Origin of the sequence: Streptococcus ovuberis, assembly GCF_012396585.1 — a bacterium.
Lineage (GTDB): Bacteria > Bacillota > Bacilli > Lactobacillales > Streptococcaceae > Streptococcus > Streptococcus ovuberis.
On the sequence record NZ_JAAXPR010000011.1, the window covers coordinates 1 to 56,933 of the forward strand.

The following is a 56,933-nucleotide window of genomic DNA, read 5'->3' on the forward strand; positions in this document are numbered from 1 at the left end:
GGTTTCGGAACTTTGAAAACTTCAAAACTCGCATTTTCATTGCGATAAACATAAAACAAGAGAAGACAAAGCTTGTCCTCTCTCGATGTTAGATTGGTCAACCCACTACAGTTGACAATGAGGCGAAAAAATCGCCTGAACACCTGTTGCAGACGATTCTAACGGATCTTTAAAGAGATTCTTAATCCGTGCGATTTTTAAGTTGGACCAGATAGGTTTCAAGCGGAACATCATAATCGGTCATGTAGCGAGCGGATTCAACACCGACATAACGGAAATGCCAGTCTTCAGCAGGAACCCCTGTTTGGGGTTGATAGCTCTGCTTGTAACGCAAGACAAAACCATAATCGGGCGCAATGGTTGCCAACTGACTTGCCACCCCAGGGTCCATGAGATTGAGATAATCTACTGTTGACAGATCAATCGCCAACCCTGTCATATGCTCGCTAGTCCCTGGCGCTTGGAAGTAGGTCTGCACAAAAGACTCTGCCGCCTCACGACCAATCTGGCGGGCCTCCATTTCTTCGGCTAGGAAAGTCTCGTAAAGCGAAGACTGTTCCTCTACACTACGGTAGCCGGTAATCAAGTGGGCATTAGGATCAATGGCTTGAGCTGCAGCTAAAAAATTAGCTGTTGCCTCTGCAATGCGACTATCCACCATAAAACCGGATACTTCTGATAGCTCTGGCGATAGTTCTTCCTTGACATTTTTAGGACCGACCAAGATCAATTCCCAAGCATCAGGGTCAACCTTAGGTAAGTCTTGACTGGAATTCAAGACCTTGAGCACCTTGGGACCAGCTGTCGCTTCCGCGATTGGTTTTTCGCCCCTAGTCTGTTTGGGATTAAACAGTTCTTGAAAGAAGATCAAGCCAACCAGCACCATTAAGGCTAGAATAAGACCCGCAAAAATCATAAAGAGACTAACAGGCTTATCATCGGTTTCCTCTTCTTGAGGAGGGATGTCCTCCCCCTCTTGGGGTTCTTTTTCTTGGTCCTCAAACTCTAGAGGTGGGAACTGGTCTAAGATTTCTTCTGATTGTTTTTCACTGCCCGCCATCTAGCACCTCTGCTCCACGAAGACGATAGGACATATCTCCTACGATCTCCACTGTAAACTGGCCGTTTTCATAACTGAGTACAGTCACACTGCCATTGTCCAAATTTTGCTTGGGAATCTCTGGCGCCAAGAGATAGACCAAAGTGCTAATTGTCATGCCATGAGAAACGACAATAGCCTTGCCGCCACCTTGGGCTTCTATTTTTTTGGCGATGTCGGTAAAGCCAGACAGGATACGCTCCTTAATAACTTCCCAAGGCTGTGCCCATCCAGCAGTATCTGCTTCGAAAATACCAGCCGCCATCTCTTCGTAAGTCAGTTTACGAAACTCAATGTCTGTTCCGTAGATACGGGGCAGCACCCCAAAAAAGAGCTCCGCATCGTAACCCCCGTCAAGGCTGCCAAAGCACCATTCTCGAATCCGCTTGTCCCGCGTGTAAGGAATATCTGTCTGCCCTAACTCATCTAGGATAATTTCCATGGTCTGCAAGGTCCTGCCCGAGTCGCTAGAAAACGCCTCCTTGAAAGTCAAGTCAAAAGACTTTAACCCAACAGCAAGTTCTTTAATACCACGTTCCCCAGCAGCGGTCAATGGCGTATCACTCCAGCCCTGAGCTCGACCAATTGTGTTAAACATGGTCTTGCCGTGGCGGGCGATATAAAGGGTTGTTTTCACCATAATCTTCTCCATTCATCACATTTCTGTTTCCTATTATACCATGAGGTGCAAGGAGGTGCAAAAAAAGGCCTGCCAAAAACAAGCCTCTTAGTAAAACGATCTCGTCTTTCTGTCGCCACAAGAAAAGACCAGGGACAAACATCCCTTTTTCTAAAGAGACATTCCTTAAGGAGCTAAAGAACTGATGGATCCGCCAAAACTGCCAATTGTCAGCTTGAGAGTGATCGGATTCACAGCAAGCATACCGATCAAATGACCAGAAATCCTAATGCTGAGTCCCCATTTTTGAGCCCTGTCAGACGACCTGACCAAGAAAACAAGTCCTTTTATTGGTAAACACTGTCTCTGTCTTTAGAATAACCTTTTTAAATGACTTTTCGAAAGAGATTACTCTCTATAATCTCTTTTTGGCTAGTCAAATGCCAAAAATGGCATTCTGGACAACGATACGCACCTTGTAACAATGATGTACCTCCTGACTTAATAGAGTTTTTATGGGTAGCTAAAAATAACTCCGCCGCTATCCTATCTTTAACGATCGCTTTTTGGCTGGAACAGTTTACACGCCTTTGTTTTCTTTATCGTTTCTTAAAAGTTGTCCGTGACACAGCTTATCCCCATCTAGAGATGCTCTCCGTTAATTCTTAAAGCTATGGATCGGTGCTGGAATTTGTCCGCCGCGGTTGATAAAATCAGCCGATGATGCGCTATTTACTCGCATCACTGGAGCAGTCCCCAAAAGACCACCAAACTCAATCCGATCCCCTTCTTGACCTTTAGGAATAATGCGAACCGCTGTCGTCTTCTGGTTGATGACTCCAATGGCCGCTTCGTCAGCAATCATGGCCGCAATGGTTTCAGAAGGCGTGTCCTCTGGAATCGCAATCATATCCAGACCTACTGAGCAAATTGCTGTCATGGCTTCTAATTTTTCCAGATTAAGGGAACCAGACTCAACCGCCGCAATCATCCCTTCATCTTCTGACACGGGAATGAAAGCACCTGATAAGCCCCCCACTTGGTTGCAAGCCATGACACCGCCTTTTTTGACCGCATCATTTAAAAGGGCTAAAGCTGCTGTTGTCCCATGTGTGCCGACCGTTTCCAATCCCATTTCTTCCAAGACACGCGCCACCGAGTCGCCAACAGCAGGTGTTGGTGCAAGAGATAAATCAACAATCCCGAATTTGACACCAAGACGCTCACTCGCCATTTGACCGACTAATTGACCAATGCGAGTAATCTTAAAGGCGGTTTTTTTAACTGTTTCAGCGACCACATCAAAACTTTCACCACGGACTTTTTCCAAAGCACGCTTGACTACGCCAGGTCCTGACACACCGACATTGATGACCACATCAGCTTCTCCAACACCATGAAAGGCACCTGCCATAAAAGGATTGTCCTCAACCGCATTGGCAAAAACAACTAACTTAGCCGCTCCCATGTCAGAAGCCTGAGCGGTTTCCTTGATGATACGTCCCATGTCACGCACCGCTGTCATATTGATGCCAGACTTGGTGGAGCCAATATTGACCGACGCACAAACCTTTTCTGTCTGGGCCAAGGCTTGGGGAATGGAATTGATGAGAATCTCATCTCCTTTTTGATAACCCTTTTGCACCAGAGCTGAAAAGCCACCGATAAAATCCACACCGATGGTCTTGGCTGCGCGATCCAAAGCGTGAGCTAACGGCAGATAGTCCGTCGCATCTGTTGCCGCCCCAATCAGGGCAATGGGAGTCACTGAGACACGTTTATTCACAATAGGAATTCCTAATTCAGCTGCAATCTCATCCCCAACAGCTACGAGATTAGCCGCCTTGGTCGTGATTTTCTGATAAATCTTATCAGCAGCCCGATCAATATCCGGATCAATACAGTCTAAAAGAGAAATTCCCATCGTAATGGTCCTGATATCAAAGTGCTGCTCTTCAATCATGGCAATGGTTTCTGTGACCTGTCTAATGTCCATCTCAGTTCTCCTTTACACGTTATGCATGGCATCAAAAATCGCCGCACTCTGGATATTGATTTTGACATTGAGCTCCTGGCCGAAGGTCTCCAAATCCTGACGAATCTTTGTAAAATCAACCGTCTCATCGCCAGAAACGACCGCCATCATTGTAAAATAGCCGTCCAAAACCGTCTGGGAAATATCATCAATGTTAAAGCCTAAGCCAGCTAACTTGGCAGCCACTCCTGCCACGATTCCTGTGTTATCCTTACCAACTACCGTTACAATTGCCTTCATGTTACACCTCATGCTTTCTATCCTGAACCCATAGGGGCAGAGTTTCTCTTATTTTAAAAGAAAACCAAGGTTTTGGCAAGCAAAACCTTGGAAATGCATATAAAATCAATCTTTTCTCACTCAGACACTGGCGAATCTTTCCTTTATCGCCTGCCATACTCACTGACATCAATGCCACGCGCCTGGGCCCAGTGCTGGTATGACCAGATCTGTCTGCTGTAGATTAACAATCGTCTTTGCTCCTGAGATGGTCATAGTGCTTTAGAAGGCGTGCTTTTACACCAATTTATCCAAGAAGCTTTCGCCAATCATGGCTGTGTCAACGCCGAAGTTTTCAGCAACTGTCGCTGAAATATCTGCAAAGTGTCCTTGTGGAATGACCCCACTCCCTTTCAAGGATTTTCCATAGATGAGCAGTGGAATATATTCGCGGGTATGATCCGTTCCAGCGTAGGTTGGGTCATTGCCGTGGTCAGCCGTAATCATGAGGAGATCATGCTCGCGCATGGCTGCTATGATGTCTGGCAATTGACTATCAAATTCATGCAGGCAATCACGATACCCATGGGCATTGCGACGGTGTCCGTAAAGGGCATCAAAGTCAACTAAGTTAGTAAAGGAGAAACCCCTCTCAAATTCAGGCAAGCCCATAGTCTTAATCAAGGTCTCAACCCCATGAGCATTGGACTTGTTGTGTCCCATGTCATGATTAACACCAGAGCCATTGAAAATATCATTGATTTTACCGACAGAGTAAACATCAATGCCGGCTTGGTCTAACTTGTTCATGACCGTGTCTTGGAAAGGCGATACGGCATAGTCATGGCGGTTAGCGGTACGGGTAAAGTTACCCGGCGTTCCCACATAAGGACGGGCAATGATACGACCGAGAAGCGCTGGACGCTCCAAGGTAATCGAACGGGCATATTCACAAATACGGTAGAGTTCCTCAAGCGGAATGACATCTTCATGCGCTGCAATTTGCAGCACTGGGTCAGCTGAGGTGTAGATAATCAGCTCACCTGTCTCCATCTGACGCGGACCAAAGTCATCGATAACTGCTGTACCTGAATAAGGCTTGTTAGCTTCACGAATAACCTTGCGACCTGAAAACTCTTCAACCTTGGTTAAGATTTCCTCAGGGAAGCCATTCCAGAAGGTATCAAACGGCTCGGTAATGTTGAGCCCCATGATTTCCCAGTGACCTGTCATGGTGTCCTTGCCGAGGGAGACTTCTTCTAACTTGGTGACATACCCTGTTGGGTGACTCTCAGCAGGCACTGTTTTAAGAGCTTGCGGACGAGGGATATTTCCCAGACCAATCTTAGCCATATTGGGCACTTCAAGCCCAACGGTCTTAGAAATGTGACCGAGGGTATCTGAAGCCCCATCTGGCACACCAGCGTTGACGAAATCGTTGGCATCTGGTGCAGCACCAATGCCTACAGAGTCTAAAACAACTAAATGAATACGATCAAATTGTGACATCGTTTCTCCTTTCACGGATGAAAAGAAGCCGAAATATGGTAGACAGCTTCTTCTCATTCTTCTATTTTTAAAAAATCAAACTTCTACCTGACCACGACTGCAGCACATCTTTCCAAAGTCTTGGTCAAAAATGAATGAAACCATCTTGGCATCACTATCCGACAATAGAGCCTTAATAAGAGCCTTCTTCCACCTTTTGATGTTTAACGATTTTTATAATACGACTGGTTCCTAAGCGTGATGCGCCTAGCGAGATGAATTTTTCGGCATCCTCTAAAGAAGAAATCCCACCAGCTGCTTTAATCTGAACATCTTTACCAACATGTTCTGCCATTAGAGCAACGTCTTCAAAGGTTGCACCAGCTGTTGAAAAACCTGTAGATGTTTTAATAAAATCTGCGCCAGAACGCGTCACCACACCACAAAGTTCAATCAATTCCTCTTTGGTTAATTGACAGGTTTCGACAATGACCTTCAAAATATGACTGCCACAGGCCGCCTTAATCTGCCGAATTTCGTCTTCAATGGCCGCATAATCTCCGTTTTTGACATCAGTCAAGTTAATAACCATGTCAATTTCATCAGCACCGTTTTTGATAGCATCTTGGCATTCAAATACCTTGGTTGCTGTCGTACTGTAACCGTTAGGAAATCCAATAACAGTGCAAATCGCTAGTTTCCCTGAAACATAGTCCGCTGCCTTCTTAACATAAGAAGCAGGAATACAAGCAGATGCCGTATGGTAAGCCATAGCATCATCCAAAATGAGCTTTATGTCTTCCCACGACGCTGTTGTCGTTAATAATGTATGGTCTACTTTACTTAATATCTCTTTAATTTCCATCATATCATCTCCTTATTTTTAACTTAAAATAGTGTCACAATGCCCACGATAAAGGCGCTCAATAAACTGACGGCAATCCCCCCAATCATCGAACGAAAGACCAATCGTGCTAAAGTGCCACGTTTTTCTGGGCAGAGCACTGCAATCCCAGAAACACAGATCCCCAAACTAGATAGGTTGGCAAAGCCACATAATGAAATCGTTGCGACTAAAGCTGTACGGTGGTCTAACGACCGAATTAGCTTTCCCAACTGTTGAAAAGATACAAATTCATTTAAAATGAGTTTGCTACCAAGCAGATTCCCTTCCAAGAGAATGTTTTGACGATCAAATCCCATCAAGAAGCCGAACGGCGCAAAAATATAGGAAAAGATTTGTTCTAAACGAATCCCAAAAGCACTTAGCAACAAATTTATGAGAGAAACCAAGCCAACAAAAGCGATTAAACTGGCTCCGATTGAAAAGGCCATTTGAGCACCTGTACTGGCTCCTTCAGCAATGGCATCGATAACATTAGCGTTATTGCCTTTATTATCCATTTTAATGTCGTCAATTTTTTGAACAGGTTCGGTTTGAGGAAGGAGAACTTTAGCGATTAATATACTGCCAATCGGTACCATCGTTGAAGCAATGAGCAGATATTCCATTGGGATGCCTAGGGCAATGTAGCCACCAAGAATAGACACAGACATACTGCCCATTCCCGATACCAGAACCACCATGACCTCACTATCAGTCATTCTTGCAAGGTATTTGCTGACCAAAATCGGGCTATCTGTTTGGCCAAGAAACATATTGGCTACCGCAACAAAGCTTTCAACCTCGGAAGATTTCATTATCTTTCCGACTCCTTTACCAATCCACTTGACGATAAAACCAAGAACACCTAGATAGTAAAGTAAGCTGACAAGGGCCGATAGGAAAACGATGTTCCCAAGAGTTTGTATCGCAAAGATAAAACCTGTTTTTGCGCCACTGTCTGCCAGCGAGCCAAACACAAAATCCAGACCTGCCTGGCCACAATTAATGACCTTGGTAACTCCTTCTGACACCAGTTTAACAAACTGTTGACCAAGTGGAATCCGGACCAAGACGATGGCAATCATGAATTGTACCAATAATGCCTTTCCAATCAAACCAAGTGAAATGTGACGTCGGTTAAAGGAAATAGCATATACGATACCTAAAACCAATAAAATACCTAGAATGCCATAAACAAATTGCATGTTCTCCTCCCTTGTCTAGTTTTATTTGCGTTTGTCTTCCTCAATGAGTATGCGAAGTGCTTCTACCGCAACTTGGATAGCAGCCTCTGTGTCATGAACCATTGGATTATCCATACCTAAAGCATTTCTTTCTTGGTTTCCGACAACAAGGAAGTCTGACCCACAGCGAACTCCCAAATGACTAGCTGCCACAAATAGGGCTGCTGATTCCATTTCTGATGCCTTTGTTCCCAGACGCTTCCAAGCTTCCCATTTATTGAGCAATTCATAACTAACGGGCATCCGTTCAGGCTCATGTTGACCGTAAAAGGCATCTTTACATTGGACAACACCAGCATGTGTTGTATAACCTAGCTTTTTAGAGGCACTGACCAAGGCATTGGTTACTTCTAAATCAGCAACAGCTGGAAATTCTATGGGCGCGTACTCTTTACTAGTTCCTTCCATCCGAATAGCACCTGTTGCAATAACAATGTCTCCGCCTTTAACGTCAAGATCAATCCCACCACAGGTTCCAACACGGATAAACGTATCTGCACCGCACAATCTTAACTCTTCCAAGGCAATAGAAGCTGAAGAGCCGCCGATACCTGTTGATGTGACGCTTACTTTTTCGCCATTTAAGGTCCCTGTATAGGTCACATACTCGCGACTATCTGCTATTAATTCAGCATTATCAAAATGCTCTGCAATCTTAGCGCAGCGCTTCGGATCTCCTGGCATGAGCACATAGCGTCCCACGTCACCAGGGCGAATCTGTAAGTGATACTGTAACCCAACTTCACCAGAATAATTTTGCATGTTTAAGACCTCCTGTTTGTCTTGTTTATTTTTGTTATACTTGTATAATAACATACAAGTTGTATTTTGTAAACGCTTTTTATATTTTTTTATTGATTTTCTGTCATTATTTCATTAAAATAACCTATAACTAGACCTTTAGGAGGCTGATATGCCTAACAATGAATTAGATAGCAAGTTAAAAAAATTAAAACATGTCCAAGTCTACAATCAGATTTTTAAACTGATTCAGGACGGTATATACACCCCCGGTATGCAGTTGCCTTCTGAACCTGAATTGGCAGAGCAGTTGAATGTCAGTCGTGCCACCCTCAGAAAGTCGCTGGCTCTCTTACAGGAAGACCATTTGGTTAAAAATGTGCGAGGCAAGGGCAATTTTATCAGAGACTTCTCAGACTCCGATAGCAAGCTGGGCTTAGAATATTTGCAACATCCTATAAAGGCTTGTATGTCTCTTGACATCCTTGAGACAGAATTAGAGTTTCGTCTGGAAGTTCCTTCTGTAGCTGTTGCCTCGTCCTTAAAACATGAGACACCCGTCGTGGTCATTGCTGATCGCTGGTACCATACAGAAAATGGACCGTCTGCTTACTCCTTGTCTTTTGTCCCTATTGAAATCATTTCTGACTTAGAGATGACCTTGCACGACACTGGCGAGTTGAAACATCTTCTTGAACACCGTCTTTATCAATCTGATATTGCTAACCATTCTCAAAATGACTTTGTTTACACACAGTCAGGAAATTTCAGTGCAACCAAGTACACCCTCTCTAACCACGATCGCTTCATTCTCATACAGGAAAATGTTTATAATAAAGAAAAATTAATTGTCTCAAGCAAGCATTATATTCCTATTGAGTACTTTGAATTCTCGATTACATCTCGACGCTCCAATCATCAGTAATACTGGACACCTGCCAAAACAACCAAAAACACCCCTCTAATATTTAGGAACACAAGTCCTAAAAACTAGAGGGGTGTTTTAAGATAAACTGTCATCGTGATAGACAAATAGGACCAATATGAGACAGGGCAAAACCCAGTTGCCTAAGAGAGGCTAAAAATCGTTAATAGCCTAGAAATTAAGCATTTAGTCTTCTAACGCTTTGGCGCTTCGTCTCGCATAGGCCGTCACATCAATTCCACGGGCTTGGGCCCAGTGCTGAGCACTGGCTGGTAAGACCAGATCTGTCTGCTGTATATCAGCAATCCTTTTGGCGCCTAAGATGGTCATGATGTCGCGGACCTGCTCTTGTATGTTTCGGACGGTCTCAATGGCGGTGTCTAGACGATCTGGCTGGCGGACCCACTGAAGGGCTTGACCCGAAAGGCCTACTAAGTCTGCCCCGAGGGCCAGACATTTAACAACGTCGAGGGCATGATGCACACCGCCAGAGGCGATAATCTGCGGACGGCTCTTCGCTGGCAGACTCATTGCTTCTAGCAGGCTCTCTACAGTTGTTAGCCCCCAATCTTCTAGAAAATCATATTTAGCTGTCGTTCTGCGGGCATTTTCGATGCGGGCAAAATTGGTACCGCCACGACCAGAAACGTCAACTGTGCGAACGCCTCGTTGGTAGAGTTCTGCAATCGTCTCTCGGCTCATGCCAAAGCCGACTTCCTTGACGACAACCGGAACCGACAAGTGAGCTGCGATAGTTTCCACATTATCCAGCCAGCCTCGAAAGGCGCGATCGCCTTCTGGCATGATGATTTCCTGAGGGACATTGACATGGATTTGCAGGGCATTGGCTTCTAGCAAATCGACGGCTCGCTTGGCGTTTTCAAGCCCATGGTGGGCACCGAGATTGGCAAAGACCAGCCCATCAGGGTTTTCCTGACGGATGACTTTAAAGGATGCTGCTGCCTCGGGGTCTTTCATGGCAATGCTGACAGAACCTGTCGCGAGAGCAAGACCTGTCTCGCGGGCAAGAATTGCCAGACGTTGATTAATCTTGATGGTTTGAAGACTGCCTCCTGTAATGGCATTGATAAAGAAAGGGGTTGAAAAATCAAGCCCTGCCACTTGGGTAGCAGCCGAAACGTCAGCCACATCTAACTCTGCAAAAGCTTGGTGGACAAAGCGAACAGCTTCGAGATCAGGTCCAGATGAGGCTTGGTATTGTTGGTTAGCAAGGCCAACATGCTGGTCCTTCCGATTGACTTGTTGGGTCATAGATTTCCTTCTCTTTCTTAGGCAAATGGTGGGGCAAACAAGAGGTCTAGGGGAAGAATTCCCGCTGCCACCCAGCTATCTTGAATCTGAGCAGCTTTAAAAGGTTCTTTCAAAAGGGCGATGCCACAGTCGCCACCCCCTGCTCCTGATGTTTTAGCAGCAGCTCCATGCTCTTCTGCTAAATCAATCAAAGTCTTTAAGGCTGGGGTTTCTAAGTGTAAGCCTACTTGTTCAGCATAACTGCGAAGCAAGAAGCGATTGTGTCGGATTTCTTGGCAAATTGCTGAAGAGTTCTGCTCCTGAAAAGCCTGCACCATACGTTCTAGGCAGGCTTGACTAGCAGTGACAAAGTCTTGACGAATTTGTTTCTTGTGAAACGTATTTCTCGCTACTTCATCTAGTAATCCCTCTGTGGAAGCAACGCTTCTGGTCCAACCGACCAAAAATTGCAGATTTTCTGGGAAGAGCAAACGCTCTATCACTAGGTTTGGCCAGTCTAGAGCAACTAAATCCGCTACTGTCTGCTCTGCTATTTTTGGCAAAAGCCAGGCTGGCAAGGGCCTCTGATAGGCGATAAGACCGCCAAAACTAGAGGCAGCCAGATCGCCAAAAGAGCCCGACAATCCTAGCTTAGTCTGAGCCAGTACTGACAGTTTATAAAGCACTAACGGTGACAAAGACTGTCCATAAAAGAGGCTAATAGCCTTGATCACAGCTACTGTGACCGCTCCGCTAGAACCTAGCCCATACTTTTGCCCGCTTCCTGAATCATCCAGCTCACTGGTGATCGCTAACCGGTAATAGGTACTAGGGAACTCCCCCAAATCCCTCAGATACTCTTCCGTGACTTGCATGGCTACCTGAACGAGACTATAGGGATGCTCTTGATCAAAGACAATGTTATGGTCCTTGCGATACCAGGATAGGTTCAAATCGGCCTGTTGATCCGAGTGAAGCTGGCCAGTCTGTGTCGCTTCAACAGTTACCTGCAAGTATTGGTTAACTGCTGCAATGATTGCCAAACCGCCATCAACCACAGCATATTCCCCTGCCAGATAGAGTTTCCCTGGAATCTTTACTTGTATCTTACTCATCTGAAGCCTCAAATACCGCAACTGTCTCCAGCCAAGCTTCCTCTGTCAAAGCATAGGCTGCTGGTCCTGGACGACTAGTGATGATCTTTTCTTTAGGAAACTGTTTTGCCAGTGCCTCAACCAAACTTGTCATATCACTAGCCCTACAAAGGACCTTGACATTCGGTCCTGCATCCATGGTCATATAAGCAGGGAGACCAAGCTCCTCACGAACATGACGAACCAAGCCTTGAACACGGATTGACTCTGGTTCAAAGTAAGTAAAAGGCGGATCAGCAGAAAGGGTCGTCGCATGCATCTTCATGCCATTATGTTCTGTAATTTGCCCTACTTTAACCAGGTCTTTATGCTTTATGGCCTCCTTAATAGCCTCTAAATCCGTCTTAGCAGACGAGATCCAAGCAGGGTAAAAAGGAGACGTCGCAACGGTATGGTCCATCCCAACACGGCTAGAAATTGACTTTCTTTCAGTATTAATGGCCAGAACAATCATACCGATATCCCAGTCTGCTGGATCAATAGGAACTGCGTAAGAATCCTTCGAACCTGTCCCCATCTGCCATTCCACAAAGCCCCCGAACAAGGAGCGGGTGCTTGACCCTGAACCTCGTCTGGCGAAGGTCGACAAGGTTTGACGGTCCCAATCCAGCGACAAAGCTTCTGATACAGCTAAAGAAAGGGCTGCAAAGGCTGACGCCGATGAGGCCAAACCTGCTGCAGTCGGGACAAAATTGTAAGAGGTGACCTTAGCATTTCTATTCTCCCCTGTCTCTTGACGAAAAAGGTCCAAAAAACGGCTGATTTTAGAGGTTTCCTCCGGTGATTGCGCCTGACCATTCAAGAAAAAGTAATCCTCCGTCAAATGGGCATCAAAGACCACTTCGGTATCCGTGTAAAAAGCATCTAAAGTAAGCGACAAGGAACTATTCATGGGCAAAAAGAGGGCCTTGTCCCTCTTTCCCCAGTATTTAATCAAAGCTATGTTAGTATGGGCACGTGCCCGGCCGACTCTTATCATTTGTCCTCTCCTTCAAGGCCTAAATACTGAATCCAGATGCCTTTGGCACCAGCTGTTTCAAGAGCTTGCATTAATTTTTCTGCTTGCTGACGATCGGCTACCAAGGCTATCATGCAGCCGCCTCGACCCCCTCCGGTCAATTTAGCACCCAAGGCACCGGCCTGTCTAGCCACAGTTATTAAGTGGTCTAACTGTGGATCAGACACCCCAAGATCTACAAGATAGGTCTGGGCTCGATTCATCAATTGTCCCAGGCTGGTCACATTCTTATCAGCTAAGGCCTGCTGGCTTTCAATGACCAGCTGACCAAGAGCTTCAATATGACCTTGGGGGCTAAAAGATAAACTGGCTGACCCTTGGTTTTCGACCTCAATCCAGTCGGCTACATGCTGGACTGCTTCAAGAGTGTGCCCAATACGCCCCGTGTCTGCGACCACCAGGTAAGCCGGAAAATCCAGAGACAAAACCTCAAAAGGCTGGTCTTTGACATAGTAAACAGGCTTTTCGCGACTAATAGTCGTCACGTCTACCCCTGAAGGATTACCATGTGCAATTCGCTCAGATGACTGAGCAATCTCCCAAAGTTCCTGATCCGTCAATTCTTTCTCGTAGAAAGCAAATAAGGCCCTCGCCACGGATACTGCGACTGCCGCACTTGACCCCATCCCCCGCTCAGCAGGAATCGTTGACGTAATTTCCACATGAATCGGAGGATTTTGTGATACCCCTAGACGGTAAAGGGAAAAACGGATGGCATGTTTGAGGCTCTCATAAACCTTGGGTATCTCGTGAACCAAGCCATCGTAGAGAGCACAGTTGACAGACAGGTCACCACACGTCTCCGTCACAGTCGTCTGGACTTCAACCCCAGCAAAAGGAAGAGCAATAGCAGGTTTTCCATAAACGACCGCATGTTCTCCCATTAAGATAATCTTACCGCTTGCACGCCCTTGTGCTGTCTTTGTCATGTCTCCTTTGTCTCCTTACTTGGAGACTCTCCTCTTTATAAAATCATCTTATTATACCACGTTTTAGCATCATCGGCTCAGTTAGGCCTCAAAGCTAAAAAACTTCAACACTTTGGCCCGATTGATAAAGGTATTAAGACTCATTGGTCTGTCTTCCTCATTAGTCATCATAGCACCCAAAAGGATTGGTGCCCCCTTCTTCTGACAAAAGAACGCTCTTGCCCCCATACAGTAACGACCAATCCTTGATGAAAAATTCCTTATTGCCTGGTAAAATTAACCGTCAGATAAAGGTTGTATAGCAGATAAGTCACCGCAAAAACTTAACAATCGTTCCAAAAATAACATTGAAAACCAAGAAAGACTGAGAAAAGTAGTAGGCCCACTAGATCAACCTCAAAAGAGCTATCAAAACAATACCCGCCCCTACGGTGAGTAAAAGGTTTCTGTAACGGAAAGCCACCCAGAGCAGCAAAACACTCACTAAGGCTTCCTGCCAGAGCAATTGTGGCAACTGCCCGCTGTCATAAGTAAATACATTTGAAAACGTTAAGGCAAAAATAATAGATAGCGGTAAATATTTTAAAAACCGTAGGACCCTATCAGATAATTTGACTTTTTTTAAGAGGGCAAACGGAAGCACTCTCGGCACAAAAGTGACCAGGGCAGAAAGCAAAATTGCCCACACAACATCACTAGTTCTCATCCAGCCATACCCCCATCACACAACCTGCCAAAGTAGCAGACAAAACAGCTACTGACTTAGGTAAAAAACAAGCCAGAACAAAGAATACTGAAGCGACGGTCAAAAGGATTCCAGCTATTTTTTTCACAGGAACGCTGAGGGCAAGTCCCCTAAATTGTGCTGCGAAAATCCCTATAAACATCGCTATAAGGGCAAAGTCTAAACCTAAGGTATAGGGGCTAGGAATTCTCTCCCCCACCAGAGCTCCCATAACTGTTGCTATTGTCCAAGACAGGTAGCTCAACACATTATTCCCCAGCATCCAATCAGCAGATACAACCTGCTGCTGGAGACCTTCTGCCAATAAAACACCGTAAGTTTCATCCGTCAAAAGACCACCAATCACCAGGCTCTGTCCAGTTGAAACATTCGGAAAAAAAGTCGCTGTATGCAAGGCCATTAAAAAATTTCGTAAATTGATCAGGAATATTGTCAGAGCAATCGAAGAGAGGGGTTCACCTGTCACCAGCAAACCGACCAAGGCAAACTGACCTGCTCCTGCATAAATGAGTAAACTCATGAGGAGTACCTGCCAAACAGTTATCCCTGCTGCTGCCGCAATCACACCAAAGGCCATTCCAACGCCTAAATAACCCAGCCCAGTGGGCAAGGCAGACTGCATTCCTCGTTTAAATTCAGACGTCATAGTCACCTTTTCATTTCAAATAGATTATATCCTTATCATAGCATAAAACCTATCTTGTCACAAGGTAAGAGCCTACATTCTCCAAGACCTTTACCCGTATTTTCAGCAACTGTCTTGAAAAAATTGGTTTCGTCAAACAGTTACTCGTCCTATTGAAATTATATTATCCACCATTTCATCTAAAAAGCGAACCTTTGATTCTTTCTGAAAGATGAATTGTCTTCATTTGTTTGGTGCTAAATGACACTCAAAAATCAGTGAGTTGCTGGTCATCAAGTAACTCGTTTTTAAGTCATACAGCAACCCAAAAATCTTTGAAGAGTCCATTGTGTTCAGATTTTGAATTTCGATACCTATACCTATGCCCTACTGTATTTTCCCATACGACTGCAAGAGTTAAAAACCTAACCCCACATGGAGCTAGGCGGTTTTACATCTTATTCAACCAAAACTATGGACCCATAATTGGCCAACATCCACTTGCTTACGGGTCTTTAACAATCAGTCAGCTCAACCGCATCCTAAATAGAGATAGCTCACTACTTCTAGCTTGTCAGCCCACCCCTCGGTAAACCTTATCTGCTCCGTGCCCATAGCTGACCGAACCGTATTGACAACGGCTCCTTGACACTTGCGAGCTAACCTCTCCGCCAACAGTTTGTCCTGAAACTGTTGAAACGCACTAAAATAAGCACTGTGACAAGTTTGGTAAATGACTCCGCCTAATTGGGCTGTTAGGGGAACTCCTCTGATCAGCATCACCAGCTGAACTATCTAGAGTAAGCTTTCTTTCAGTGACTCAATCTTGAACGTTAACCTAATACCATGCTTTCAAACACCAGGCTCGGCTTGGCATTAAGCGACAAATCAGCAAAGTTCCCTTGTTCATACTCGACATCAGCAGCTAAAGCGATCATACCGGCATTATCACCGCAGAGACGCAACGGAGGGATGACCACTTCCACATCTGTTATGTCTGTCGCTAAGCGCTCGCGCAAACCTTGGTTGGCAGCGACCCCACCTGCCACAACCAGTTGCTTAACTGGGTATTGGCTCAGAGCTCTCTTGGTCTTACTGATGAGGACATCCAAAACCGACGCCTGAAAGGAAGCGCAGAGGTCTTCTAAGGCTAGTTTTTCTCCTTTTTGTTGCGCATTGTGGTTTAGATTGATAAAAGCCGACTTAAGCCCAGAAAACGAAAAGTCCAAGTGATTTTCTTTCATCATAGCTCTTGGGAAGTTGTAAACGTCCTGACCTTTGTGAGCCAATACATCAATTTCCTTACCAGCTGGATAGGTCAAGCCCATAACCCGACCAACCTTGTCGTAAGCCTCACCTACAGCATCATCACGGGTCTCCCCAATGATCCGGTAATCTCCTGCTTTTGGGACATAGACTAGCTCGGTATGACCACCTGACACCAACAGAGCCATAAGAGGGTAGGTCAACTCAGCTGTCTGGTTAGCTGCCATAAGATGGCCGGCCATGTGGTTAACAGGAATCAGGGGTAGGCCGTTTGCCCAAGCAAAGGCCTTGGCAGCCGCCATACCAACTAGCAGGGCACCCACCAGGCCAGGGCCATAGGTCACTGCCACAGCTGATAGGTCACTAGCCACAATCCCAGCCTCCACCAGTGCATCGTTAATACAGGTCGTGATCACCTCCACATGGTGACGGCTAGCTACTTCTGGCACCACGCCCCCAAAACGCTTATGACTATCGACTTGACTAGCGATGATGTTGGTCAATAGTTCCGTCTTATTCTTCAAAACAGCCACGCTGGTCTCATCACAGGAGGACTCAATGGCTAAGATATATCTGTTTGACATGTCTTTATCTTTCTAATCATTCTTGCTAATAGGAGCTTAAGGATACGGTTGTCAACCGTCACAGTTCCCTAAATTACTGTGCAACAGTCCGTAACTTTCCTGAAAGTTACTGGTTTTCAATTGAGCTCACACCTTCAACAGTCACTCCCCTGACTGTTGCTTGCCTTCTCTTTTTTAAGCACGCACCTTCAACAGTCACTCCCCTGACTGTTGAAGCCCCAAAAGGTATGCTGGTGGAGGATGTTTTGGGCTTTTTCCAGGTCATCTGCTGTGTGTAGGAGCCAATACTCGACAAAACTAGCAAAGGCCCCCGACAGGTAGTAAATATAGCTATGGTTGACACTTTCTTGGGCAAATAGCTGAGCTGATAGTAGATTCCCATCGATAAACATTTGCCGCAACTGATAAGAAAAGGTCAAGGGTGACACCTGCAACAAACGCCTAATTAACTCCCGCTTTTGATAAACTGCCTCTAAAATTTGGTTAGTAAAAAGGCGAGATTCCGCTTCACCAATCTCCTCTAAGTGTTCAACAACTGGTTGGCAACTATCTTCAATAGCAGCAATCACTTCCCCCACAATGGCCTTATACAGGTGATCCTTACTCTCATAGTGCTGATAAAAGGCATTCCTAGAACACCTCGCCTCACGGCAGATGGTCGTCACACTCAACTTGGCATAATCTTCATTCTCTAAGAGCCCCAAAAACGCAGTCCGTATATTTTCTTCTGTTCGCTCAAAACGTAAATCTGTCGTCATTTTCCCCCTTCAAGATGACAAATTTACCAAAACTGTCACCTAACTTACACTCGTATGGAAATTGTCATTTGCCTTTTATAAATGACAAGTGTACTATAAATTATATCAGAAGAAAGAGGAGAAATCAAATGACAAATCGGATTACAGACATTTTGGGGATTGAAAAACCCATCATCCAAGGCCCTCTGGCTTGGTTGACCAACGGTCAATACGCTGGCGCTGTCAGTGCCGCAGGTGGCTTGGGAGTTCTTGGTATCAGTGCAGGTCAGACCGTTGCAGCGACGACGGTGGAGGAAACCATCGAAAATATGCGACGGGAAATCCGCATTGCCCGTGAGATAACGGATAAACCGCTAGGCATCAACGTCGCTCCTGGTCATGAGTTGACCGATATTTTCACAGGCCCTATGCTTGAGCTGATGGTGGAAGAAGGAGTGCAGGTTGCAGTCATGGTCGGTGAATTTTCCGCCTTCTGGACAGCGAAATTCAAGGAAAAAGGCATCAAAGTCGTCTTTCGTGCCGGCACACCGACCGTGGAAAACACCGAGGAAGCCATTCAAGGTGGTGCGGACATCATCGTGGCAACTGGTTTTGATGAAGGGGGGACGGTTCCTGAAAAGGTCATCGGCACTTTTTCCATCGTACCGATGATTGTCGATGCTGCAAAAGGACGTGTCCCTGTCATGGCAGCTGGTGGGATTGCGGACGCTCGGACGGCCCGGGCGGCCTTTGCCCTAGGCGCAGAAGGGCTCTATGTTGGTACAGCCTTCATGATGGCTGAAGAAGCCATTTTGGCAGATAACATCAAGGAAATGGCGCTCAAAGCGACAGCTTCTGACCTGCTGCTCTACCGCACAGTACCTGCCTACTACCGCTCTTTACCGGGCGACATTCCCAACAAACTCTTGGAAATGAGCCAGGCAGGGGCAACAGAGCAAGAGATTTTCGAGGTACAGCGTGGCTACAATGGGATGCGTGATGGCATGCTCTTTGGCGACCTCAGCAAGGGCTTTGCTTCCTTTGGCCTAGGGATTTCCCTGATTGACAAGATTGAGCCAGTGGCGGTGATTATGGACAAATTGATGAGTGGCATTGAGGATTTAGTATAAGATGGCAGATAAGAAACAAATGATGATTGGCCTCGCCATGTTTGGTGCGGCAGGTTTAAATTTTCGATCGTGGTTGGACCCAGAGGTCAAACTCTCGGAGTATCCAGATCTTTCAGTCGATATTCAAGCGGCTCAGCTGGCTGAAAAAGGCAAGTTCCAGTTCATGTTCTTTGGTGATTTTCCAGGCACTAAGGCAGCGCATAACAGCGACATGCAGACCATGGGCTTGGATCCCTTGCTGATTGCCAGTATCATAGGCAGCCAGACCTCACGTATCGGTCTGGGAATCACGCGGGCGACCTCTTGGTCCAATCCCTATGAGTTGGCTAGACAGTTCAAAACGCTTGATGCGCTGACGCACGGGCGAGTAGCTTGGAATGCGGTCACAGGGGCGAACGGTGTCAGTGCCAATGCCTACGGGGTCAATCTAGCCCCCAGCTTTGACCGCTATGGCAAGGCCTATGAATTTACAGAGGCTGTGCAACAGCTCTGGGCAACATGGGGAGAGGACGCCCTTAAACTCAACCACCAGACCAAGGAATTTGCCGACTACGACCAAGTCAAACCAGTGGTCATCAAGGGTGACTATGTGCAGACAGCAGGTACTCTGCCCATCCCACCGTCCAAGCAAGGTCAGCCAGTCATTTTCCACTCGGGTGGGTCGGAAAATAGCATTGCCTACGCTGGCAAATATGCCAATGTTTTTGTCGGTGAAGTCTGGACCATCGAGCAAGGTCAAGCCATGCGCCAGGCGCTTCGCCAAGCTGCTGTGGATAATGGGCGAAACCCTGATGACATCAAATTTATCGCAGGGCTTATGCCCCTGCTAGGAGATGACAAGAAAGCCGCGCTAGAGCGCCACGCTAGCTTTATTGATGGTGAGACCTTCTTGCAACGCATCGCCCATATCGGCTATGTGCTAGGCATCCAGTTTACGCCTGCTGATATTGAGCGCCCGATTGCGCCAGAGATCTTAGATGCGGTACAGGTTACCCCTTACAGCGACCCACGTCTGGAAAATGTCCTCAAGGTGGCGCGTGAGGGCTGGACCTTGCGGGAAATCGTCTATCATTCGGTGATTGACTACCACCCTACAGCGGTCGGGAATGCTAAGGACATTGCCGACCACATGACGGCTTGGTTTGAAGCAGGAGCAGCCGATGGGTTCTGGGTCATGCCAGATGTCTATGCCGTCGATTTGCCTCGCTTTGTCGACGAAGTCGTCCCAATTCTTCAAGAACGTGGCATTTTCCATGAAGATTATGACGGTGAAACCCTGCGGGAGCACCTCGGTGTGCCTTACCAGTATGGGGTAAGGCAGGAGGATTAATGATGACCCCTACTATCAGTATTATCGGTCAAGGAAAGATGGGAAAGGCTCTAGCCAAACGCTTTAACCAAGCTGATATTCCCCTTCAAGTCCTGGGACGAGGACAGGAAGTTGTGCAAGGAAAATTTGTCTTTTTTGCAGTGCCTTATGAAGATATGATTAGTCTCATTTTCCCTAATCAAGACCATTTTGCCAATAAAATCATCATTGATATCAGCAATCCTCTCGATTATCAGACCAAGACGTCTCCCTTACCTCCAGACCAGTCTGCCAGCCTAAAACTAGCAGAACTCTTTCCAAATTTAACTTTTATCAAGGCTTTCAATACAAATTTTTCGTCTAGTCGCGTACCTGCTGGTGAGACACCGTTGGTTCTCATGGCTGGAAATCATCCGTCCGCTAAAACCTCCTTTGCTCACCTTCTTGAACAAGCTTAGTTTAAAGCTATCGATTTAGGCAAAATAGACCGTAGCCGTGATTTAGAAGCCTTTGCCCGTGTGCAACTGGCTTTATTAGAAGCGGGACAGATTGAACCCTTGCAATATTTTGCCTTATAAACATTAACCGACAAGCCAAAAGAGGCTTGTCGGTTTTGCATCAAAAAAGCAACGATCTGTCATTTGCTGCTTTTTTTTGTAAATCCCCTTCAATAGTGCCTCGTTAGGCTCCCAAATGGTATAGGAAAACAGGCATCAGAAAAACCCTAGCCTCCCCCCAAAAAAAGGGGCACAAGAAAAACACCCCTGTTGAAAGCTGCTAGAGCAGCATCAAGGAGTGTTTCTCTATAAGTAAACAGGCCTATTCACCCAATACCAAACCTGCTGTATTGAACTACCAAAGCAATCCAATCACACAGGTTACTGCCCCTAGCAAAACCTCAGTGAAGATAGCAGCAAAACAATGAACACTACCGCTTACATTGATTTGTCAGGAGACATGTGCATAGAAAAACAGACTGATTCTACCGCTTCCTTGTCATAAGGATTGCATCTTCGGTGGGATTATGGTAATAGCCTTTACGGCTACCTGCAACGACAAAACCGTGCTTCGCATAAAGTTTTTGGGCGGCTTGATTGCTAGCTCTGACTTCTAGGAAAATAGGCCGGTCCAGGTCTTTTAAGTTGGCCATGAGCTGATCAGCCAGACCTCGGCCTTGGTAGTTGGTTTTAACAGCGATGTTAGTGATTTCCAGCTCACCGACCAAGTCTTGGGTGGTCAAAAAACCGATGATTTCATCATCTGCTGTCACGATAAAACAATCCGTGTCTGGCTTGTTCAGATCCGCTTCAATCTGGGCTAAGCTCCAAGGTGACTGACCTTGGTAAACATCGCTCAAAATAGCATAAATAGCTTGGACCTTATCCATCTCAGACCCTCTTGATGTAGCTGGAGGTGTCCCCCTCTTGATTGTCTTTGAGCCAATTTTCCTCGGCTTCGACCTTTTTTAAGTAGGTCGGAACAAAGCTGTGGACAGGAACAGGCTCAGCCGTCAGAGCAGCTACCCCAATGCGATAGGCTGATGGTAGGGTTTCAAGAATCTGAGCCTGAGGCAAGGCTATCTCAATCTGGTCACGGAAGCTAGTCACCTCACCGACAAAGGTTACTGTAGCAGAACTAGATAATGTGGATAAAACCTCATTGAAATCAGCATTAACCTCTGGCTGAACTGCTCTGCCATTATCATAAAAACCAGCATAAACCGTGTTACGACGGGCATCGATGAGAGGAACCGCTAGACCCTGGACGTCTGGACACAGGGCATAAAGACTAGAGATACCAACCAAATCAATGTTTAGCGTATAGGCTAAAGTTTTTGCCGTTGCCACTGCCACCCTTAGACCCGTATAAGAACCAGGACCTTGGGCAACAGCGATCCGTTCCAGATCAGATGGCACCCAGCCAACCTGGTCCATGAGAAAATCAATGCTGGGCATGAGGCTGATGCTGTGGTTTTTCTTGATGGTCAAGGTCAGCTCACCAAGGAGTCGATCATCCTCCAAGATAGCGATAGAGAGGACCTGGTTAGATGTGTCAAAGGCTAAAATTTTCATAAGGATTGCACTCTTTCGTTTACTTTTCTACTCTTAAAAGCTCACTCCTATTTTACTAAAAAATGTGGAAAGTTGCTAGGCGTTAAAAAGTAAAAGTCATAGCCCAATTAAAAGCAAAGGGCTATGACAATAAGCAGATCAACAGGAAAGCATCTACTAGCCAATATCTTATGTTCCAAAATATTTTGCGACCAAGTATAGATAAAAAACAACCGCAAAGATAACCTGGACAATGCTTAGGAAAAATAGGAGAATCGCCAGTTTATCTTTCTCTTTAATAGATTCATATATACTTAATAACAGAAAGATAAGGACCAAAATATAGTGAAATGAAGCGATGTAGGTTCTATGCCGATCAGCAACACCTGCATAAAGGAGGTTTATGACTAACCAAATGAAAGGAATAACTTGGGAAGAAGCAACAGAATGTTTTTTACGCATATGAAACACCTCTAGTTTAGCGTTTTAAAGAAAGCGTTTTACTTTATTTGTATTATACTCCTTCTTATCAAATTAATCAAGACACGTCCAGACGTTTCCTTGCTACTTAGAGGAAGGAAGACTTCATAAGCGAACCTTATCGGCAAAAATATAAATCGTTCTCCGTATAGACAACGTGCCATATCCGTTTCCAGATTTACTAGCGTCCTTATTGTTTGATAGAGGCAACGAGTAAACTAAGACAAGATAAACCGTTTTCCATCTCTCATCCAACTTGCTCATCGGTTTGATTTTATGATATAATAAGCTTACTATTACACTTCAGGTCAATTTATTACAACCACAACTGGATAAGCTATTGTCAATCTGGATCACTAGATTGGCTACTTTCCTACAGGCTGATTTGACCATCTTTTGAAAGGAAATTTATGATCTACAAAGTATTTTACCAAGAGGAAAAAAATAACCACCCACAACGTGAAAAGACTCAAGCCATCTATGTCCAAGTTGATGCAACTAGCGAACTCGATGGCCGCATCAAGGTCCGTGACTTAGTTGAAACGAACACCGACTACCATATCGAATTTATCGAATTGCTCTCAGACAAGCATCTAGCTTACGAAAAAGAGACCGGTGCCTTCTCATTAACGGAGTTCTAATATGTCAAATATCAATCTAAAACCGCATGAAGTGGGGGTCTTTGCCATCGGCGGTCTAGGCGAAATTGGCAAGAACACCTACGGCATCGAATACCAAAACGAAATCATTATCGTTGATGCAGGAATTAAATTCCCCGAAGACGATCTGCTCGGGATTGACTATGTTATTCCAGACTATTCCTACATCGTTGAAAACATTAAGCGTGTCAAAGCCTTAGTGATCACGCACGGCCACGAAGACCACATCGGAGGCATTCCCTTCCTGCTCAAGCAGGCCAATATCCCTATCTACGCTGGTCCGTTGGCACTAGCCTTGATTCGTGGCAAACTAGAAGAGCACGGTCTCTTGCGTAATGCTAAACTCTACGAAATTAACCACAAGACCGAATTAACTTTCAAGCACTTAAGCATCACCTTCTTCCGCACGACCCACTCGATTCCAGAGCCTTTGGGGGTCGTAATTGATACCCCTCAAGGGAAAATCGTCTGCACAGGTGACTTTAAATTTGACTTTACCCCAGTAGGAGAACCGGCTGACTTGCACCGCATGGCTGCGCTTGGTGAAGAAGGCGTCCTTTGTCTCTTGTCAGATTCAACCAATGCGGAGATCCCAACCTTTACGAACTCCGAAAAAGTGGTTGGCCAATCCATCATGAAGCTGATTGAGGGCATTAGCGGACGGATCATCTTCGCCTCCTTTGCCTCTAATATCTTCCGCCTCCAGCAAGCAGCAGATGCCGCTGTCAAGACAGGGCGCAAGATTGCTGTCTTTGGACGTTCTATGGAGAAGGCCATTTTGAATGGTGTCGAACTCGGCTACATCAAGGTCCCAGAAGGAACCTTCATTGAACCTTATGAGATTAAAGATTACCCTGCTGGAGAAGTCTTAATTCTCTGCACAGGGAGTCAAGGGGAGCCGATGGCTGCTCTGGCTCGGATTGCTAACGGAACTCACAGACAAGTAACCCTGCAACCTGGCGACACCGTTATCTTCTCCTCTAGCCCAATCCCTGGCAATACCACTAGCGTTAACAAGTTGATTAACACCATCACAGAAGCCGGAGTCAGGGTTATTCACGGTAAGATTAACAATATCCATACTTCTGGACACGGGGGCCAGCAAGAGCAAAAACTCATGCTCAGCCTCATCAAACCTAAGTACTTCATGCCTGTCCATGGTGAATACCGTATGCAGAAGATTCACGCTGGTCTGGCGGTTGACACTGGCGTTCAGAAAGAGAATATCTTTATCATGGAAAATGGAGATGTTCTAGCTCTCACCAAGAATTCCGCACGTATTTCAGGACGTTTCAACGCCCAAGATATCTATGTTGACGGAAACGGTATCGGTGACATCGGTGCAGCCGTTCTTCGCGACCGCCACGATCTTTCAGAAGATGGGGTTGTCATCGCAGTAGCTACGGTTGATTTTGACCAACAGCTCATCCTAGCTGGACCTGATATTCTCAGCCGCGGTTTTGTCTATATGCGTGAATCAGGCGAATTGATTCGAGAAAGCCAACGCCTACTCTTCAATGCCATACGCGTCGCCTTGAAAAATAAAGAAGCCAATATCCAAAGTGTGAACGGTGCTATTATTAATGCCTTGCGGCCTTTCTTATCTGAAAAAACCGAACGCGAACCGATCATTATTCCAATGATTCTGACACCTGATCATTCCTAAAAGCAACTTAATCATTCTCTTGCAAAGTGAGGAAAATTCGCCTCCAAAGAAGGTGAATCCCTATCAGGACCAGTCATTTATGGCGCCTACTATTGATAGAAATCTAATACGCTGTATCATCCTTCTGTTCTATCAACGGTAGGTGCTTTTTCTATCTCACATTGATAGAGGAATCGCCTACTTTTCTTCTGATCTGTATCTTGACCTTCCAACTTTTTAGAGTCCTACCATTTAGCACCTGTATCCCAAAACGCTTGTAAACGTCTTAATGACGGACAGTGCCATCTGAAAGGCTCTTTAATAGAAAAAACCTAATGCGTTTCTCCCAAACACATTAGGTTTTTAAACGTTTTCCCTTTAAAAAAGGACTAAAGATTATAACAAGAAGTCAGTTGACATCATAGGCCTTGTGACATCAAACTTTCTCAAAATACCATTATAGCAGTGGAATAGCTATATCCTATCTGTTCGATTCAACCGCGGATTGCCCGAACCAAAGCGCGATTTCCCTTTGAGCCGCTTCCACAGAGTCTGAACCGTGAACGACATTTTTAATATTCCCATCGATTGGCGCCATGGCAAAATCTCCACGAATGGTTCCTGGTAGAGCATCAACAGGGTTAGTTGCTCCCATCATATTACGCCAACTTTTAACCACCTTAGGTCCTGAAATTACCCCAATCAGAATGGGACCGCTCATCATATAGCCCTCAATATCTTTGAAAAATGGCTTATCTGCCAAATGGCTGTAGTGTTGCTTGAGGATTTCAGGGGTCGCACACCGTAACTCTAGACGTTCTAAAATGAACCCACGTCGCTCAATCAAATGCAAAATCTCACCAATTAATCGGCGCTCTACCCCATCTGGCTTAATCATAAAAAAGGTCTGTTCCATAGCAATCCTCCAAGAGTTGTTTATCATTCTATTGTACCATGAAAGCGATATTTTAAGTGTTAGCAACTGGCAAATAAAACCCTAAAAATTATCTGTACGCCTCTCTGACCTCCACCGTAAAATAGCCCTCATCTCGTAAATCCATAAGGAGGGTTAAGACTTCATCTAGATCACTAGAGTTGAAGACATAGTCAAATCGGCTTGTTCTAGTTCCCAATTCATGGATACGAGTCAAAGTGTGGGTAAAGTGCTGATCTATTTTATCTAAATCCATATCAACATCATAACTATATCCAGCGTGAAGAGACACTATAGGTTTGTCTTCCTGATAAGCTTGCCTATTAACAGAATTTACCAGACTGTAAAGGTCATAGACCTCAGCTAAAATCCCCTCCCGGATACTGACCACATCCTCTTCGTAACTCCCAGAGCTCGTAGTAAAAGAAAACCACAGTTGATCATCAACGTCTTCTTCCCCGTAATCAAAGAGTGGATTCTTTTTTTGCTCCTCTGATAGGGGCACACGAGCATAGGAAGTGCCCGATTCATCTGTCCAGCCAGCTTTCTCATAGGCATCTGCTAAACCTAGCTCCAAGCGCTCAAATTCCTCCCTTATCAACCCTTCAATATGTACCTTTCGACTCTGAGATACGCAGGCCGTCAAGAGACATAGACTACTTAGGCATAATAAGCAAAGTTTTTTTCATACTTCCGCTCCATTTTCTCTTGCTACTCACATTTTACCACATATCAACTTGAGCACCCGCTGATAAGCCCAAAGGCAAAAAACTTGAACCGACAATGGTCTCCTTCCTTTAAAAGGCTAATAATCTCCCAAGCGGCTTTCAGTAAATAGACAAGAAAGGGACTCTTTGGGAAGTTTTGATAGCCCTTGGCCACTAAAATCGGTTTTAACTGCGCCAAGAGTTCATCTCTTGCCTATCAAATGGTATAATAAAATCAGAAAGGAAATCCTTATGCAAACTAGTCTCGCTCTCCGTATGCGTCCCCAAACCATCGATCACGTTATCGGCCAAGACCATCTGGTTGGACCTGGTAAAATCATCCGTCGCATGGTCGAAGCTAAACGTCTGTCATCTATGATCCTATATGGACCACCTGGTATCGGTAAAACCTCAATCGCAGCCGCTATCGCGGGGACAACCAAGTATGCCTTTCGCACCTTTAACGCTACCGTTGATAGCAAAAAAGATCTTCAAACCATCGCTGAAGAAGCAAAGTTTTCAGGAGGGCTAGTCCTTCTTTTAGACGAAATTCACCGGTTAGACAAGACCAAGCAAGATTTTTTACTCCCACTTTTGGAAAACGGCTTGATTACCATGATCGGGGCAACCACTGAAAACCCCTTTTTCTCCGTTACGCCCGCTATCCGCAGTCGGGTACAAATCTTTGAGCTAGAGCCGCTCACGGTCGAACAAGTCAAAAACGCTCTCCAAACAGCCTTGACAGATAGGGAGCGTGGGTTTAACTTTGAGGTAAAACTAGATGATCAAGTGCTTGATGTCATTGCTACTTCGACCAATGGGGACCTGCGTTCTGCCTATAATTCCCTAGAACTTGCTGTCCTATCAACCACACCAGACGAGACTGGGCTTCGCCATATTGACCAGGAGGCTATTCAGAATAGCCTACAGCGTTCTTACATCAGCATGGACAGAGATGGAGACGCTCACTATGATATTCTATCCGCACTCCAAAAATCTATCCGAGGAAGCGATGTAGATGCTAGCCTTCACTACGCTGCTCGCTTAATTGAAGCAGGGGATCTGCCGAGTCTGGCTCGTCGGTTGACTGTCATTGCCTACGAAGACATCGGCCTAGCCAATCCAGAAGCTCAGATTCATACCGTAACAGCTCTCGAAGCTGCCCAAAGGATTGGATTCCCAGAAGCTCGGATTCTGATCGCCAATGTCGTGATTGACTTAGCACTTTCCCCAAAATCAAACTCTGCCTATCTAGCTATGGATCAGGCGCTTTCTGACCTTCGTAGCAAAGGGTCTCTCCCTATTCCAAAACATTTACGAGATGCCCATTACGCAGGCAGTAAAGAACTAGGAAATGGTCTTCATTACAAGTACCCCCATGCCTACCCTGAAAAGTGGGTCAATCAAGACTATTTACCAGAAAAATTACGGAACACCCGTTATTTTACGCCCAATCAGACCGGTAAATACGAGCGTGCTCTAGCTGCCAATAAAGAACGGATTGACCAACTCAAGAAAGCGCCTTAAATTTTTTACAATTACCTCTTGAAATTTTTTAAAAAAGTGGTAACATATTAGATAGAGATTGCTGTGGTGTGCGAATTCATACAACAGTGTTGACCGAACAAATTTTTGTATTTATATGGGAGACAGAAGTCATCTAACAGCGCGCAGGCCGTTTCACGCGGAAGCAGCTTCAGTTGGAGCGAGTCACCCACCTGCTATTTCGTGCGGGTTCAATACAAACCATGAATCACCGGCACCAATACAGCATTTTGCCTCCTTAGCTCAGTTGGTAGAGCAGTAGACTCTTAATCTATGGGTCGCAGGTTCGAGCCCTGCAGGGGGTATCCGCTTTTACAGCACAAAAGCCTGATTTATCGGGCTTTTTTTGACCTCTTTTTTTACTTGTCCGAGGTTTTGTCCGAGTCTAGTATCGTAATAGGCTTTACAGTATCCCACTTCCAAAGACAGTCGCCAAAAACACATTTTTTAACCTACAAATACACTGATATATAGCTTGGTATCCCAGCGACAAACGGAAACGTCTTCTGTTCTATTGCTAAAAAACAAAAGTTGACAGAACTGTCAAGTTTCTGTCAACTAAGGTTTACTCTGATTCAATATAGCGGATCAGGTTTTTTTCGGTTAAAATGTCTGAATAAGTATAGGACTCGACGTAATGACGGGCTGCGTCACCTTCTGGTTTGGTTTCATCTTCATACTCAACGATGAAGAGTGACTGGTAAACCTCAATTAAGCGGCCAATTTTATTTTTCTCACGCTTTCGTCCATTTTCTAAGGTTAACTCAACCAGCTTTCCTTCATTATTTTTAATATCTTCCTTGATTTGCTTCATTTTTGCAACATCTGTAAATGCATCACTCATCTAATAGCCATCCTCTCTTCTTGATATGCTTGAAAATTTATTGTATTCTTTTAGGAAATTTAGTTTAACTGTGCCACGAGCACCCGAACGGTTTTTCTCAATAATAACTTCAACGGTATTATCTGGGATGGCATCCTCATCATCGCCCCGCTCATAGTAATCGTCTCGATAAAGGAAAGCTACAATATCCGCATCCTGCTCAATAGATCCCGATTCCCGAATATCCGAGAGTACGGGACGTTTGTCCTGCCGTTGCTCTACCCCACGTGAGAGCTGACTGAGGGCAATAACTGGCACCTTTAATTCCTTTGCCAAAATCTTTAACTGACGAGAAATTTCAGAAACCTCTTGCTGACGGTTTTCCCGCCCAGTCCCTGTAATCAACTGCAAATAGTCAATCAAGATTAAGCCAAGATTCTTTGTTTCCTGAGCCAATTTACGTGATCTGGCCCGAATCTCGGTAATCTTAATCCCTGGGGTATCATCAATATAAATGGAAGCCCTAGCTAATTGTGCCTGAGCTATTGTTACTTTTTGCCATTCTTCTTCTGTCAACTGACCAGTCCTTAGCGAATGGGAATTGATAACCCCTTCTGCAGCTAGCATCCGGTCAACCAGACTCTCCGCACCCATTTCCAGTGAGAAAATAGCGACAGTTTTATCCTGCTTAGTAGCAATGTTTTGAGCAATGTTTAAGGCAAAGGCTGTCTTACCGACAGCTGGACGAGCTGCTAAGATGATCAACTCTTCTTCATGTAAACCTGTGGTCATATGGTCAAGATCAGGATAACCTGTTGCAATCCCTGTGATATCCGATGTCTGCTGGGAACGCTTTTCCAAAGATTCAAAATTGATATTGAGGATGTCATCGATGCGCTTAAACCCACTTCTACTGGCACCTTCTCCGATATCGATTAAGGCTTTCTCCGTCCGTGCAATGATATCATCAGCACCTTCTGAGGCTTCATAGGCTAAGTTGACAGAGTCTGTCAAGCTACCTATCAATCGCCTTAGACTAGCCTTTTCAGCAACAATCTTGGCATAATATTCAGCATTGGCAGAGGTTGGCACAGCGTTGACTATCTCTACCAAGTAACTGATGCCGCCTATGTTTTGAAGATCTCCCTTATCATCCAGATAATTGCGTAAGGTCGTTGCATCAATGGCATCCCCTCGCTCCGCCAAAGCCACCATAGCTTGAAAGATCAGCTGGTGGGCATACTTAAAGAAGTCCCTAGCATCAATGTATTCACGGACGAAAACAAGTTTGCTCTCATCAATAAATATCGCACCTAGGACTGACTGTTCAGCTAAAATATCTTGCGGTTGGACCCGCAATTCATCCAGCTCTGCCATCTTCCTCTCCTTTATAAAGCCTTAGGCTTCATGCACATACAAGCGAATAACGCCACTAATCTCTTGATAGATCTTGACAGGCACATCGATCGGACCCACTGAGCGCAACGGATGATCCAGTTTAATATGACGTTTATCAAGCTTAATCCCGAATTGTTTCTCAAGTTCTTCTGCAATCTTTTTGCTGGTAATTGATCCGAAAGTCCTCCCATCGGGACCTACCTTCTCAGAAAATTTCACCACTGTCGTTTCTTGAGCCAATTGTGCCTTGATGGCTTCTGCCTCGGCAACCAATTCCGCATGGGCTTTTTCTTTTGCTTTTTCCTGACCGCGCAGTTCACCCACAGCCTGTGCGGTAGCTTCCTTGGCTAAATTTTTCTTAATCAAAAAGTTTTGGGCATAGCCAGTCGGAACTTCTTTGATCTCACCTTTTTTCCCTTTACCCTTAACATCTGCTAAAAAAATAACTTTCATGATATCCTCCTATACTTCACTCACTTCTCGACTCACTTGGTCTAGTTGACTGAGAAGTTCTTGGTAAACTTGGTCAATTGATTGGTCCGCGATTTGAGTAGCTGCTAAGCCAAAATGGCCACCACCGCCCATGTTTTCCATGATTTTTTGAACATTAATCTTACCCCGACTGCGGGCTGAGATAGCAACGCAATCTTGCGCCTTGTGGTAAACCACGAAAGATGCTTCAATATCTGACATAGACAGAAGCGTGTCCGCAGCTTTACTGGCTACAACCACATCGTAAACCTCATCAGGTTCCGCTTTGACTATGATGATATCAGGCTGAACCCGTTCACCTTTCAAAATCAACTGGTTAATGTGGCGATAATCTTCAAAATCCGTTGCTGAAATCATCTGGATCTCTAAGCTATCACTCCCACAACTGCGCAAGTAACTGGCAACATCAAATGTCCGGCTTGTTACACGAGATGAAAAATTCTTTGTATCCAGCATAATCCCAGCCATCAAAAGACTAGCCTGCAACCGACTCAGGCGCGACTTTTTCCCATTCTGGAACTGGAGAAGCTCTGTGACCAATTCACTAGCACTGCTTGCACCACTTTCAATATAACTGATCACTGCATTGCCTGGGAAGTCACTATCCCTGCGATGATGATCCACCACAATCACTTGGCTAAAGCGTCCATAGAGTTCTTCAGATAAGGTTAAACTCGTCTTTGAGTGATCGACCATTATCAAAAGTGACTGACTAGTCACCAAATTTAAGGCCTCGTCAACGCTAATCAGATTAGGCGTTTCCTCTTCCTTTAGACGTCGAATAGCACGCTCAACATCACTAGACATACCTAGTTCGTCATAAACAGCGTATGACTGAGGTAAGATATTCTGCGCAAAACACTGCATCCCAATTGTGGAACCCAGAGCATCCATATCTAAATTTCGGTGCCCAACAACAAAAACCTGATCCACAGACTTGATCTTATCTGAAATAGCAGACATCATAGCCCTAGTACGGGTTCTGGTTCGTTTTACAGTTGATGCCGAATTACCACCGAAATAAATAGGGGATTTTCCTTCAGCATTTTCTTGAATCACAACCTGGTCACCACCACGGACTTCTGCCATATTCAAATTTTGGACCGCTAACTGACCAATATCTAAATGATTATGGTCCCCAAAAGCTAAGCCCATACTAAGCGTCAAGGATAAATCTCTAGCTCTAGCCTCCGTCCGAAATTCGTCAATAACTGAGAACTTATCTTCAATCAAGCGGTCCAAGACAGCGTAGTCCGTCATCAAAAAGAAGCGGTCCATGTCAATACGACGGTAGAAAATTTGGTGTTTATCCGTAAATTCCTTGACAAAATTAGCCACAAAACTATTAATTTGACTAATATCTGAGTCAGAAATCACATCTTCTAAATCATCATAATTATCAACGCCGATAACCCCAATAACTGGCCTAAGTGCCGTCATCTCCTGGGTCGCCTTGTACTCTGAAGAAACATCAAAGAAGTAAAAAAGATGGCTCTGTGGATCGGTATGAACGATGTAACGTTTTCCTGAAAAATGGGCGTATATCCTTGATTTATCCAGACCTACAGCCATAATTTCCTTAAAACGCCCTTGATCAAAACTACCATCCTCTCGCGTAAAGATCAACTCTGCAAAAGGATTAAACCACTCGATCTCTTCATCATTCTCAGACATTTTAATAACCCCGACAGGAAGATTCTCTAACAGGGAGATCATACTATTTTCAGCTTGTTGATTAATGTACTTAATCTTCTCCAGTTCATCTGACTCATATATCTTATTTTGGTAAATGAGCAGCGCTAGAAAGACAATGACGATAAACAAACCAAGCAAAAACAAGATGGCTGGACGAGTCTCTAAATTGACAGCAAGTCCAATCAAACCTAGCAGGAGTAAACCAATTATGATAAAATGGCTAATCGTAAATCGAAACTGTTTCATTTTTTTCCTCTTAGGTGTTATTTTACCACACAATAGGGGAAAAAGCTATGTTTGCTTATTATTTTCAGAGAGACACATAAAGAAAATGTATGCCCCTTATCGTTTAAGAGCATACATTTTTCAGCTTTGTAGATTTTTTAGACAAGTTCTCTATCCTGTCCATTGATATAAGCATGAAGAGTAGCGCTAGACATTACCTAAATAGCAATTGCTCGTCCTCTTTTACTGGTTTACTAAGGTGTCTATTAAGGTTTACAGTATGTCAATTTTTTGTAAACCAATCTTTACTTGCCATTTTTCTTTGTTATTGACCGCCCTTTGCCCTCCAAATAGACCATGAGGATTGAAATGTCTGCTGGGTTGACCCCTGAAATCCGACTGGCTTGGCCGATGGTTTCTGGATTGATTTTCTTGAATTTATCACGCGCCTCTGTGGCAATAGAGTCGATGTCATCCCAGTCAATGTCAGCTGGAATCCGCTTTTCTTCCATGCGCTTCATCTTGTCCACCTGATCGAGCGCTTTAGCAATATAGCCCTCGTACTTAATCTCGGTTTCGATCAGCTCAATCACCTTACTGTCCATCGGCTCCGCCGCTTCACCGACAAACTGGGTCACCACAGCATAGTCAATCTCAGGTCGGCGCATGAAGTCCTTAGCCGTCATGGCATCGGTCAACGGCTTGAAGCCAAGGGCTTGAACCTGCTCATTAGTCTCCTTGACGGGTTTGAGCTTGATGCTGGCAAGACGTGCCATCTCACGGTCAAACTGGTCTTTCTTTTCTTGGAACATAGCCCAGCGGTCATCGGCTACCAGTCCAACTTTGCGACCAATCGGTGTCAATCGCATGTCGGCATTGTCATGGCGGAGAATGAGGCGATACTCTGCCCGTGAGGTCAAGAGACGGTAAGGCTCCAGCGTCCCCTTGGTCACGAGATCATCGATCATGACCCCGATATAGCCATCACTCCGTCCCAAAATCATCTCAGGCTTGCCCTGGACCTTGAGCGCAGCGTTAATCCCTGCTATCAAGCCCTGTCCAGCGGCTTCTTCATAACCCGATGTGCCATTGGTCTGACCTGCTGTGAAAAGACCGCTGATGGACTTGGTCTCCAAGGTCGCACGGAGCTGGTGAGGCAGAACGATATCGTACTCGATGGCATAGCCTGTCCGCATCATCTCTGCATTTTCTAAGCCCCTGATGGAGTGGAGCAGTTCTTTTTGAACATCTTCAGGTAGGCTGGTGGACAACCCTTGAACGTAGATTTCTTCCGTGTTTCGGCCTTCTGGCTCAAGGAAGAGCTGGTGCCGTTCCTTGTCGGCAAAGCGGAAAATCTTATCCTCGATGGATGGGCAGTAGCGAGGTCCGACGCCCTTGACCACACCTGAAAACATCGGGGCTCGGTGGAGGTTGTCATTGATAATCTGGTGGCTGGTCTCATTGGTATAGGTCAGCCAGCAAGGCACTTGGTCGGTCACATAGTCCTCGTCCTTGGACAGGAAGGAGAAGTGATTGGGCTTGTCATCTCCTGGCTGGATTTCGGTCACCGAGTAGTCGATAGAGGACGCCTTGATACGTGGCGGCGTCCCTGTCTTGAAGCGACCGATTTCTAGTCCTAGCTCTTTGAGGTTGTCCGCCAGCTTGACAGACGCTAAGCTATTATTTGGACCAGACGAATACTTGAGGTCTCCGATGATGATTTCCCCCCGCAGGGCTGTCCCTGTGGTGACAACGACCGCTGCTGACGAAAAGGCCTGTCCAGTGGCTGTCTTCACACCGATGACCTGCCCATTGTCCACCAAAACCTCGGCAATCTCGGACTGGCGAAGCGTGAGGTTCTCTTGGCGCTCAACGGTTTGCTTCATCAGCTGGGCGTAGAGCGCCTTGTCTGCCTGAGCACGAAGCGCACGGACAGCAGGGCCTTTGCCGGTGTTGAGCATCTTCATCTGGATATAGGACTTGTCGATGTTGCGCCCCATCTCGCCCCCCAGAGCGTCAATCTCGCGAACGACAATGCCCTTGGCAGAGCCGCCAACAGAAGGGTTGCAGGGCATAAAGGCCAGCATATCAACATTGAGGGTGGCAAGGAGGGTCTTAGCCCCCATACGGCTGGCAGCCAGACTCGCCTCGACCCCAGCGTGACCAGCCCCGATAACGATAATGTCGTATTGTTCTGTAAAGTTGTGTGTCATGGTTTTCTTTTTTCTAAAATCCTTTCTAGGTAGGGCACCAATTTTTTGGTCTGTACCTCCTCTTTTTTCAACCAAAAGAAATCAGTATGTTCTTCTGGGTCCAGCTGAATGACCGTCGGTTTTTCTGGTAAGCGAACATGATAGACCAACCGTGTAAATACCGTTTGCTTGTCCCGGTCAAATTGACTATCCTCATGAATGATGTCTAATGCCTGATTAGAAAGATCAATTCCTGTCTCCTCACGGCATTCTCTAATCGCAGCCTTTCTTGGCAGCTCACCAAACTCAACACCACCACCCGGAATGTCCCAAAATCTTGGATAGACATTGTCTTTTCCTCGCTTAATAGCAGAGCGTTGAATGATAAGTACCTCATCATCAACCGTCACGAACACATGGGCGATTAACCTAACGCTCATTTGATGTTCCCTCCCTATTCACCACATGCTTGACCTGACCGTCCCAGTTTTTTAGAGCGGTCTTGAGAAAAGCGGGCTTCACATCAATAGTATCCAACTGGTCAATAGGGAGCCATTCACAACGGCGTTGGGTGTCTCCCTCTACCAACATCCGATTAGGCTCAGAAAGCGGGGTGACAAGGTACTGAAACTCAATACGATGAACCTTTTTGTGATCCGACTCAAAATAATTTTCCACAACAAAGGCTAATTGGTCTACCTGTATGTCACAACCAAGCTCCTCACGCACCTCGCGTCGGACAGCGTCCTCAGTCGTTTCACCGACCGCAATCGCACCACCAATAGAATGATAACCACCATCTGGTGACTGACAAAGATAAATACAACCATCTCGAACAATTAAAGCGGTTGCTCTGACCCAAAAGAAGTAATCATCTTGCCTCGTTCTAAAATCCATCTTTTCCCTCCATACTGACAACATGCTTGACCTGACCGTCCAAATCTTTGAGAGCTGTTTTGAGGAAGGCAGGTCTTAAATCAATCTTGTCAAGCTTGTCAATGTCCATCCACTCACACTCACGAGGTGTTCCATTTTCCCTCAAGCTAGGACTTGGCTCAGTAACGGGTGTGACAAGGTAATGAAATTCAATGGTATGAACATTGACATCAGGTTGACAGAAGGTGGTTTCAACGACAAAGGCCAACTGATCGACACTTATTTCACAGCCAACTTCCTCACGCACCTCACGTCGGACAGCTTCTTCAGTCGTTTCACCGACAGTAATCGCACCACCAATGCAGTAATATTGTCCAGCAGGCGATTTGGCGAGATAAATCTGATTGCCCCTAACCAACAGCGCTGTTGCTCGAACGCCGAACGTCTTATGGTCTATTGTTGTTCTAAAATCCATGGGTCACCTCCAGTCGTCAGAAAAAGCCAAAGCTAGTTCATCATTGCACGCCAGAACCTACGTCACTGAAGTTAAGTTTACAAGATTGGTGGTTGCTTTTCTGGCTATCTTGGCAAAAAATCTGACAGCATACTAAGCGCATGCTAAGCATTTTTAACACTGATAGACAGGAAAACAAGTGCCAAGATGGTGAACTTGACCAGTTAGGTTCTCGAACGTACAAGACAATGAGCTTTGACTTTCATCGCATTGTTAAGGTTATTGTAGCAGAAAAGTAAGGGAGTTGTCAATGAATAGTAATTGACGGTATGAAGAAAATGAATGTATCCTTATAACTACATCCATTTTTTCAAAACATTTTCGTTGATCCCCGATTGTCAATTCGTATAAAATTTTAGCTTAAATACAGGGCATTTCACAAACAGCTATTATCCAAATAACGAAGTTTCTTCACCCGTCTATCGTGATTAGTAAAATACTCCAGATTAAACCTTCTAACCAAATACCACCGTTTGTTGCATGCGGTAACTGACCAAAAATAGGAAGATTTCTGTCATGATTTTAGCTAAAAGCAGGCCAATACCTAGTTTAACTAGCCCCTGTAGCATAAAGGCATTGCATACCAATAAAGCAACAACTAACAAACCATAACGCATAATAGGGGTCAAATTCTGTTCTTTCTGACGAAAGACTAGGTGAGCATTGAGCAAATATTGGAAACCAGCACTAGCTAGACGGGATAAAATGACCGATACAAGGAGATTATTGGTGAGGGTCATTAGAAGGAAGAGTAAGCCTATATCTAAGAGCGCAGCTGCGCAACTACTTGCCATAAAGGTGAGGAACGGGGCATAGATTCGAACAGAATCCTGAATCGGTCGGAAGTGTGAAGACTTGTTCTCTTCAATATAGATTGTCTCAATGGGTACCTCGACTAGGGTAAAACCAGCCTTCTTGCTGTCCAGTAGCATCTGAAATTCATACTCAAATCGCTCACCTGGTAGAGACAGGAGCCAGTCCAGGTGCTGGGAGGAAAAGCCACGTAAGCCAGTCTGGGTATCGCTGATGGCTTGTCCGGTCACCAGCTTGAATAGGCCCGCCGTGACCTTGTTACCAAAACGGCTACGGGCAGGGACCTTGCCGACAAAGGCTCTTGCCCCTAAGACAATTTGATGAGGGCTTCTCTTTACTGCTTGACCAACTCGGTCAATATCCTCCACCAAATGCTGACCGTCGCTATCTGCAGTGACAAAAACATCATCTGAATTGGCACGCTCTTTTAGGTAAGCAAAAGCTGTTTTGAGAGCTGCTCCCTTTCCACGATTGACCTCATGGGTCAGGACAGTAGCTCCAAGCTCTGCTACGGTCGCAAAGAGGTTGGCATAGCGTGGCCCGCTACCGTCATCAACCACAAGGATTTGATGAGCTGGATTGGTTTTTAAAGCTATTACCAGCTTGACTAATTTCTCGTCTGGTTCATAGGAAGGAATAATGATCATCATAGAAGGTCCTCCTGTTTTCTTGTTGAGTGCAAGCAGACTAGTCCACTGAGAGCCAAAAAGGCAAAACCTGTCCACCAATAAGGGATATCAATAGTGGTCGATCTTCCGGAAATCTCAATAATTCCCTTTATCAAGCAACCACTGGTAGCGATGGCTAGGCTAGAGTTAAAGAGCAAGACGCTGGTACGATTGCTCAGCCATACCCGACCAAGGAAGGATAGGCCATAAGCCAGAGCCCCAACTAATGGAATAGCAAACATCCCTCTCATATAAAGGGAACTCTCCCCATAGCTAAAGTGCTCATAAATACGATTGAAGAGGAGCAGAAACAAGCTTATCAGGACTAGGCTTATCATCGTTTTCTTTTTCGTTTTAGTTGTAACCAATGTAAACAATATCACTCACCGCCCTTTCTTTAATAGTACTACCGTTAGTTGTCGGTTTGTTGATGACTTGACCGTTGAAATACATAGTAGAGGAGCCGCCACCATCTAAGTTATAGGCCAGATCAACGTCATAACTCTGCATGATTTCCGCTAATTCATAGAGACTCAGGCCTGTGCTTTCCTCACTACGGCCGTCTGATACCACGAAGATATAATGGAGGGATCCATCTTCTTCCTCAATGATACCAATCGCCGTCCTTGGGTTATCAGCCATGGCACGCCCAACTTCATCTGAAGTCGAGACGGTAATCTCTCCGTCCTCAATCAAGGTTGGACCAAAGGTAAAGGTATTGACAACACCACTATCTAGGAGAGCTTGAGCAGTTGTTTCAGCTTCTGAAATGACCCCTAGTGTACCATCTGTATACTGGACGAGGTCTTCATAGTCAGTCGATCGGGCAGTATCCCGGTAGAGGACACCGTTTTTGATTACATACCCCGTCTGATTTGCCCCATAGTAGTCCCCGTTAACAGCGAAAATCGCATTTTTACTAGCAGCTATGCTAGATGTTGTCGCTGTAATGTTAGTCCCATAAGTATCCTGTGCCAAAGCTGTCTTAAGCAAACTAGGGTCGCTGATGGTCACATCCGCCACATAAGCAGTTGTATCGTTCTGGCGAAACGTCTCAATGGTGACACTCATGTTGTCATCCTGGTAGCTAGTATCAGTGCTTGTGATTTGGCCTGTGTTAATAGCAGAGCTGGTGGAGCTGGTGGTTTCTACCGTAGACAATTGAGTGGTTTGAACGGATGGTGTTTCCACCACTGTCGCTACAGCTGTTGCTAAAACAAAGGTTTTTAAAAGTGCGTAGGCATTGGCCATCAACAAAACGATGGAAAATAGAATCGCATAGGCATGTTTTTTGACTTTTCTCATGTTACGGTCCCCTTTCTGTAACATTTTTCTAACTTACAGGCTCTTCTTTTTCTTGAGACGACGAGACAATTTAACAGTCCATGACGGCTGAATCAAAAGTAGATGATCAAGCAAAGCTTGATCGGATAGCCCTGTCAAGACGCGGTAGGTAAGTTCTAATTGACCTTGTCCACTCTTGACGGTCTCAAGTGATGGTGATCGTCCCAAATGAGCCACGAAATCCTCGACTTCTCGACGATCTGGATCTGTTTGAGGAAGACAAATGGTGATTTCCTGCCAGTTAGCAGCTTGATGGATGAAGGCTGATTTCTCCAAAGTCAACAGAACCCCACCGATAACCATCGCCATCAAAATAGCTAAGAGCAAGTAGCCCATTCCAGTCGCTAGACCAACAGCTGTCGCCATAAAGACTAGGAGCAATTCCTTACTAGAACTAGCTGGAGAACGAAACTTAATCAAACTGAAGGCACCTGCCACCGCAACAGAGGTTCCAAGATTACCATTAACGAGAAAAATGATAACCGCAATCAAGGCTGGTAAAACCACTAAGGTCAGGGCAAAATCTTTTGAGTAGTTACCATCATGTTTATACAAGCTCGTCAGAATAAATCCTAAGGCTAAACTGGTCAGAAGGCAAGCCAACAACCACACAGGATTCACTGAAACGGTCGATGAGCTTAGAACACTCTGAAACATCTGATCAAGCATAAGCTACCTCCCTTGTCTTCATTTGCTTTTGGGATAAACAGTAAGCCTGACCATATTTAGAGAAAGAGGTTTTCCCTAGTTGGTACTTGGCTAAAACATCTTCCAGCCAGTCTGGATTGGTTTCTGCAACCTTAATTTCCATAATCACTTGATTGTCAGAAACCAAGTCCTCTTCAAAAGGCGCAACCAAGGTCAGACCAGAAACCAATCCATAAGTTACATGCTTGTCCAACGTAATGCGAACTGATTTATCCTCACGTCCTTTGAAGGACTGGCGCTGGTAACGAATCAGCATTTTTGGCTGGATTGTGCCGTAGCGCTCATGGAGTATGGCCAATTGCTGTGCCATTTTCCAATCAGAACCAGAACCGCCTCTCACAATCATTTGACCAGCTCCTTCGGGGGTGGTTGCCACACGGTACTTGTGACCCACCCCATCAATCTTTTGTTTAAATTTCTAAAAAGGCTGGAGCATTAAGATTGGCACTGGTGTCGTAGGTCCTCAGACGCAATTTTTCTTTGCCGTATTTATTGGCTAAGGAATCTTGGATCATCTGAAAATCCTCTGTGTCAAAATAAAGGCTCGAAATAGTAGACTGGGCAAACTCATCTGCCTGTAGGTGAGGCGCTAGATCTTTTAAAAGCAGGGGTAGTTTCTCCTGTGATACCAGATACTTAGTCTCTATACGTTTGAATTCTTTTTGAGTTACTTTTTTCATCGTCATTCCTTTCTTCTTCGATCATTTTGTTAGTTAACGGCCATGAGGCATACCGCCACCAGGTCCCCCCATCATCATGGCGTTGGTAATCTCGGTTACTGTCTGCCCATTAACCATAATCTCACCACCTGTATAGGTTGCTGTGCCATTAAAATCAAAGGCTGACTGAGCAGAAATAGTTACCGTACCGCCTGTAACTGTCACATCCCCATTACTATCAATCGCATCGGTATCACCCGAAGCCATGGTAATGCTGATATCACCGCCATTGATGTTGATGCCAACTCCTGTTTGGTAGACATCTGATGAACTTGCTGTCCAATCACTCGCATTGATGCCATCGTCTGTAGCCTTGATATCAATTGTCCCACCGTTTAGAGTGACCACCTTTCCTTCGATACCTTCTGTACTGGTTTGGATGGTGATGGTACCACTATCCATTAGCGCTTCATTGCTGGCATGAATGGCATCGTCACCGGCTTGGATAGTAATATGGCTGTTTGTGATATAGAGATTACCAAGACTTTTGTCCTCATCATTATCTGAATGAATGGCATCCTCTGTCGCAACAATATCAAGAGTTGCTCCTGTAACATTCAGAGCATCATTGGCTGACAAACCATGCTTCGCTGCTGTCAACTTGTAGTTTCCTCCTGTTATTTTAAGATCATCATTAGATTTGATGGCGTTGTTGTAGTTACCCTCAACCGTCAACTGACCAGAGCCATTGATGGTTAAGTCTTTTTTGCTGTAAATGGCTGCGCTGAAATCAGTCGCCGTACGGTCTGCACTATCTGAGAGGGTATTGGTCGTTCCCTCTGCTAGAGTCAAGTAAACCTTATCTGCATTAGACACTGCAATCAAAGCATCTGTCCCTGTCATGGTCACACCATTTAAGACAATCTGTACCTCATCACTATCAGCTGCTTCGACTAAGATTTGTAGGCCATCACTCTCACCTGAGACGATATAGGTCCCTGCCTGAGAAATTGTCACGACAGATCCCGATAGACTGACACCGTCTCCTGAAGTTGTAGCAGTTGAACCTTTGAGTTCAATCTTGCTTGCTGAAGCTCCATCATAACTGGCATCTAGGTCCTTATCAGAAAAGTAGCCGGTTGTCGCTGTTACTTCTTCTGTACTAGTCGCTTGATCGGTTGATGTAGACGTAAGGATTGCTGAGCTTGAGCCTGTTTGGCTGGCTACTCCTTGCTGACAGGCTGCTAAAGTCAAACTAGCTAGGAGAATTGGGAATAATTTTTTAACTTGTTTTTTCATAGTTCTTACCTTCTTTCTGCTGAGAAGTATAATCTCTTATTCTGAAAGAATTCTAAAAATTTTCTGAAAGTTTTCTTAAACAAAAACAACCCCAAAAGGGTTGCTTAAAAATAATCAATAATCACCAAATAACTTTTCTAAATATACTGACACGCTACTCCGTCTTTATACGCAGCGTCAATTATGCCACCTCCTAGGCACTCCTCACCATCATAGAAAACAACAGCCTGGCCTGGGGTAATGGCTCGCTGGAGCTCATCAAAGATGACCTCAGATTTATCCCCCTTGACATGAACAGTCACTTTCTGATCCGGTTGACGATAGCGGAACTTAGCTGTACACTCAAGTTCAAAAACCTCTGGAATATTCCTTGTAAAGCTGATTTGACTAGCTTGTAAAGAGGTTGACAAGAGATGCTCATGATAGAAACCTTGGCCAACATAAAGAATATTCTTCGAGATGTCTTTCCCAACGACAAACCAAGGTTGATTATCACCACCGTGTTGACCACCAATTCCTAGACCACCACGCTGGCCGATTGTATAATACATGAGACCCGCATGCTCACCCATATCTTGCCCATCCATGGTCATCATCCGGCCTGGGGTAGCTGGCAGGTAATTGCTCAAAAATTCCTTGAAGTTTTTCTCACCGATGAAGCAAATACCTGTCGAGTCTTTCTTTTTAGCTGTCGCTAACCCTGCTCGCTCTGCAATTTCCCGCACTTGCGCTTTTTGCAAATGCCCAAGCGGAAACATGGTTTTTTGCAGTTGTTCTTGAGATAACTGGCTGAGGAAGTAAGTCTGATCTTTGTTGTTGTCCACTCCTCGCAACATGTGAACAGTACCATCCTCATCTCGCACTACCTGAGCATAGTGCCCTGTTGCCACATAGTCCGCTCCCAAGCTCATGGCATAGTCTAAAAAAGCCTTAAACTTGATTTCCTTGTTACACATGACATCAGGATTAGGTGTTCGGCCTGCACGGTATTCTGCTAGGAAGTATTCAAATACTCGATCCCAGTATTCTTTTTCAAAGTTGACTGAGTAGTAAGGAATACCTAGCTGATCTGCTACCGCTGCGACATCTTTATAATCCTCAGTAGCTGTACAAAAACCATTTTCATCAGTGTCATCCCAGTTTTTCATAAAAATACCGACAACATCATAACCTTGCTCCTTGAGGAGTAAGGCTGTCACGGAGGAGTCTACCCCACCACTCATGCCGACAACGACACGTGTTTTTGAATTATCAATCATATGATAAGTCTCCCATCTTTTCGTTTTTTAACGTACGATTTGAGAACCTATATTTCAAAAGGAAAGTTCTTATATTCGCTTTGTTTTTAGTTCCAATCAATGTAAAACATTTTAGAATAAGGATGTATCACAAGAAATCTAACGCTGAAAGGAATCAAATTAAGGCTGAGATGAAAACTGTCCCGTTGCTATAAGTTCTGGTGGTCGTCGTTTTCAAAAGTCGATTTGAAGGTCGATTTTGAGTCTCTATTATAGCAAGAAAGGTTATCATTCTCAAGAAAAGAGAGCAGGAAACACCAACTTTGAAGATCCTAGCACAAGGCACGCTCCTTCTAATTATTTTTCATAATTGAGCCTACATCAGCTAATTCAAAAATTCAAATTTACTCAGCTTTAAGTGGGTCAAACAATCAAATAGCCATCACGTCACTCTTTGTAAAAGGTAACGCGTTGTTTTATCTTTCTTAGAGGATCCAAAATTTATTCTGAACTAAAAGACTTGGTGATGTCATTATCAATTCCCACTTCGAAACCGATAGGATTATCCCGTTCATCATTCTCATCGGGTTGCCATCACATTCGAAGTAGAGACAACTAATTGACCAATCCCTCTGTAAATTTCAATCCCTTCCCGTTGGCAAGATAAATCCAACCACTCCTGTCAGCTATCCGTTTTACCAATGACTAAAACCCTTCCCTGTTCCAAAAGGGATAATATTGGGTTCAGCACCAATTCCTAGACATTCTCCATTCTCCTTTAATGCCTTAAAGCCTCTAAAAAATCAACTAGTTTTCGCGTCAAGATAACCGTTTTACGGTTAGTAGAAAAGACCTCTTCATTTGACCATTGCCTAATTCTTCAAACAGCTACTAAATTTGAATTTGAGCTCACACAGTTTGCACACACATATATAACTTGTCCTCAGAATAAGATAACGATTAACTACCCAAGAAAGTATTTTTTGTTATAATAGACAAGGAAGAAAACGAGGAGACAAAAAACGATGAAACACCTAAAATTCCAATCTGTTTTTGATATTATTGGCCCAGTCATGATCGGCCCATCCTCCAGCCACACTGCCGGAGCTGTTCGCATCGGCAAGATTGTATCAGCTATCTTTGGAGACGAACCAACTGAAGTTGAATTTCAGCTCTTTAATTCCTTTGCAAAGACCTATCGAGGCCACGGGACAGATGTTGCCCTGGTCGCTGGTATTTTGGGAATGGACACGGACGATCCACGAATTCCTGATGCCCTTGATATTGCTAGAGAACGTCAAATCAAGATTTACTGGAAAATTAATAAGGACTCTAATGCTCCACACCCCAACACAACTAAAATCGTCATCAAAAACCAGCACAAACAATTGTCTGCAACAGGCGTATCGATCGGTGGCGGGAATATCCAAGTAACAGAACTCAATGGTTTTGCGGTCAACATCCATATGAACACCCCGACCATTATCATCGTTCACCAAGACGTTCCTGGCATGATTGCTCATGTGACGGATTGTCTATCAAAGCATAAGATTAATATCGGTCAAATGAATGTTACACGTGAAAAAGCTGGTGAAAAAGCCATTATGATCATCGAGATTGATTCCCGTGATTGTCAAGAGGCTCTGGCTGAAATCCGTCACATTGACCATCTCCACAATGTTAGCTTCTTTGGATAGGAGAACACTATGTTTTACACAATAAAAGAACTCGTTCAACAGGCCAATGATCTCCACGGTGGCTCGGTTGCTGAGCTTATGCTGGCCACAGAAACAACCCTGACTGGTCGTGATCGCCAAGAGAATATGGCGATTATGGCTCGTAACTTAGAGGTTATGTTGGCTTCCGTAACAGATGGCTTGACAGATAGTAAGTCTGTATCTGGCCTAACAGGCGGTGATGCTGCTAAACTAGACCGCTATATCCAGTCTGGTAAAACCTTATCTGATTTAACTGTCCTGTCTGCGGCTCGAAATGCCATGGCTGTCAATGAAATCAATGCCAAGATGGGGCTAGTCTGTGCTACACCAACAGCAGGATCTGCAGGCTGTATTCCAGCTATTATTAGTTCAGCTACTGAAAAACTCAACCTAACTCAGGAAGAACAGATTAATTTTCTCTTCACAGCAGGTGCCTTTGGCCTAGTGATTGCGAATAATGCTTCCATCTCAGGAGCTGAAGGAGGCTGCCAAGCTGAAGTAGGATCTGCAGCTGCAATGGGCGCTGCTGCACTGGTCATGGCTGCTGGCGGTACTGCCTATCAAGCTAGCCAAGCTGTTGCCTTTGTCATTAAAAATATGCTGGGTCTCATCTGTGATCCTGTAGCAGGCCTAGTTGAAGTTCCCTGTGTTAAGCGCAACGCCATGGGTGCTAGCTTTGCCTTTGTTGCTGCAGACATGGCACTGGCTGGCATCGAATCCAAAATCCCTGTTGATGAGGTTGTCACCGCCATGTATCAGGTCGGATCAGCCTTACCGTCCGCCTTCCGAGAAACAGCCGAGGGTGGCCTTGCGGCAACACCTACAGGAAGGCGCCTTGCCAAAGAAATCTTCGGAGAATAAAGTGACCAAACCAATTACAAAATTCTATTTTGTCAGACACGCAGAACCCAACTATAACAATCACGATGACCTGACTAGAGAGCTGACTTCGAAAGGATTGCGTGATCGTTTACAGGTGACTAAGTTTCTGACAAATAAGTCGATTGATGTTATCTACTCCAGTCCCTTTAAACGTGCGATTGATACTGTAAAGCATTTTGCAGATAGTGTCAACCTACCAGTTCATTTAGAAGACAGATTCAGAGAAAGGCGAATTGACAGTATCTGGATTAAAGATTTTGATGCCTTTACACAAAAACAATGGTCGGATTTCTCATACAAATTGAGCGATGGAGAGTCACTCGGACAAGTCCAAACCCGTAACATTGACGCTCTTAACGTTCTCCTTAAACAGCATAAGGGACAAAATATTGTCATTGGTTCACACGGAACCGCACTGTCAACGATTGTCAATTATTATCAACCTACCTTTACACTTAAAAATTTCACAGAAATAAAACATCTCTTTCCCTTTGTTATCGAGTTAACTTTTGTCCAGGACAACTGCACAAATATTGTTCTATATGATATTTTGAAGGAGCCCCCTCATGAAGCACCTCTTCTTTGATTTAGATGGTACACTAGCAAATAGTTCACCTGGCATTATCAATAGCTTTACAAAAACCTTTACAGATTTAGGTATTCCTTTACCTAATGGAGAAACCTTAAAAAGCTTTATCGGGCCACCGCTTGAGACTAGTTTTGCACACTTTGGTGACCTCACATTTGTCAATCAAGCTGGAGATATCTATCGCCATCATTACCAATCAGACGGTGTCTATCAGGTTACGCTCTATGACGATATTGCTGAGACCTTAAAGGTGCTAAAAAATACTGGTCACAAGCTCTATGTGGCCACTTCAAAAAACCAACCCATGGCTATTAAAATGCTTCAAAACTTAAACATTGACCACTATTTTGTAGAGATTTTTGGCTCCTTGGGAAAGGACCATAAAGCAGACGTTATCAAACGTGGTTTGGACAAGTATGAGCTTACACCGCCAGAAACTTATATGATTGGCGATACACACTATGACATGGTCGGTGGTAAATCGCTCAATCTCAATACAATCGGGGTCACCTGGGGTTTTGGTTCAGAGCAATCTTTGCTAGAAAACGGAGCTGATTTCCTTATTCACCAGCCTCTAGAACTTCTAGACCTTTTAAAAGCAACATAAAATCTTCTAATCAAAAAAGAGCCCGAGAGCTCTTTTTTTAATTATCTAAAAAATCTTAGTAGCCCCAAGCAGACAGTCCTTGGGCATTGTAAGCATTCAGAGCAGCATTAATCTGGTCGTCTACCGTTGCAGTGGAACCCCAACCAGGCATCGTCTGAAAGAGTCCAGAAGCACCTGAAGAATTATAGGCATCTACTTGACCATTAGATTCACGGGCAATGATATGCTCCCACGTTGCCGCCGGTACACCTGTTGCTGCTTCCATTTTCTTGGCTGCGTAACTTCCAGCTTCACCAGCAGTATTACCATTAGCAAGAGCAACACCTGTTGAGGTCGGTAGTTGATTTGGAACATGAGCTGTTTGCGTAACTACATGAGTTGCAACCGTATTGACTGTTGCTGAAGTAGCCGCCTGCACAGGTACAGCAGGGGCTACATATTTGAATCCCGCTAGACCTGCAATATAGGCTGGGTAGAGACGAACATAAATCTCCCCATCAGCCAGGGTTTCACCATCTCCAAGATCAATGACTTGCCCAATAGCAAGATGATTTTGGTCGTCAATATCATTTAAACGTTTTAAATAATCGAGATCACGATTATTTTGTTGGGCAATCTGGGTTAGGGTATCTCCAATTTGAACGGTATATGGAGTTTTTAAGTTAGCGTTTGTTGTGTTATTTTCTTGTGCTTGAACAGAGTGAGGAACTGTTAAAATCAACAGACTTAAAACAGTAAGTCCAAGGCTAAGCTTTCTAAAGAAGTGCATGATAGCTCCTATTTTTTGATATTACTCACTTATCATACACATTAAATGTTACAATTGTTTAACATTTGTATTTCTTAGATTACATTTCTTTTTCTTTTTGACACAAAAAAGCCCTAACAATAGGCTTTTAAAAGAATAATTTACATTTTTGTCAATTTTTTAGTAAATAAAGTGTCAAGCCAAATAAGCACATTGTCAATAGTGTCAAGCTATCTTTTAATGACCACGATAGACGTCGGTATTTGGTTCTACCTTCACCACCTTGATAGCCTCTAGCCTCCATCGCTGTGGCTAGGGCTAAAGCTCTCTTAAAAGAAGAAGCAAACAAAGGAATTAAGATTGGAATAATGGATTTAACCTTTTGAAGCAAGTTCCCTTCATTAAAATCCACACCACGCGCCTTCTGAGCATTCATAATCCGCTGGGTATCATCCATCAATGTCGGTACAAAGCGTAAACTCATAGAAAGCATAAGCCCTAACTCATGAACAGGTACCTTGATATAGTTAAGCGGTCTAAGTAGTGATTCTACCGCATCTGCCAAACTTAAGGGCATCGTTGTCAAAGTTAACAAGGTCGAAAAAAAGATAATGAGAATAAAGCGTGTCAAGATAATACCCGATTGGTGTAAACCTTGACTGGTTATCTGAAGAATACCAAAAGACCAGTAAGTTTCGCCACCTCGTGTAAAAAAAAGTTGAAATAGGGTTGTAAAGACAATCAAACCAATCATTGGTTTTAATCCATTTAAAAAAAATCTGATACTAATTTTTGAGAGAAAAACAAGGCTCAATGTAAACATAAAAGCAATCCCGTTTGTCCACAAGTTATTCGCCCAGAAAATAAATCCAATAAACAACATCATCGCTAATAATTTACTCCTAGGATCCAAGCGATGAATCAGGGAATCTCCTGGAATGTATCGACCCAATATGAGTTTATCCACGGCTCAATACCTCCACAAGCTCTGGAATAGTAATCGGCAAGCGATCAAAATCATAACCTTTCTCAACCAAGCCTTGAGCAAAACGTGTCACCTTTGGTACCCCTAATTGGATATGCTCCATGAACCTGACATCTTGGAAAATTTGGCTAGGTAAACCAGCTTTTACGACCTTTCCTTTGTCAAGGACATACACTCTATCAGCATAATCTGCCACATCATCCATGAGATGAGTTACAAGGACAATGGTCATTCCAGACTGGTGTAACGTTTTAAAAATACTCATTAATTCCTTACGCCCAGCAGGGTCAAGGCCTGCTGTTGGCTCATCCAAAACAAGGACACTCGGTTCCATAGCAAGAATGCCAGCAATAGCAACTCGTCTCATTTGCCCACCTGATAGCTCAAATGGACTTCTATCAAACAGTTCTTCTGAAATACCAACGATAGCTAGTTTTTCACGTGCGATAACTTCGGCTTCTTCCTTGGAAACACCAAAATTCTGGGGTCCAAAAGCCACATCTTTCAAGACGGTCTCATCAAATAATTGACTTTCAGCAAATTGAAAAACCAGTCCAACCTTCTTTCGGACCATTTTAATATCTTTATCAATAGAATCAGCTGAGATTTTAAATTCATCAATAGTCACCAGACCATTAGTCGGCTTAATCAAGCCGTTCATCAACTGCAAAATCGTTGACTTACCACTACCTGTATGACCAATCAGAGCTGTATAACTGCCATCCTCAATCACTAAATCCGCATCAAAAAGTGCACGCCCTTCAAAGGGAGTATCGGCTTGATAAGTATAGCTTACTTTTTGGAGATGGATAACCATAGTGCTTCTTGTAATTCCTTTTCTGATAAATACTGATCTGTCAAGTCAAAACCTGCTGCCACTAAAGCAGTCTTTAAATGCTGTGTGAAGGGTTGGTCAAGCCCTAATGCCAATAGATCTTTCCGAGCAAACAGCTCCTTCGGACTGCTGATAGATTCTATTTTTCCCTTTTTCATCACTAAGACACGGTCACTCAAGGCAACTTCATCCAAATCATGGGTAATGGAAATGACTGTCATACCATACTGATCCTTGATTCTTTTAACAGTCTCAATCAACGATAAACGCCCTTCTGGATCAAGCATAGACGTCGCTTCGTCTAAAATCACAATATCTGGCCGAAGGGCAACAACGCCTGCGATAGCCACCCGTTGCTTTTGCCCCCCGGATAATCTGGCAGGTTCTCGCTTTTTAAAGGCTGACATGCCGACCAAATCCAAGGCCTCTGATACACGTTGTTTCATTTCTTCCAGTGGGATACCTTGATTTTCTAAGCCAAAGGCGACATCGTCTTCTACTGTTGCTCCTACAAATTGGTTGTCTGGGTTTTGAAACACCATTCCAATCTGGCGACGTTTATCCCAAACATTTTCAGGTGTCAAAAGATCACCCGAAATAAAAATTTGACCCGATTCAGCCATCAAAAGACCATCGATCAAACGCACAGTGGTTGATTTTCCCGAACCATTGTGGCCGATAATGGAAAGCCATTCGCCTTGTTTCACGTGAAACGATACATCATCTAGTGTGTAGGAAGTATCCTCTTGATTATACCTAAAAGTGAGATTTTTTACTTCAATAATAGTCATCTAAATGTGTCCTTAAACAAGAAACCAGCTCCCTTAAAGTAATCATATCCAGAATATAGGGTAAAAAATAGCGCTATGTAAAGGAAAATTTGACCAATAAGGTTCCAGTGAAACAGTAAGAAAACAATGGCAAACATCTGCGTAAAAGTCTTGATTTTACCAGGCATGGCTGCTGCCAAAACTTCCCCACCAGTCTCTACCAATAGGAGTCGTAAACCCGTAACGGCCAATTCTCGACAGATGATAACCGAGGCTACCCAACCTGGAACAAAACCGAGTTCCACAAGCATAATAAAGGCTGACATCACAAGAATTTTATCTGCCAAAGGATCTGCAAACTTGCCGAAATTGGTTACTACCTGCCATTTACGAGCTAAATAACCATCTAAATAATCCGTCAGACTGGCTATCGCAAAAATAATGCCCGCAAAAACGTGAGCGAGAGTAGATTTTGAAACAGTTAAAATCAGTAGAAAAACAGGAATCATCAATATTCTCAGAACCGTTAGGCTATTAGGGAGATTTTCTTTACGGGTGTATTTTTCAAACATCGTTCAATCCTTTACTTAAAAATGAGAGTGAGATTAGTTGGTTGGTTAGGCAAGGAGGATAGATCCACAGTTTGCTGATTAATCTTGAGACTCAACCCTTCCAAAGAACCTATACTTAACATCACTTGAGGCCTTATCTGTCTATCAACCGAAACACTAACCGAAGGGGATTCCGGTGACAGGAGCTTGCCCTCTGCTAGTTCTGTATCAGAAAGAGATACCCAAGACTCTGTTTGATCAACAGATAAGCTAATCTCAACCTTATCGGGCGCCTGTCTGATTTCAAGCGTCTGCTCAGGCGTCAGCACAATTTCCAATGGCAGACTTTTTGGAGCTGACGAACGATCTGTGCTCAAATTTGTCTCTTGGTCTATTTTTGAAGGCTCTGAAGATGCTTCGGAAGAATTTGTCTGGTAGCTAACTTGATAAGTATGGGTTTCTTTTTTAGACTCTTCAGAAGGATCTTGGTAATAGTGCCAAATCGTTACTCCTACAAGGCCAATAATTAAACAAGCCGAAAGTAACAGATAGAAAAAAGGAAGATAGCTTTGACTCTGTTTAGGTCTTTTTTTCCGACTGAAACGCACATAGCGAGGATCGTTTGTAGGAAGTTGATAGACCATCAAAGGTTCATGGTTATCGTATGCTTCCAAAATCGTTGGCAAATCTAACTCTAGAAACTCTGCATAGCGAGCTAGAAGATTACGCGCTTGATTTTGCCCTGGAATCACATCAAAGTGATCTCGCTCTAAAGCTCTGATGTATCGCCTATGAATCTTTAAACTACTATAGACATCTGAAACCGTTAAATTAAACTCCTCACGCGCTGCACGTAAAACTTGACCAATCGTTTGTTCAGCCATGGCTTCCCCCTTTCTTTTATTACTTGCCTTCTATTGTAGCAAAAATTCTACTTTTTTTCGATGACCTATTGCGGAAAAATAATAAAATCTGAGACTTCCGATGTTTTGATAAAATCTTGTCCAGCATAGAGAACATCTTCTAGACTAAGTTTATCCAGCATTTCAGTCAGGGCAAGACCATCCTCTTTTCCAATCCAGCCATCTACATAATGCATCGCTAGTTGCTCAAGACTGTTCAGAGATTTCAAAAAGTCTCCATACAATTCTTGCTTGACTAAGTCCAGATGTTCCTGATTAAAATCTGGTAAAGTAGTAATGTTTTTAAGCAATTGACGGAGTCGATTGGACATGGCCAAGGGTTCATGTGTGTCTAGCGTCATGGTCACCAATTGAAATGCATCATGAATTTCAATTTCCATTTGAAAGGAATCATCCAAACGTCCTTTTTCGTACCACTCTTGATAAGTCGAGGAAGTCCACCCCAAGGCCATTGCAAAAAAAAGTTTGATAGCCAACCGATAAAAAGGTATTGACAAACTTGTAAACTTAACATTTCCTTTAAATCCTAGAGCAAGCTTCGGTCCTGATATCGGAAGTTCTATCTGTGAAGATTGCTTTACAGGAAGAAAGTCATGGTCTCTTTTATCAATCTCATAAACCTTTCGCCTACGGCTTTTAGCCTGATAAGCTTCAATGTCAACAAGAAGATCCTCTGGATTTTCTGGCCCAACGACTAACAAAAGTTTGTTTGATGGTTGATAGAAAAGATCAAAATTCATCTTCAGATCCTTTATATTAACCTCCTCAAGCGACTGTAACGTTCCAGCTATATCATCAGATAAGGCAGATTCTGGGTATAATTGTTTCAAAAGTCCCATGTAAAGCTGGTAATCGGGATCATCCTGATACATATTAATTTCTTGACTGATAATGGATTGTTCGCGTTCCAGTGACTCCTGCGTAATGTGGAATGTTTCTGTGAACTTTTGTAATACTTGTAAACTTTCCTTTACATTATCTGTGGTCGAAAAATAATAAACCGTCTGCTGATAACTGGTAAAGGCGTTAACTTCCGCACCTAAATTCGAAAACAAGGCTACCGCATCACTTCCATCTGACATTTCAAAAAGCTTATGCTCTAAAAAATGAGCAATTCCTGCTGGAAATTGACGATATAGTTTGCGATATTTAGGTCTAAAAATAGTATCTAGAGCACCAAAACGAACAGCCATGATTCCTAGAGTTTCCTGATAATCCGGCTTATGAATAAAAACAACTTCTAGTCCATTATCCAAAATTTTTCGGTAGACAGTTTCCTTTAAATCAGGGTAATATTGTTTTGTTAAAGTCATAGATTCCCCTCCAAGAAATAAACAGCCTGTAGTTTAATTTCCTTCGCCAGATGGCGGATATCTTCTTTACTAACCTTGTCAATTTTTGTAAACCAATTGTCAACTTCTGTCAACGACTCCTCGAATACTGTTTGAGTATAAAGTTGTTCAATCAGGTGAATCTGCCGATCCTCAGCCATTTTTAATGCATTTTTCAATGCTCGCTTTGTTTGCTCTAATTCTGCTAAACTAAATTGTCCTTGTTTTAAAGCTAATAACTGTTGGTGAATCAAAGTCATAGCCCTATGCCGGTCTAACTTATCAATTCCAGCATAAATATTCAGATAAGAGGTCAGACTATCGATTTGACTTCCAATAGTGTAAGCCAAACCTTCTTTTTCACGAATAGAAGTAAACAATCTAGAATGAGAAAAACCACCCAACAGACCATTTAAAACCAGCAAACTAAAGAAAGATTTGCTTCCAAAGGGAGCTGACACATGGTAAGCCAACTCCAAAATAGATTGGTTGGCCTCCTTTTTTTCAATGACCTTAGAGGTTATTTTAGATAAGCCCTGATCAATCTGGAAATCTAACTCAGGCCAACGATCTGCCAGCGAAAATGACTTCACAATACGTTGGACTTGATCCACCTGAAAATCACCTAAACAAAAAATATCTACACGGTCCTGTGTCAACATCCTTTGAAAACTACGAAAAACGGATTGCGGTGTCTCTGCCTTCACTAAATCTATAGTCCCATGCTTTGGCAAACTCAAGTTTTCAGACTTGTAAAACAAACGATTAATCGCTAAATGCGCCTGGTAAAAGTTATCCTCTTGCTCACTTTCTAAGGCATTTAAAAGATTCCCCTGCTCTATCTCAAAAAACTGTGGATCAAAACCATCTGCCTGAGTCAAAGGATCACACAAGCATGTTTTTAAGAAGGTTAAGGCTTCTGCAGTTAGGTCTTTTCCCATAGTGTAAGATGGAGATAAAAAAGATAAGTCTAGGTCAATAATATGGACAGCTCCCTTTTTAGCAAGATTTGTTTCCAAAGTCGCTCCATAAAGACTTGCCAACTGCTTTCTAAACAATTGAGGAGTCTTGTATTGCTTATTAGCTGACTCCAAGAGATAGGCTATTAAAGCACGGCTAGCGATTGTTTTTTGGTCCAAAGGAGCCGAAAAGCGAACCTTGATTCGCTGAGTTTTAAACTTATTTGTTTTCTTAAAATGAAGATATACACCTTCTGCCAATTTCATTGTTCTACTATTCTCCAAGTCTTTCTAAACATCTATTATACCTTTTCTAGATGATTTTTGCTGAATTTTGGGATGAAGATTGCCAAAAAAGTATGCTATAATGAAACGAAGGAGCATAAGACATGAACTATATTTTATTTGAAGAATTTATCACCCTACAAGCTCTCCTAAAAGACCTAGGAATTATTCAAAGTGGCGGTGCTATTAAGGGCTTTCTTAGCCAAGAATTGGTTTTATTTAACGGTGAAAAAGAAACACGCAGGGGTAAAAAAATTCGCGTTGGTGATACAATTACTCTACCTAATAAAGGCATTACCATTCAAATCATCGCACCTAGTGCTGATGAACTGTCCAACCACCAAGACGAAAAAGCTGAAAAAGAACGCGTGGCAAAACTGGTCAAATCAATGAACAAGAATCTTAAAAAGAGCAAGATGCCTCAAAACTCACCAAAGCCTGCTGTTCGCTTTCCTGGTACCTAATCATGTGGTTAAAATCGATTTCCCTTAAAGATTTTAGGAATTATTCAGAACAAGACCTCGAATTCCATAAAGGACTCAATGTCTTTCTTGGTCAAAATGCCCAAGGTAAGACCAATATTTTAGAAGCCATTTACTTTCTCTCCTTAACGAGGAGTCATAGGACCCATTCTGACAAAGATTTGATTCATTTTTCAAGTGCTGAATTACGGGTCAGTGGTCTGATAGAAAAGCAAACCAGCCATCTTCCGCTAGAAGTCCAACTAAGTAGCAGGGGACGCGTAACCAAAGTAAACCATCTCAAACAAACAAAACTCTCTAATTACATTGGGCATCTCAATGTTGTCCTATTCGCACCAGAGGACTTACAATTGATTAAAGGAGCTCCTGCACTAAGGCGAAAGTTTCTTGATATGGAGTTGGGACAGATCAAACCCCTCTACCTCTCTGAACTCGCTAGTTATAACCATGTCCTTAAACAGCGTAATACTTATCTGAAACAGGCTGAAACAGTTGATTTTGATTTTCTGGCTGTCTTGGACGAACAGCTCCTTACATTTGGAACCAGTGTTATAAAACATCGTCTTGATTTTATAAAAAAACTTGAAAATTTCAGTAAAAAGAAACATTGGGACATTTCCCAAGAAAAAGAACAGCTTTCTATTTCTTATCAGTCCTCCGTTGATTTTGTAGATGACGAAACCATTTATCAAGCCTTTAATGAGGCACTGATTAAATCTCGTCAACGCGATTTATTTAAAAAGAATACTGGTATTGGCCCTCATCGGGATGATGTAAACTTTTTTATCAATGGTGTCAACGCTAATTTTGGCAGTCAAGGCCAACAACGTAGCCTTGTTTTGTCTCTAAAATTAGCAGAGATAGAGCTCATGAAGAGTGTCACTCGAGAAAGCCCTGTACTCTTGCTTGACGATGTTATGAGTGAGCTTGACAATAATCGTCAACTAAAGTTGCTTGAAACGATTTCTAAAGACGTTCAGACCTTCATTACCACCACCAGTTTAGATCATCTCAAACATCTGCCTGATGATTTGAAACTTTTTGAAGTAGATAAGGGCACTATTGTCGAAAAGAAATATTAATTTACATTTCTGTCAATTTTTAAAAACTAAAAAGCAAACAGCCTGGCTGTTTGCTTTTATAATTGACAAAATTGTCAACATTTGTCAATCTGTTTATTGAACAGAGTAATTAGGGGCTTCATTTGTGATTTGAACATCGTGTGGGTGACTTTCTTTCAAACCGGCACCTGTCATTTCGACAAACTGTGCCTTTTCATGCAAGTCTTGAATGGTTGCAGCACCGACATAACCCATCCCAGAACGAATACCTCCAACCATCTGGAAGACAATATCCGCTACGGCACCTTTATAGGCCACACGCCCTTCAATCCCTTCTGGCACTAACTTATTAGCTTCGTTAACAGAGCCTTGGAAATAACGGTCGCTTGAGCCTTTCTTCATAGCCGCAATTGATCCCATCCCCCGATAAGTCTTGAACTTGCGTCCTTGGAAAATTTCTGTCTCTCCAGGAGCTTCATCTGTTCCAGCTAACATAGATCCTAACATGACAGCATGCCCACCTGCAGCCAGAGCCTTAGCAATATCTCCTGAATACTTGATGCCACCATCTGCAATAATCGTCTTACCGTATTCACGCGCTACTGCAGCGGCATCGTAAATCGCAGTTATCTGAGGGACTCCGACACCTGCTACAACACGGGTTGTACAGATCGAGCCTGGGCCAATTCCAACTTTCACCACATCAACACCCGCGTCATAAAGGGCACGGGCTCCTTCTGCTGTAGCTACGTTACCAGCAATCAAGGTCTTATCTGGGAAAGTCGCACGGATTTCAGCAATTTTACGCAGAACACCTGCCGAATGACCATGGGCCGTATCAATAACGATAGCATCTGCTCCAGCATCAAAGAGGGCTTGAGCTCGTTCAAAGGTATCAGAAGTTACCCCAACTGCACCGGCGACAAGAAGGCGTCCAAATTCGTCTTTGGCAGCATTTGGAAATTCAATGACTTTCTCAATATCTTTGATGGTGATGAGACCTGCCAAACGGCCATCGTCATCTACCAAAGGGAGTTTTTCAATACGATGCTCGTGCAGAATTTTTTCAGCAGTTTCCAAATCAGTCCCAATCGGTGCTGTAATCAACTCTTCTTTAGTCATATTAGCTGAAATAGGTTGCGTATAATCTGAGATAAAACGCATATCACGGTTGGTGATGATTCCAATTAATTTTCGATTTTCAATACTATCAACAATCGGAACCCCTGAAATGCGAT

At 44.0% G+C, this 56,933-nt stretch carries 58 protein-coding genes, 1 tRNA gene and 1 other RNA gene (1 of these 60 running past the window's edge); 15 read left to right on the forward strand and 45 right to left on the reverse strand.

Annotated elements, in window-relative coordinates:
* Positions 1 to 181 precede the first annotated feature (181 nt).
* The 8 genes from HF992_RS06810 to udp all read right to left on the reverse strand — a co-directional run bounded on the left by HF992_RS06810 (position 182) and on the right by udp (position 8,352).
* Positions 182 to 1,060, reverse strand: a complete 879-nt coding sequence (locus HF992_RS06810) for a D-alanyl-D-alanine carboxypeptidase family protein (RefSeq protein WP_246201259.1) — start codon at positions 1,058 to 1,060, stop codon at positions 182 to 184.
* Entirely contained in the window at positions 1,047 to 1,739 is a 693-nt protein-coding gene (locus tag HF992_RS06815) for a histidine phosphatase family protein (protein WP_168549307.1), read from the reverse strand. The genes HF992_RS06810 and HF992_RS06815 overlap by 14 nt, the downstream gene beginning before the upstream one ends.
* Positions 1,740 to 2,376: 637 nt before the next feature.
* Positions 2,377 to 3,714: a PFL family protein gene (locus tag HF992_RS06820; RefSeq protein ID WP_168549308.1), complete on the reverse strand. Its 1,338-nt coding sequence runs from the start codon at positions 3,712 to 3,714 to the stop codon at positions 2,377 to 2,379.
* 12 nt (positions 3,715 to 3,726) lie between these two features.
* Positions 3,727 to 3,993, reverse strand: coding sequence for an ACT domain-containing protein (locus tag HF992_RS06825; protein ID WP_168549309.1), 267 nt, complete (start codon positions 3,991 to 3,993; stop codon positions 3,727 to 3,729).
* Between the two features lie 276 nt (positions 3,994 to 4,269).
* Positions 4,270 to 5,481 (reverse strand): phosphopentomutase, encoded by a 1,212-nt coding sequence (locus HF992_RS06830; protein ID WP_168549310.1) that lies wholly within the window; start codon positions 5,479 to 5,481, stop codon positions 4,270 to 4,272.
* Between the two features lie 172 nt (positions 5,482 to 5,653).
* On the reverse strand, positions 5,654 to 6,325 hold the full coding sequence (gene deoC / locus HF992_RS06835; protein ID WP_168549373.1) for a deoxyribose-phosphate aldolase: 672 nt from the start codon (positions 6,323 to 6,325) through the stop codon (positions 5,654 to 5,656).
* Positions 6,326 to 6,348: 23 nt separating this feature from the next.
* Positions 6,349 to 7,551, reverse strand: coding sequence for a NupC/NupG family nucleoside CNT transporter (locus HF992_RS06840; RefSeq protein WP_168549311.1), 1,203 nt, complete (start codon positions 7,549 to 7,551; stop codon positions 6,349 to 6,351).
* Positions 7,552 to 7,572: 21 nt separating this feature from the next.
* Entirely contained in the window at positions 7,573 to 8,352 is a 780-nt protein-coding gene (udp, locus tag HF992_RS06845; RefSeq protein ID WP_168549312.1) for a uridine phosphorylase, read from the reverse strand.
* A gap of 151 nt (positions 8,353 to 8,503) precedes the next feature.
* Here udp and HF992_RS06850 point away from each other — a divergent pair, with 151 nt between their 5' ends.
* Entirely contained in the window at positions 8,504 to 9,256 is a 753-nt protein-coding gene (locus HF992_RS06850) for a GntR family transcriptional regulator (RefSeq protein ID WP_168549313.1), read from the forward strand.
* 186 nt (positions 9,257 to 9,442) lie between these two features.
* Here HF992_RS06850 and fni read toward each other — a convergent pair whose 3' ends face one another.
* From fni to HF992_RS06890, 8 genes are all read right to left on the reverse strand, one after another.
* On the reverse strand, positions 9,443 to 10,528 hold the full coding sequence (fni, locus tag HF992_RS06855; RefSeq protein ID WP_168549314.1) for a type 2 isopentenyl-diphosphate Delta-isomerase: 1,086 nt from the start codon (positions 10,526 to 10,528) through the stop codon (positions 9,443 to 9,445).
* 17 nt (positions 10,529 to 10,545) lie between these two features.
* On the reverse strand, positions 10,546 to 11,622 hold the full coding sequence (locus HF992_RS06860; protein WP_168549315.1) for a phosphomevalonate kinase: 1,077 nt from the start codon (positions 11,620 to 11,622) through the stop codon (positions 10,546 to 10,548).
* A complete protein-coding gene (gene mvaD / locus HF992_RS06865; protein ID WP_168549316.1) occupies positions 11,615 to 12,640 on the reverse strand; it encodes a diphosphomevalonate decarboxylase in 1,026 nt (341 codons plus the stop codon). Before mvaD ends, HF992_RS06860 begins: the two co-directional genes overlap by 8 nt.
* Positions 12,637 to 13,608, reverse strand: coding sequence for a mevalonate kinase (mvk, locus tag HF992_RS06870; RefSeq protein WP_168549317.1), 972 nt, complete (start codon positions 13,606 to 13,608; stop codon positions 12,637 to 12,639). The genes mvaD and mvk overlap by 4 nt, the downstream gene beginning before the upstream one ends.
* Positions 13,609 to 13,993: 385 nt before the next feature.
* Positions 13,994 to 14,314 (reverse strand): AzlD domain-containing protein, encoded by a 321-nt coding sequence (locus HF992_RS06875; protein WP_168549318.1) that lies wholly within the window; start codon positions 14,312 to 14,314, stop codon positions 13,994 to 13,996.
* Positions 14,304 to 14,999 carry an AzlC family ABC transporter permease gene (locus tag HF992_RS06880; protein ID WP_168549319.1) on the reverse strand — a complete coding sequence of 232 codons (696 nt, stop codon included), beginning with the start codon at positions 14,997 to 14,999 and terminating at the stop codon, positions 14,304 to 14,306. Before HF992_RS06880 ends, HF992_RS06875 begins: the two co-directional genes overlap by 11 nt.
* An 812-nt stretch (positions 15,000 to 15,811) precedes the next feature.
* A complete protein-coding gene (tsaD, locus tag HF992_RS06885; protein WP_168549320.1) occupies positions 15,812 to 16,828 on the reverse strand; it encodes a tRNA (adenosine(37)-N6)-threonylcarbamoyltransferase complex transferase subunit TsaD in 1,017 nt (338 codons plus the stop codon).
* A 188-nt stretch (positions 16,829 to 17,016) separates the two neighbouring features.
* Entirely contained in the window at positions 17,017 to 17,586 is a 570-nt protein-coding gene (locus tag HF992_RS06890; protein WP_168549321.1) for a TetR/AcrR family transcriptional regulator, read from the reverse strand.
* A 128-nt stretch (positions 17,587 to 17,714) separates the two neighbouring features.
* Between HF992_RS06890 and HF992_RS06895 the strand changes: the two genes are divergently transcribed.
* Genes HF992_RS06895 through HF992_RS06905 form a run of 3 tightly spaced genes read left to right on the forward strand, consistent with a single transcriptional unit; the run spans position 17,715 to position 20,462 of the window.
* The gene (locus HF992_RS06895) at positions 17,715 to 18,695 is read left to right on the forward strand and encodes an NAD(P)H-dependent flavin oxidoreductase (RefSeq protein ID WP_168549322.1); all 981 of its coding nucleotides are present in this window, start codon (positions 17,715 to 17,717) and stop codon (positions 18,693 to 18,695) included.
* Between the two features lies 1 nt (position 18,696).
* Entirely contained in the window at positions 18,697 to 20,025 is a 1,329-nt protein-coding gene (locus tag HF992_RS06900) for an NtaA/DmoA family FMN-dependent monooxygenase (protein ID WP_168549323.1), read from the forward strand.
* Positions 20,025 to 20,462, forward strand: a complete 438-nt coding sequence (locus HF992_RS06905) for an NADPH-dependent F420 reductase (protein ID WP_168549324.1) — start codon at positions 20,025 to 20,027, stop codon at positions 20,460 to 20,462. The genes HF992_RS06900 and HF992_RS06905 overlap by 1 nt, the downstream gene beginning before the upstream one ends.
* A gap of 524 nt (positions 20,463 to 20,986) precedes the next feature.
* On the opposite strand, the gene rimI is transcribed toward HF992_RS06905, so the two are convergent.
* Positions 20,987 to 21,391, reverse strand: coding sequence for a ribosomal protein S18-alanine N-acetyltransferase (rimI, locus tag HF992_RS06910; RefSeq protein WP_168549325.1), 405 nt, complete (start codon positions 21,389 to 21,391; stop codon positions 20,987 to 20,989).
* A 1-nt stretch (position 21,392) separates the two neighbouring features.
* Complete coding sequence (gene tsaB / locus HF992_RS06915; protein ID WP_168549326.1) at positions 21,393 to 22,076, reverse strand: tRNA (adenosine(37)-N6)-threonylcarbamoyltransferase complex dimerization subunit type 1 TsaB; 684 nt, start codon at positions 22,074 to 22,076, stop codon at positions 21,393 to 21,395.
* 869 nt (positions 22,077 to 22,945) lie between these two features.
* Between tsaB and HF992_RS06920 the strand changes: the two genes are divergently transcribed.
* Complete coding sequence (locus tag HF992_RS06920; RefSeq protein WP_168549327.1) at positions 22,946 to 23,176, forward strand: RNA polymerase epsilon subunit; 231 nt, start codon at positions 22,946 to 22,948, stop codon at positions 23,174 to 23,176.
* Position 23,177: 1 nt separating this feature from the next.
* On the forward strand, positions 23,178 to 24,860 hold the full coding sequence (rnjA, locus tag HF992_RS06925; RefSeq protein WP_168549328.1) for a ribonuclease J1: 1,683 nt from the start codon (positions 23,178 to 23,180) through the stop codon (positions 24,858 to 24,860).
* A gap of 460 nt (positions 24,861 to 25,320) precedes the next feature.
* Here the strand turns inward: rnjA and ndk are convergent, their stop codons facing one another.
* Complete coding sequence (gene ndk / locus HF992_RS06930; RefSeq protein ID WP_168549329.1) at positions 25,321 to 25,755, reverse strand: nucleoside-diphosphate kinase; 435 nt, start codon at positions 25,753 to 25,755, stop codon at positions 25,321 to 25,323.
* Between the two features lie 88 nt (positions 25,756 to 25,843).
* On the reverse strand, positions 25,844 to 26,350 hold the full coding sequence (locus tag HF992_RS06935) for a hypothetical protein (protein ID WP_168549330.1): 507 nt from the start codon (positions 26,348 to 26,350) through the stop codon (positions 25,844 to 25,846).
* Positions 26,351 to 26,732: 382 nt separating this feature from the next.
* Between HF992_RS06935 and HF992_RS06940 the strand changes: the two genes are divergently transcribed.
* The 3 genes from HF992_RS06940 to HF992_RS06950 all read left to right on the forward strand — a co-directional run bounded on the left by HF992_RS06940 (position 26,733) and on the right by HF992_RS06950 (position 28,330).
* Positions 26,733 to 28,007 carry a replication-associated recombination protein A gene (locus HF992_RS06940; protein ID WP_168549331.1) on the forward strand — a complete coding sequence of 425 codons (1,275 nt, stop codon included), beginning with the start codon at positions 26,733 to 26,735 and terminating at the stop codon, positions 28,005 to 28,007.
* A 55-nt stretch (positions 28,008 to 28,062) separates the two neighbouring features.
* Positions 28,063 to 28,258: non-coding RNA, 6S RNA (gene ssrS, locus HF992_RS06945), on the forward strand.
* Positions 28,258 to 28,330: transfer RNA gene (locus tag HF992_RS06950), tRNA-Lys, on the forward strand. The genes ssrS and HF992_RS06950 overlap by 1 nt, the downstream gene beginning before the upstream one ends.
* 260 nt (positions 28,331 to 28,590) lie before the next feature.
* On the opposite strand, the gene HF992_RS06955 is transcribed toward HF992_RS06950, so the two are convergent.
* The 16 genes from HF992_RS06955 to mnmA form a co-directional block, all read right to left on the reverse strand.
* Complete coding sequence (locus tag HF992_RS06955) at positions 28,591 to 28,869, reverse strand: Veg family protein (RefSeq protein ID WP_168549332.1); 279 nt, start codon at positions 28,867 to 28,869, stop codon at positions 28,591 to 28,593.
* A complete protein-coding gene (dnaB, locus tag HF992_RS06960) occupies positions 28,870 to 30,225 on the reverse strand; it encodes a replicative DNA helicase (RefSeq protein ID WP_168549333.1) in 1,356 nt (451 codons plus the stop codon).
* Between the two features lie 21 nt (positions 30,226 to 30,246).
* Positions 30,247 to 30,699: a 50S ribosomal protein L9 gene (gene rplI, locus HF992_RS06965; RefSeq protein ID WP_168549334.1), complete on the reverse strand. Its 453-nt coding sequence runs from the start codon at positions 30,697 to 30,699 to the stop codon at positions 30,247 to 30,249.
* 9 nt (positions 30,700 to 30,708) lie between these two features.
* The gene (locus HF992_RS06970; protein ID WP_168549335.1) at positions 30,709 to 32,679 is read right to left on the reverse strand and encodes a GGDEF domain-containing protein; all 1,971 of its coding nucleotides are present in this window, start codon (positions 32,677 to 32,679) and stop codon (positions 30,709 to 30,711) included.
* Between the two features lie 284 nt (positions 32,680 to 32,963).
* Positions 32,964 to 34,871, reverse strand: a complete 1,908-nt coding sequence (gene mnmG, locus HF992_RS06975; protein ID WP_168549336.1) for a tRNA uridine-5-carboxymethylaminomethyl(34) synthesis enzyme MnmG — start codon at positions 34,869 to 34,871, stop codon at positions 32,964 to 32,966.
* Positions 34,868 to 35,290, reverse strand: a complete 423-nt coding sequence (locus tag HF992_RS06980; protein WP_168549337.1) for an NUDIX hydrolase — start codon at positions 35,288 to 35,290, stop codon at positions 34,868 to 34,870. Before HF992_RS06980 ends, mnmG begins: the two co-directional genes overlap by 4 nt.
* Complete coding sequence (locus tag HF992_RS06985; RefSeq protein WP_168549338.1) at positions 35,280 to 35,747, reverse strand: NUDIX hydrolase; 468 nt, start codon at positions 35,745 to 35,747, stop codon at positions 35,280 to 35,282. The genes HF992_RS06980 and HF992_RS06985 overlap by 11 nt, the downstream gene beginning before the upstream one ends.
* Positions 35,737 to 36,201, reverse strand: a complete 465-nt coding sequence (locus tag HF992_RS06990; RefSeq protein ID WP_168549339.1) for an NUDIX hydrolase — start codon at positions 36,199 to 36,201, stop codon at positions 35,737 to 35,739. Before HF992_RS06990 ends, HF992_RS06985 begins: the two co-directional genes overlap by 11 nt.
* A gap of 494 nt (positions 36,202 to 36,695) precedes the next feature.
* Positions 36,696 to 37,703, reverse strand: a complete 1,008-nt coding sequence (locus tag HF992_RS06995; protein ID WP_168549340.1) for a glycosyltransferase — start codon at positions 37,701 to 37,703, stop codon at positions 36,696 to 36,698.
* On the reverse strand, positions 37,700 to 37,972 hold the full coding sequence (locus HF992_RS07000) for a CrcB family protein (protein WP_246201260.1): 273 nt from the start codon (positions 37,970 to 37,972) through the stop codon (positions 37,700 to 37,702). The genes HF992_RS06995 and HF992_RS07000 overlap by 4 nt, the downstream gene beginning before the upstream one ends.
* 103 nt (positions 37,973 to 38,075) lie before the next feature.
* Complete coding sequence (locus HF992_RS07005; RefSeq protein ID WP_168549342.1) at positions 38,076 to 39,026, reverse strand: phosphodiester glycosidase family protein; 951 nt, start codon at positions 39,024 to 39,026, stop codon at positions 38,076 to 38,078.
* Positions 39,027 to 39,059: 33 nt separating this feature from the next.
* Complete coding sequence (locus tag HF992_RS07010) at positions 39,060 to 39,734, reverse strand: DUF4956 domain-containing protein (protein ID WP_168549343.1); 675 nt, start codon at positions 39,732 to 39,734, stop codon at positions 39,060 to 39,062.
* The gene (locus HF992_RS12015; protein ID WP_246201261.1) at positions 39,727 to 40,119 is read right to left on the reverse strand and encodes a VTC domain-containing protein; all 393 of its coding nucleotides are present in this window, start codon (positions 40,117 to 40,119) and stop codon (positions 39,727 to 39,729) included. The genes HF992_RS07010 and HF992_RS12015 overlap by 8 nt, the downstream gene beginning before the upstream one ends.
* Before the next feature lie 64 nt (positions 40,120 to 40,183).
* Positions 40,184 to 40,459, reverse strand: a complete 276-nt coding sequence (locus HF992_RS12020) for a VTC domain-containing protein (protein ID WP_246201262.1) — start codon at positions 40,457 to 40,459, stop codon at positions 40,184 to 40,186.
* Between the two features lie 27 nt (positions 40,460 to 40,486).
* On the reverse strand, positions 40,487 to 41,731 hold the full coding sequence (locus HF992_RS07020) for a carbohydrate-binding domain-containing protein (protein ID WP_168549344.1): 1,245 nt from the start codon (positions 41,729 to 41,731) through the stop codon (positions 40,487 to 40,489).
* A 137-nt stretch (positions 41,732 to 41,868) separates the two neighbouring features.
* The gene (mnmA, locus tag HF992_RS07025) at positions 41,869 to 42,990 is read right to left on the reverse strand and encodes a tRNA 2-thiouridine(34) synthase MnmA (protein WP_168549345.1); all 1,122 of its coding nucleotides are present in this window, start codon (positions 42,988 to 42,990) and stop codon (positions 41,869 to 41,871) included.
* Positions 42,991 to 43,994: 1,004 nt separating this feature from the next.
* Between mnmA and sdaAB the strand changes: the two genes are divergently transcribed.
* From sdaAB to HF992_RS07045, 4 genes are read left to right on the forward strand one after another with little or no spacing between them, the layout of a single operon-like run.
* Positions 43,995 to 44,666, forward strand: a complete 672-nt coding sequence (gene sdaAB, locus HF992_RS07030; protein WP_168549346.1) for an L-serine ammonia-lyase, iron-sulfur-dependent subunit beta — start codon at positions 43,995 to 43,997, stop codon at positions 44,664 to 44,666.
* A gap of 9 nt (positions 44,667 to 44,675) precedes the next feature.
* Positions 44,676 to 45,548, forward strand: coding sequence for an L-serine ammonia-lyase, iron-sulfur-dependent, subunit alpha (sdaAA, locus tag HF992_RS07035; RefSeq protein WP_168549347.1), 873 nt, complete (start codon positions 44,676 to 44,678; stop codon positions 45,546 to 45,548).
* Between the two features lies 1 nt (position 45,549).
* Positions 45,550 to 46,155 carry a histidine phosphatase family protein gene (locus HF992_RS07040; RefSeq protein WP_343032962.1) on the forward strand — a complete coding sequence of 202 codons (606 nt, stop codon included), beginning with the start codon at positions 45,550 to 45,552 and terminating at the stop codon, positions 46,153 to 46,155.
* Positions 46,136 to 46,765 carry an HAD-IA family hydrolase gene (locus HF992_RS07045; protein ID WP_168549348.1) on the forward strand — a complete coding sequence of 210 codons (630 nt, stop codon included), beginning with the start codon at positions 46,136 to 46,138 and terminating at the stop codon, positions 46,763 to 46,765. The genes HF992_RS07040 and HF992_RS07045 overlap by 20 nt, the downstream gene beginning before the upstream one ends.
* 55 nt (positions 46,766 to 46,820) lie before the next feature.
* Here the strand turns inward: HF992_RS07045 and HF992_RS07050 are convergent, their stop codons facing one another.
* From HF992_RS07050 to yfmF, 8 genes are all read right to left on the reverse strand, one after another.
* Positions 46,821 to 47,534, reverse strand: a complete 714-nt coding sequence (locus HF992_RS07050) for a LysM peptidoglycan-binding domain-containing protein (RefSeq protein WP_168549349.1) — start codon at positions 47,532 to 47,534, stop codon at positions 46,821 to 46,823.
* Positions 47,535 to 47,685: 151 nt separating this feature from the next.
* Complete coding sequence (locus HF992_RS07055; RefSeq protein ID WP_168549350.1) at positions 47,686 to 48,480, reverse strand: CbiQ family ECF transporter T component; 795 nt, start codon at positions 48,478 to 48,480, stop codon at positions 47,686 to 47,688.
* On the reverse strand, positions 48,473 to 49,315 hold the full coding sequence (locus HF992_RS07060) for an energy-coupling factor transporter ATPase (protein ID WP_168549351.1): 843 nt from the start codon (positions 49,313 to 49,315) through the stop codon (positions 48,473 to 48,475). The genes HF992_RS07055 and HF992_RS07060 overlap by 8 nt, the downstream gene beginning before the upstream one ends.
* Positions 49,291 to 50,124: an energy-coupling factor ABC transporter ATP-binding protein gene (locus HF992_RS07065; protein WP_168549352.1), complete on the reverse strand. Its 834-nt coding sequence runs from the start codon at positions 50,122 to 50,124 to the stop codon at positions 49,291 to 49,293. Before HF992_RS07065 ends, HF992_RS07060 begins: the two co-directional genes overlap by 25 nt.
* A complete protein-coding gene (gene pgsA / locus HF992_RS07070; protein WP_168549353.1) occupies positions 50,121 to 50,675 on the reverse strand; it encodes a CDP-diacylglycerol--glycerol-3-phosphate 3-phosphatidyltransferase in 555 nt (184 codons plus the stop codon). Before pgsA ends, HF992_RS07065 begins: the two co-directional genes overlap by 4 nt.
* An 11-nt stretch (positions 50,676 to 50,686) precedes the next feature.
* Entirely contained in the window at positions 50,687 to 51,538 is an 852-nt protein-coding gene (locus HF992_RS07075) for a helix-turn-helix domain-containing protein (protein WP_168549354.1), read from the reverse strand.
* A gap of 65 nt (positions 51,539 to 51,603) precedes the next feature.
* Positions 51,604 to 52,890 carry an EF-P 5-aminopentanol modification-associated protein YfmH gene (gene yfmH / locus HF992_RS07080; protein WP_168549355.1) on the reverse strand — a complete coding sequence of 429 codons (1,287 nt, stop codon included), beginning with the start codon at positions 52,888 to 52,890 and terminating at the stop codon, positions 51,604 to 51,606.
* Positions 52,887 to 54,134, reverse strand: a complete 1,248-nt coding sequence (yfmF, locus tag HF992_RS07085) for an EF-P 5-aminopentanol modification-associated protein YfmF (protein WP_168549356.1) — start codon at positions 54,132 to 54,134, stop codon at positions 52,887 to 52,889. Before yfmF ends, yfmH begins: the two co-directional genes overlap by 4 nt.
* A gap of 122 nt (positions 54,135 to 54,256) precedes the next feature.
* Between yfmF and yaaA the strand changes: the two genes are divergently transcribed.
* Both yaaA and recF read left to right on the forward strand, forming a co-directional pair.
* Entirely contained in the window at positions 54,257 to 54,616 is a 360-nt protein-coding gene (yaaA, locus tag HF992_RS07090; protein WP_168549357.1) for a S4 domain-containing protein YaaA, read from the forward strand.
* Between the two features lie 2 nt (positions 54,617 to 54,618).
* A complete protein-coding gene (gene recF / locus HF992_RS07095) occupies positions 54,619 to 55,716 on the forward strand; it encodes a DNA replication/repair protein RecF (protein ID WP_168549358.1) in 1,098 nt (365 codons plus the stop codon).
* Between the two features lie 93 nt (positions 55,717 to 55,809).
* Here the strand turns inward: recF and guaB are convergent, their stop codons facing one another.
* A protein-coding gene (gene guaB / locus HF992_RS07100) for an IMP dehydrogenase (protein ID WP_168549359.1) crosses the window boundary here: on the reverse strand, positions 55,810 to 56,933 show its 3' portion. 358 nt of this gene lie beyond the right edge of the window; 1,124 of the gene's 1,482 nt are visible here — the last part of the coding sequence; its start codon lies off the right edge, out of view; the stop codon is at positions 55,810 to 55,812.

What these genes read in the sequence shown, in the direction of transcription:
- HF992_RS06810 (WP_246201259.1), bottom strand. Translation starts at nt 1,060, where the DNA reads ATGGCGGGCAGTGAAAAACAATCAGAAGAAATCTTAGACCAGTTCCCA.
- HF992_RS06815 (WP_168549307.1), bottom strand. Translation starts at nt 1,739, where the DNA reads ATGGTGAAAACAACCCTTTATATCGCCCGCCACGGCAAGACCATGTTT.
- HF992_RS06820 (WP_168549308.1), bottom strand. Translation starts at nt 3,714, where the DNA reads ATGGACATTAGACAGGTCACAGAAACCATTGCCATGATTGAAGAGCAG.
- HF992_RS06825 (WP_168549309.1), bottom strand. Translation starts at nt 3,993, where the DNA reads ATGAAGGCAATTGTAACGGTAGTTGGTAAGGATAACACAGGAATCGTG.
- HF992_RS06830 (WP_168549310.1), bottom strand. Translation starts at nt 5,481, where the DNA reads ATGTCACAATTTGATCGTATTCATTTAGTTGTTTTAGACTCTGTAGGC.
- deoC (WP_168549373.1), bottom strand. Translation starts at nt 6,325, where the DNA reads ATGGAAATTAAAGAGATATTAAGTAAAGTAGACCATACATTATTAACG.
- HF992_RS06840 (WP_168549311.1), bottom strand. Translation starts at nt 7,551, where the DNA reads ATGCAATTTGTTTATGGCATTCTAGGTATTTTATTGGTTTTAGGTATC.
- udp (WP_168549312.1), bottom strand. Translation starts at nt 8,352, where the DNA reads ATGCAAAATTATTCTGGTGAAGTTGGGTTACAGTATCACTTACAGATT.
- HF992_RS06850 (WP_168549313.1), top strand. Translation starts at nt 8,504, where the DNA reads ATGCCTAACAATGAATTAGATAGCAAGTTAAAAAAATTAAAACATGTC.
- fni (WP_168549314.1), bottom strand. Translation starts at nt 10,528, where the DNA reads ATGACCCAACAAGTCAATCGGAAGGACCAGCATGTTGGCCTTGCTAAC.
- HF992_RS06860 (WP_168549315.1), bottom strand. Translation starts at nt 11,622, where the DNA reads ATGAGTAAGATACAAGTAAAGATTCCAGGGAAACTCTATCTGGCAGGG.
- mvaD (WP_168549316.1), bottom strand. Translation starts at nt 12,640, where the DNA reads ATGATAAGAGTCGGCCGGGCACGTGCCCATACTAACATAGCTTTGATT.
- mvk (WP_168549317.1), bottom strand. Translation starts at nt 13,608, where the DNA reads ATGACAAAGACAGCACAAGGGCGTGCAAGCGGTAAGATTATCTTAATG.
- HF992_RS06875 (WP_168549318.1), bottom strand. Translation starts at nt 14,314, where the DNA reads ATGAGAACTAGTGATGTTGTGTGGGCAATTTTGCTTTCTGCCCTGGTC.
- HF992_RS06880 (WP_168549319.1), bottom strand. Translation starts at nt 14,999, where the DNA reads ATGACGTCTGAATTTAAACGAGGAATGCAGTCTGCCTTGCCCACTGGG.
- tsaD (WP_168549320.1), bottom strand. Translation starts at nt 16,828, where the DNA reads ATGTCAAACAGATATATCTTAGCCATTGAGTCCTCCTGTGATGAGACC.
- HF992_RS06890 (WP_168549321.1), bottom strand. Translation starts at nt 17,586, where the DNA reads ATGACGACAGATTTACGTTTTGAGCGAACAGAAGAAAATATACGGACT.
- HF992_RS06895 (WP_168549322.1), top strand. Translation starts at nt 17,715, where the DNA reads ATGACAAATCGGATTACAGACATTTTGGGGATTGAAAAACCCATCATC.
- HF992_RS06900 (WP_168549323.1), top strand. Translation starts at nt 18,697, where the DNA reads ATGGCAGATAAGAAACAAATGATGATTGGCCTCGCCATGTTTGGTGCG.
- HF992_RS06905 (WP_168549324.1), top strand. Translation starts at nt 20,025, where the DNA reads ATGATGACCCCTACTATCAGTATTATCGGTCAAGGAAAGATGGGAAAG.
- rimI (WP_168549325.1), bottom strand. Translation starts at nt 21,391, where the DNA reads ATGGATAAGGTCCAAGCTATTTATGCTATTTTGAGCGATGTTTACCAA.
- tsaB (WP_168549326.1), bottom strand. Translation starts at nt 22,076, where the DNA reads ATGAAAATTTTAGCCTTTGACACATCTAACCAGGTCCTCTCTATCGCT.
- HF992_RS06920 (WP_168549327.1), top strand. Translation starts at nt 22,946, where the DNA reads ATGATCTACAAAGTATTTTACCAAGAGGAAAAAAATAACCACCCACAA.
- rnjA (WP_168549328.1), top strand. Translation starts at nt 23,178, where the DNA reads ATGTCAAATATCAATCTAAAACCGCATGAAGTGGGGGTCTTTGCCATC.
- ndk (WP_168549329.1), bottom strand. Translation starts at nt 25,755, where the DNA reads ATGGAACAGACCTTTTTTATGATTAAGCCAGATGGGGTAGAGCGCCGA.
- HF992_RS06940 (WP_168549331.1), top strand. Translation starts at nt 26,733, where the DNA reads ATGCAAACTAGTCTCGCTCTCCGTATGCGTCCCCAAACCATCGATCAC.
- HF992_RS06955 (WP_168549332.1), bottom strand. Translation starts at nt 28,869, where the DNA reads ATGAGTGATGCATTTACAGATGTTGCAAAAATGAAGCAAATCAAGGAA.
- dnaB (WP_168549333.1), bottom strand. Translation starts at nt 30,225, where the DNA reads ATGGCAGAGCTGGATGAATTGCGGGTCCAACCGCAAGATATTTTAGCT.
- rplI (WP_168549334.1), bottom strand. Translation starts at nt 30,699, where the DNA reads ATGAAAGTTATTTTTTTAGCAGATGTTAAGGGTAAAGGGAAAAAAGGT.
- HF992_RS06970 (WP_168549335.1), bottom strand. Translation starts at nt 32,679, where the DNA reads ATGAAACAGTTTCGATTTACGATTAGCCATTTTATCATAATTGGTTTA.
- mnmG (WP_168549336.1), bottom strand. Translation starts at nt 34,871, where the DNA reads ATGACACACAACTTTACAGAACAATACGACATTATCGTTATCGGGGCT.
- HF992_RS06980 (WP_168549337.1), bottom strand. Translation starts at nt 35,290, where the DNA reads ATGAGCGTTAGGTTAATCGCCCATGTGTTCGTGACGGTTGATGATGAG.
- HF992_RS06985 (WP_168549338.1), bottom strand. Translation starts at nt 35,747, where the DNA reads ATGGATTTTAGAACGAGGCAAGATGATTACTTCTTTTGGGTCAGAGCA.
- HF992_RS06990 (WP_168549339.1), bottom strand. Translation starts at nt 36,201, where the DNA reads ATGGATTTTAGAACAACAATAGACCATAAGACGTTCGGCGTTCGAGCA.
- HF992_RS06995 (WP_168549340.1), bottom strand. Translation starts at nt 37,703, where the DNA reads ATGATGATCATTATTCCTTCCTATGAACCAGACGAGAAATTAGTCAAG.
- HF992_RS07000 (WP_246201260.1), bottom strand. Translation starts at nt 37,972, where the DNA reads ATGAGAGGGATGTTTGCTATTCCATTAGTTGGGGCTCTGGCTTATGGC.
- HF992_RS07005 (WP_168549342.1), bottom strand. Translation starts at nt 39,026, where the DNA reads ATGAGAAAAGTCAAAAAACATGCCTATGCGATTCTATTTTCCATCGTT.
- HF992_RS07010 (WP_168549343.1), bottom strand. Translation starts at nt 39,734, where the DNA reads ATGCTTGATCAGATGTTTCAGAGTGTTCTAAGCTCATCGACCGTTTCA.
- HF992_RS12015 (WP_246201261.1), bottom strand. Translation starts at nt 40,119, where the DNA reads ATGATTGTGAGAGGCGGTTCTGGTTCTGATTGGAAAATGGCACAGCAA.
- HF992_RS12020 (WP_246201262.1), bottom strand. Translation starts at nt 40,459, where the DNA reads ATGACGATGAAAAAAGTAACTCAAAAAGAATTCAAACGTATAGAGACT.
- HF992_RS07020 (WP_168549344.1), bottom strand. Translation starts at nt 41,731, where the DNA reads ATGAAAAAACAAGTTAAAAAATTATTCCCAATTCTCCTAGCTAGTTTG.
- mnmA (WP_168549345.1), bottom strand. Translation starts at nt 42,990, where the DNA reads ATGATTGATAATTCAAAAACACGTGTCGTTGTCGGCATGAGTGGTGGG.
- sdaAB (WP_168549346.1), top strand. Translation starts at nt 43,995, where the DNA reads ATGAAACACCTAAAATTCCAATCTGTTTTTGATATTATTGGCCCAGTC.
- sdaAA (WP_168549347.1), top strand. Translation starts at nt 44,676, where the DNA reads ATGTTTTACACAATAAAAGAACTCGTTCAACAGGCCAATGATCTCCAC.
- HF992_RS07045 (WP_168549348.1), top strand. Translation starts at nt 46,136, where the DNA reads ATGAAGCACCTCTTCTTTGATTTAGATGGTACACTAGCAAATAGTTCA.
- HF992_RS07050 (WP_168549349.1), bottom strand. Translation starts at nt 47,534, where the DNA reads ATGCACTTCTTTAGAAAGCTTAGCCTTGGACTTACTGTTTTAAGTCTG.
- HF992_RS07060 (WP_168549351.1), bottom strand. Translation starts at nt 49,315, where the DNA reads ATGGTTATCCATCTCCAAAAAGTAAGCTATACTTATCAAGCCGATACT.
- HF992_RS07065 (WP_168549352.1), bottom strand. Translation starts at nt 50,124, where the DNA reads ATGACTATTATTGAAGTAAAAAATCTCACTTTTAGGTATAATCAAGAG.
- pgsA (WP_168549353.1), bottom strand. Translation starts at nt 50,675, where the DNA reads ATGTTTGAAAAATACACCCGTAAAGAAAATCTCCCTAATAGCCTAACG.
- HF992_RS07075 (WP_168549354.1), bottom strand. Translation starts at nt 51,538, where the DNA reads ATGGCTGAACAAACGATTGGTCAAGTTTTACGTGCAGCGCGTGAGGAG.
- yfmH (WP_168549355.1), bottom strand. Translation starts at nt 52,890, where the DNA reads ATGACTTTAACAAAACAATATTACCCTGATTTAAAGGAAACTGTCTAC.
- yfmF (WP_168549356.1), bottom strand. Translation starts at nt 54,134, where the DNA reads ATGAAATTGGCAGAAGGTGTATATCTTCATTTTAAGAAAACAAATAAG.
- yaaA (WP_168549357.1), top strand. Translation starts at nt 54,257, where the DNA reads ATGAACTATATTTTATTTGAAGAATTTATCACCCTACAAGCTCTCCTA.
- recF (WP_168549358.1), top strand. Translation starts at nt 54,619, where the DNA reads ATGTGGTTAAAATCGATTTCCCTTAAAGATTTTAGGAATTATTCAGAA.